Annotated in this window: 28 protein-coding genes; 7 read left to right on the forward strand and 21 right to left on the reverse strand. The window is 71.2% G+C overall.

Going from position 1 to position 42,992, the window contains the following annotated elements; all coding sequences use genetic code 11:
- Positions 1-54: 54 nt before the first annotated feature.
- From serA to ABGB05_RS33600, 6 genes are all read right to left on the reverse strand, one after another.
- Positions 55-1,653 carry a phosphoglycerate dehydrogenase gene (serA, locus tag ABGB05_RS33575; RefSeq protein ID WP_347657988.1) on the reverse strand — a complete coding sequence of 533 codons (1,599 nt, stop codon included), beginning with the start codon at positions 1,651-1,653 and terminating at the stop codon, positions 55-57.
- Between the two features lie 214 nt (positions 1,654-1,867).
- Entirely contained in the window at positions 1,868-3,139 is a 1,272-nt protein-coding gene (gene mpgS, locus ABGB05_RS33580; protein ID WP_347657989.1) for a mannosyl-3-phosphoglycerate synthase, read from the reverse strand.
- Positions 3,140-3,457: 318 nt separating this feature from the next.
- The gene (gene ilvC, locus ABGB05_RS33585) at positions 3,458-4,471 is read right to left on the reverse strand and encodes a ketol-acid reductoisomerase (RefSeq protein WP_347657990.1); all 1,014 of its coding nucleotides are present in this window, start codon (positions 4,469-4,471) and stop codon (positions 3,458-3,460) included.
- 83 nt (positions 4,472-4,554) lie between these two features.
- On the reverse strand, positions 4,555-5,070 hold the full coding sequence (gene ilvN / locus ABGB05_RS33590; protein ID WP_347657991.1) for an acetolactate synthase small subunit: 516 nt from the start codon (positions 5,068-5,070) through the stop codon (positions 4,555-4,557).
- Positions 5,071-5,083: 13 nt separating this feature from the next.
- On the reverse strand, positions 5,084-7,024 hold the full coding sequence (locus ABGB05_RS33595) for an acetolactate synthase large subunit (RefSeq protein ID WP_347657992.1): 1,941 nt from the start codon (positions 7,022-7,024) through the stop codon (positions 5,084-5,086).
- A gap of 287 nt (positions 7,025-7,311) precedes the next feature.
- Positions 7,312-9,750, reverse strand: coding sequence for a bifunctional diguanylate cyclase/phosphodiesterase (locus ABGB05_RS33600; RefSeq protein WP_347657993.1), 2,439 nt, complete (start codon positions 9,748-9,750; stop codon positions 7,312-7,314).
- Between the two features lie 202 nt (positions 9,751-9,952).
- On the opposite strand from ABGB05_RS33600, the gene ilvD reads away from it, so the two are divergent.
- Positions 9,953-11,800 carry a dihydroxy-acid dehydratase gene (ilvD, locus tag ABGB05_RS33605; protein WP_347657994.1) on the forward strand — a complete coding sequence of 616 codons (1,848 nt, stop codon included), beginning with the start codon at positions 9,953-9,955 and terminating at the stop codon, positions 11,798-11,800.
- Between the two features lie 29 nt (positions 11,801-11,829).
- On the opposite strand, the gene ABGB05_RS33610 is transcribed toward ilvD, so the two are convergent.
- The 3 genes from ABGB05_RS33610 to ABGB05_RS33620 form a co-directional block, all read right to left on the reverse strand.
- The gene (locus ABGB05_RS33610) at positions 11,830-12,774 is read right to left on the reverse strand and encodes an alpha/beta hydrolase (protein WP_347657996.1); all 945 of its coding nucleotides are present in this window, start codon (positions 12,772-12,774) and stop codon (positions 11,830-11,832) included.
- Positions 12,767-13,240 carry a hypothetical protein gene (locus tag ABGB05_RS33615; protein ID WP_347657997.1) on the reverse strand — a complete coding sequence of 158 codons (474 nt, stop codon included), beginning with the start codon at positions 13,238-13,240 and terminating at the stop codon, positions 12,767-12,769. Before ABGB05_RS33615 ends, ABGB05_RS33610 begins: the two co-directional genes overlap by 8 nt.
- Positions 13,241-13,342: 102 nt before the next feature.
- A complete protein-coding gene (locus ABGB05_RS33620) occupies positions 13,343-13,702 on the reverse strand; it encodes a hypothetical protein (RefSeq protein ID WP_347658018.1) in 360 nt (119 codons plus the stop codon).
- On the opposite strand from ABGB05_RS33620, the gene ABGB05_RS33625 reads away from it, so the two are divergent.
- On the forward strand, positions 13,627-13,947 hold the full coding sequence (locus ABGB05_RS33625; RefSeq protein WP_347657998.1) for a siderophore-interacting protein: 321 nt from the start codon (positions 13,627-13,629) through the stop codon (positions 13,945-13,947). The two genes, ABGB05_RS33620 and ABGB05_RS33625, sit on opposite strands and share 76 nt — an antisense overlap.
- 110 nt (positions 13,948-14,057) lie before the next feature.
- Here ABGB05_RS33625 and ABGB05_RS33630 read toward each other — a convergent pair whose 3' ends face one another.
- The 3 genes from ABGB05_RS33630 to nudC all read right to left on the reverse strand — a co-directional run bounded on the left by ABGB05_RS33630 (position 14,058) and on the right by nudC (position 16,768).
- Complete coding sequence (locus tag ABGB05_RS33630) at positions 14,058-14,849, reverse strand: maleylpyruvate isomerase family mycothiol-dependent enzyme (RefSeq protein ID WP_347657999.1); 792 nt, start codon at positions 14,847-14,849, stop codon at positions 14,058-14,060.
- Between the two features lie 151 nt (positions 14,850-15,000).
- On the reverse strand, positions 15,001-15,558 hold the full coding sequence (locus tag ABGB05_RS33635; protein ID WP_347658000.1) for a YbhB/YbcL family Raf kinase inhibitor-like protein: 558 nt from the start codon (positions 15,556-15,558) through the stop codon (positions 15,001-15,003).
- Positions 15,559-15,838: 280 nt separating this feature from the next.
- Positions 15,839-16,768, reverse strand: coding sequence for an NAD(+) diphosphatase (gene nudC / locus ABGB05_RS33640; protein WP_347658001.1), 930 nt, complete (start codon positions 16,766-16,768; stop codon positions 15,839-15,841).
- A 214-nt stretch (positions 16,769-16,982) separates the two neighbouring features.
- Between nudC and ABGB05_RS33645 the strand changes: the two genes are divergently transcribed.
- Positions 16,983-17,531, forward strand: a complete 549-nt coding sequence (locus ABGB05_RS33645) for a GNAT family N-acetyltransferase (RefSeq protein ID WP_347658002.1) — start codon at positions 16,983-16,985, stop codon at positions 17,529-17,531.
- A gap of 147 nt (positions 17,532-17,678) precedes the next feature.
- On the opposite strand, the gene ABGB05_RS33650 is transcribed toward ABGB05_RS33645, so the two are convergent.
- Positions 17,679-18,395, reverse strand: a complete 717-nt coding sequence (locus ABGB05_RS33650; RefSeq protein ID WP_347658003.1) for a carbonic anhydrase — start codon at positions 18,393-18,395, stop codon at positions 17,679-17,681.
- Between the two features lie 104 nt (positions 18,396-18,499).
- Positions 18,500-20,932 carry a SulP family inorganic anion transporter gene (locus ABGB05_RS33655; protein WP_347658004.1) on the reverse strand — a complete coding sequence of 811 codons (2,433 nt, stop codon included), beginning with the start codon at positions 20,930-20,932 and terminating at the stop codon, positions 18,500-18,502.
- A gap of 300 nt (positions 20,933-21,232) precedes the next feature.
- Between ABGB05_RS33655 and ABGB05_RS33660 the strand changes: the two genes are divergently transcribed.
- Together ABGB05_RS33660 and ABGB05_RS33665 are read left to right on the forward strand one after the other, a co-directional pair.
- The gene (locus ABGB05_RS33660; RefSeq protein ID WP_347658005.1) at positions 21,233-24,136 is read left to right on the forward strand and encodes a tetratricopeptide repeat protein; all 2,904 of its coding nucleotides are present in this window, start codon (positions 21,233-21,235) and stop codon (positions 24,134-24,136) included.
- Between the two features lie 135 nt (positions 24,137-24,271).
- Positions 24,272-24,700, forward strand: a complete 429-nt coding sequence (locus tag ABGB05_RS33665) for a hypothetical protein (RefSeq protein ID WP_347658007.1) — start codon at positions 24,272-24,274, stop codon at positions 24,698-24,700.
- Between the two features lie 71 nt (positions 24,701-24,771).
- On the opposite strand, the gene ABGB05_RS33670 is transcribed toward ABGB05_RS33665, so the two are convergent.
- Positions 24,772-25,287, reverse strand: a complete 516-nt coding sequence (locus ABGB05_RS33670) for a MarR family winged helix-turn-helix transcriptional regulator (RefSeq protein ID WP_347658008.1) — start codon at positions 25,285-25,287, stop codon at positions 24,772-24,774.
- 98 nt (positions 25,288-25,385) lie between these two features.
- On the opposite strand from ABGB05_RS33670, the gene ABGB05_RS33675 reads away from it, so the two are divergent.
- Positions 25,386-26,273 carry a pirin family protein gene (locus tag ABGB05_RS33675; RefSeq protein ID WP_347658009.1) on the forward strand — a complete coding sequence of 296 codons (888 nt, stop codon included), beginning with the start codon at positions 25,386-25,388 and terminating at the stop codon, positions 26,271-26,273.
- Positions 26,274-26,302: 29 nt separating this feature from the next.
- Here the strand turns inward: ABGB05_RS33675 and ABGB05_RS33680 are convergent, their stop codons facing one another.
- The 4 genes from ABGB05_RS33680 to ABGB05_RS33695 all read right to left on the reverse strand — a co-directional run bounded on the left by ABGB05_RS33680 (position 26,303) and on the right by ABGB05_RS33695 (position 40,708).
- The gene (locus tag ABGB05_RS33680) at positions 26,303-28,510 is read right to left on the reverse strand and encodes a UvrD-helicase domain-containing protein (RefSeq protein WP_347658017.1); all 2,208 of its coding nucleotides are present in this window, start codon (positions 28,508-28,510) and stop codon (positions 26,303-26,305) included.
- Positions 28,510-35,067 carry a DEAD/DEAH box helicase gene (locus ABGB05_RS33685; RefSeq protein ID WP_347658010.1) on the reverse strand — a complete coding sequence of 2,186 codons (6,558 nt, stop codon included), beginning with the start codon at positions 35,065-35,067 and terminating at the stop codon, positions 28,510-28,512. Before ABGB05_RS33685 ends, ABGB05_RS33680 begins: the two co-directional genes overlap by 1 nt.
- 174 nt (positions 35,068-35,241) lie before the next feature.
- On the reverse strand, positions 35,242-37,356 hold the full coding sequence (locus ABGB05_RS33690; RefSeq protein WP_347658011.1) for a hypothetical protein: 2,115 nt from the start codon (positions 37,354-37,356) through the stop codon (positions 35,242-35,244).
- Positions 37,346-40,708 carry a helicase-related protein gene (locus ABGB05_RS33695; RefSeq protein ID WP_347658012.1) on the reverse strand — a complete coding sequence of 1,121 codons (3,363 nt, stop codon included), beginning with the start codon at positions 40,706-40,708 and terminating at the stop codon, positions 37,346-37,348. Before ABGB05_RS33695 ends, ABGB05_RS33690 begins: the two co-directional genes overlap by 11 nt.
- 413 nt (positions 40,709-41,121) lie before the next feature.
- Here ABGB05_RS33695 and ABGB05_RS33700 point away from each other — a divergent pair, with 413 nt between their 5' ends.
- The gene (locus ABGB05_RS33700; RefSeq protein ID WP_347658013.1) at positions 41,122-41,772 is read left to right on the forward strand and encodes a hypothetical protein; all 651 of its coding nucleotides are present in this window, start codon (positions 41,122-41,124) and stop codon (positions 41,770-41,772) included.
- A 144-nt stretch (positions 41,773-41,916) separates the two neighbouring features.
- Here ABGB05_RS33700 and ABGB05_RS33705 read toward each other — a convergent pair whose 3' ends face one another.
- Complete coding sequence (locus tag ABGB05_RS33705; RefSeq protein ID WP_347658014.1) at positions 41,917-42,483, reverse strand: hypothetical protein; 567 nt, start codon at positions 42,481-42,483, stop codon at positions 41,917-41,919.
- Positions 42,476-42,859 carry a YbaB/EbfC family nucleoid-associated protein gene (locus ABGB05_RS33710; protein WP_347658016.1) on the reverse strand — a complete coding sequence of 128 codons (384 nt, stop codon included), beginning with the start codon at positions 42,857-42,859 and terminating at the stop codon, positions 42,476-42,478. The genes ABGB05_RS33705 and ABGB05_RS33710 overlap by 8 nt, the downstream gene beginning before the upstream one ends.
- Between the last annotated feature and the right edge of the window lie 133 nt (positions 42,860-42,992).

Raw genomic sequence — 42,992 nt, forward strand, 5'->3', positions numbered from 1 at the left:
CCGCGGGCGGGGGGGCGGCCGAGGGCGTCCGACGTTCTCGACCGGGTCTCCCCGTCACACCTCTTCGCGCAGGTCCGCCGCGCTCGCGACCGCACCGATCGAGTCGGCGGCCGAGCTGAGCAGGTCCGCGCCGACCGCCGAGTCCACGGTGATCGTCATCAGCGCCTCACCGCCGGCCTCCCGCCGGGCCACCTGCATCGCGGCGATGTTGACACCCGCCTCGCCCAGGATCGAGCCGACGGTGCCGACCACACCGGGACGGTCCGCGTAGCGGAAGAAGAGCAGGATGCCCTCGGCGCCCAACTCCAGGTCGAAACCGTCCACCTCGGTCAGCCGGACGGCGTCGCGGTTGCCGCTGTGCACCACCGTGCCGGAGACCCGTACGGTCCGGCCGTCCGGCAGCGCGCCGTGCAGCGTCACCAGGTTGCTGTGCTCGGTGGTCTCCGGCTGGGTGGTCAGTTCCACCGTGACCCCACGGTCGGCGGCCAGCAGCGGCGCGTTGACGTACGTCACCTGCTCCTCGACGACCGAGGTGAACAGCCCCTTGGTCGCGGCCAGCTTGAGCACCGAGACGTCGTTGGCGACGACCTCGCCGCGTACCTCGACGGTCACGCTCGCGGCGACCCCGCCGGCGACCGCGGTGAAGACCTTGCCCAGTTTCTCGGCCAGCGGCAGCAGCGGCCGGACGTCCTCGGCGACAACCCCGCCAGCCTGCACGTTCACCGCGTCCGGCACGAACTCGCCCTGCAGTGCGAGCTTCACGCTCTTCGCCACCGCCAGGCCGGCCTTGTCCTGCGCCTCGGCGGTGGAGGCACCCAGGTGCGGGGTCGCCACCACGTTGTCGAAGGCGAACAGCGGCGAGGCGGTGCACGGCTCCTTGGCGTAGACGTCGATGCCCGCGCCGGCGACCCGGCCCTCCGCGATCGCGTCGGCGAGCGCCTGCTCGTCGACCAGACCGCCGCGTGCCGCGTTGACGATCCGCACCTCGGGCTTGACCAGCGCCAGTTCCTTCTCACCGATCAGACCGACCGTCTCCGGGGTCTTCGGCAGGTGGATCGAGATGAAGTCGCTCTCCCGGAGCAGCTCCTCCAGCCCGACCAGCCGGACGCCGAGCTGGGCCGCGCGCGCCGGCTGCACGTACGGGTCGTACGCGATCAGCCGGGTGCCGAAGGCGGCCATCCGCTGGGCGAAGAGCACACCGATCCGGCCGAGGCCGACCACCCCGACGGTCTTGCCCTGGATCTCGACCCCGGTGTACTTGGACCGCTTCCACTCCCCCGCCTTCAGCGCGCCGCTGGCGCTGGCGGTGTTGCGGGCCACCGCGAGCAGCAGTGCGACGGCCTGCTCGGCGGCGGAGACGATGTTCGAGGTCGGTGCGTTGACCACCATCACGCCACGGGCGGTGGCGGCGGCGACCTCGACGTTGTCCAGCCCCACCCCGGCCCGGGCGACCACCTTGAGCCGGGGTGCGGCGGCGACCGCCTCGGCGTCGATCTGGGTGGCGCTGCGCACGATGACCGCGTCGGCCTCGGCGAGCGCGGAGAGCAGGGCCGGTCGGTCGGTGCCGTCGACGTGACGTACGTCGAAGTCGTGCGCGAGCACGTCGAGGGCGGCGGGGGCGAGCTCTTCAGCGATCAGTACGACAGGAGTCATCGGTCCTCGTATGTGTCGTCCGGGCGAGGTGAACGTGCAGACCGGCGGGTTGGGCGCCGCACTGCGTCCCGAACTCCGCCAAACGGGTCGTCCCTACGGTTCGGACGCACCTACCGCCCGATCGTAGGCGTCCTGCTGCGTACCGTGCTCCGTGGACCCGCGTGAGTGCCCTCACAGCGACGAGGGTGACGCCGTCCACCGGCCCGGCCGGTCCTCACGCCGTCGGTACGACCGCCGGCTCCGGCAGCGTCGGACGGGGTAGCGGCCGGGCCCCGAGCGGGGCGACACCGAGTTGGCGGAACGTCTCGGCCTCGCTCTCGAGGCCGTCGCGCAGCAGGTCGAAGGCGAGTGAGCCGACCGGCGGATAGATCCGCTCCCGGGGTGGTTCCTCGCCGGGCGCGACGGCGTTCTGCGCGACCATGAAGTCCAGGATCGCCTGCCGGACCGGCGGCAACGACACCGGCGAGTGGTAGAGCACGTTCAACGCCTGCATCCGCATGCCCTGGACGTGGTCCTCCCCCTTGTTGTCGTGGAAGTGGGGATTGCGGGTCTCGATCTGCAGCACCGGCACCGAACTCGCCATGACCTCCGGATGGGCGGTGTCGAGTACGCCGCCGAACTGCTCGAACAGTTCCACGAACTCGAACGGTTCCACCGCGAATCCACCGGCCAGCCGCATCCGCAGTCCCAGGTCGAGACTGAGCGCGTGTTCACCCGCGTTGCCGGTCGCGATCACCTCGGTGCCGAAGCCGGAGTACTCGGCCACCAGCCGGTTGAGGAACTCGTTGGTGATCTCGGAGCTGCGGCCGCGCCGGCTGAAGAAGAGTCGCCCGTCGCGCAGCTTCGGCTTGGAGTGCCAGGAGATCCGGACCATCGCGTACGGGTTGGCGGCCAGGTGCAGGCCGGCGGCGTAGACCTTGACGTACTCGTGCACCGCACCCGGCACGTAGTTGTCCGCGTCGATGTAGCCCAGGTAGTCGCGGCCGGTCAGCGCGGCGACCGCCATGCCGATCAGCATGGCCTCGCCCTTGCCGGTCCGGACCAGCCCGTCGTCGCCGATCAGCTCCGGCATGCCGGCCGCCTTGAACGCGGCGGCGACCCCGGGGTCGCGCTGGTGCACGATGATCGCCGGACGCTCGGTCGCCCGGCAGTACTGCTCCAGGGTCTGCGCCTCGATCTCGTAACGGTCCACCGGATGTCGGGCACTGTTCGAGACGAGCACGATCAGGCAGTCGTGCGGTATCCCCGAGAGCACGCCTTCGATTACTCTGCGTGTCTCATTCATGCAGGGAATGACGATCACCATTCGCCGTTCGATCGCGCGCAGCGCCTCCTGCGAGACGATGCCGTCGCCGGCAGCACCCCTGGCATCTCCCGAGTCCAACTGTATGACGCGTTGAAGTTCGTGGATGCGAACGGCGCCGAAACGCTCGGTACGGTGCGATTGCTCCAGTCGCATGCGGCGACAGTACCCGAGCGGACGCATTCACGGCGCGTAACCGCCGACCATTTCCTGGCCACGACATCCGCGACGGTGACCGGACTTCTGATCGCAATGATCCGGAAACCCGATCATCGGTGCCCCGGTAACAAAGATCCCCTTCCCGCACCGGGTGACGCCGACGGCGGCGTTCCCGGGCGGGGTGACCGCCGATGGAACGCCGCCGTCGAATGGCGCGCAGCGGCGGGATGACCGCCGTGCGGGATCACCGCCGGGCGGCTCGGGCCGGCGGGATGACCGCCGGGGAGCCGCTCGTCGGCCGGCGCGGTGGGCGGGGTGACCGCCGCGACGCCGTCGGTGGAATCAGGCCGTCTCGGTGATCGGCCGGTCGACCCAGCTCATCATGCCGCGCAGCTTGCGCCCGGTCTCCTCGATCGGGTGCGCCGCGCCCTCGGCCCGCCACTTGGTGAAGTTGGGCCGGCCGGCGTCGTCCTCGGCGATCCACTCGCGGGCGAACTCACCCGACTGCACCTCGGCGAGGATCTTCCGCATCTCCTCCTTGACCCGGGCGTCGACCACCCGCGGGCCACGCGAGTAGTCGCCGTACTCGGCGGTGTCGGAGACGCTGTACCGCATCCGGGCGATGCCGCCCTCGTACATCAGGTCGACAATGAGCTTCAGCTCGTGCAGGCACTCGAAGTAGGCGATCTCCGGGGCGTAGCCGGCCTCGGTGAGCACCTCGAACCCGGTCTGCACCAGCGCCGCGGCACCACCGCAGAGCACCGCCTGCTCACCGAAGAGGTCGGTCTCGGTCTCCTCCTTGAAGGTGGTCCGGATCGCCCCGGCCCGGGTGCCACCGATCGCCTTGGTGTACGCCAGGGCGAGCGGGAACGCCGTACCGGTGGCGTCCTGCTCCACGGCGACCAGACACGGCACGCCCTTGCCGTCGACGTACTGGCGGCGGACCAGGTGACCGGGGCCCTTCGGGGCGACCATCGCCACGTCCACGTCGGCCGGGGGCGTGATGAAGCCGTACCGGATGTTGAGGCCGTGGCCGAAGAAGAGCGCCTTGCCGGCGGTCAGGTTCGGCGCGATCGCCTCGGCGTAGAGCGAGCGCTGCGCGGTGTCCGGCGCCAGCACCATGATCACGTCGGCCTCGGCCGACGCCTCGGCCGGGGTGGCGACCCGCAGCCCCTGCTCCTGGGCCTTGGCCCGGCTCTTCGAGCCCTCCGGCAGGCCGATCACCACGTCGACGCCGGAGTCGCGCAGCGACAGCGCGTGGGCGTGGCCCTGGCTGCCGTAGCCGAGCACCGCGACCTTCTTGCTCTGGATGAGCGCCAGGTCGGCGTCGTCGTCGTAGAACACCTCAGCGGTCATGACTTTCCTTTCGTGCGGCGGCCGGCCCGGCCGCCGTTGTTGATGTCGGTGCGGTCCTGGTCTTCTGTCGGTGCCGGGCCGCCTCAGGCCGCCCGCAGCGCCGCGCCGGTGGTGATCGACCGGGAACCCCGCCCGATGGCCACCAGACCCGACTGCACCATCTCCTTGATTCCGAACGGTTCGAGATCACGCAGCAGCGCGTCCAGCTTGTCAGCGGTACCGGTCGCCTCGATGGTGAGGGTGTCCGGTGCGACGTCGACCACCCGGGCCCGGAACAGGTTCACCGTCTCCAGCACCTGGGTCCGCTGGACCCGGTCGGCCCGGACCTTGACCAGCAGCAGCTCCCGGGCCACCGAGACGTCCGGGTCCAGCTCCACGATCTTGAGTACGTTGACCAGCTTGTTGAGCTGCTTGGTGACCTGCTCCAGCGGCGAGGTCTCGGCGTTGACCACGATGGTGATCCGGGAGACCTCCGGGTTCTCGGTCTCCCCGACCGCGAGTGAGTCGATGTTGAACCCACGCCGGGAGAACAGGCCGCTCACCCGGGCCAGCACCCCGGGCTTGTTCTCCACCAGCACGGATAGCGTGTGCTTGCTCATCTCTACGCAGCCCTCACAGCTCGTCGTCGTCGAAGGCGGGGCGGACCCCCCGGGCGAACATGATCTCGTCGTTGCTGGTGCCGGCGGCGACCATCGGCCACACCATGGCGTCCTTGCCGACCACGAAGTCGATCACCACCGGCGCGTCGTTGATCTCCATCGCGGCCCGGATCGTCTTGTCCACGTCGGCCTTGCTCTCGCAGCGCAGTCCGACGCAGCCGAGCGCCTCGGCGAGCTTGACGAAGTCCGGGATCCGGTGCTTGTGCGTACCGAGTTCGGTATTGGAGTAGCGCTCGCCGTAGAAGAGCGTCTGCCACTGCCGGACCATGCCCAGGTTGCCGTTGTTGATCAGGGCGATCTTGATCGGGATCCCTTCCAGGGCACAGGTGGCCAGCTCCTGGTTGGTCATCTGGAAGCAGCCGTCGCCATCGATCGCCCAGACCGTGGTCTCCGGCTTGCCGACCTTGGCGCCCATCGCCGCCGGCACCGCGTACCCCATGGTGCCGAGGCCACCGGAGTTCAGCCAGGTGTACGGCTTCTCGTAGGAGATGAACTGGGAGGCCCACATCTGGTGCTGACCGACCCCGGCCGCGTAGACCGCGTCCGGGCCGACGATCGCGCCGAGCCGCTCGATGACGTACTGCGGGGCGAGGGTGCCGTCGGTCGGCTCGTCGTAGCCGAGCGGGTAACGGCCCCGCAGGTCGTCGAGCTGCGCCCACCAGTCGGTCCGGTCGGCGGCCCCACCGGGCTGCCCGGCGGTGGCCGCCCGGACCGCCTCGATCAGCTCGTCGATGACGTACCGGGCGTCGCCGACGATCGGCACGTCCGCCGCCCGGTTCTTGCCGATCTCGGCCGGGTCGATGTCGGCGTGCACGATCGCCGCCCCCGGGGCGAACGAGTCCAGCCGGCCGGTGACCCGGTCGTCGAACCTGGCCCCGAGCGCCACGATCAGGTCCGACTTCTGCAGTCCGTAGACCGCCGCGACGGTGCCGTGCATGCCCGGCATCCCCAGGTGCTGCGGGTGCGAGTCCGGGAAGGCACCCCGGGCCATCAGCGTGGTGACCACCGGGATCCCGGTCAGCTCGGCCAGCTTGCGCAGCCCTTCGGTGGCGCCGGCCTTGAGCACCCCGCCGCCGACGTACAGCACGGGACGCCGGGCGGTGGTCATCAGCCGGGCCGCCTCGCGGATCTGCTTGCCGTGCGGGTGCAGGGTCGGCCGGTAGCCGGGCAGCTCCAGGGCCGGCGGCCAACTGAAGGTCGTCTGCGCCTGCAGGACGTCCTTGGGAATGTCGACCAGCACCGGGCCGGGCCGGCCGGTGGCGGCCAGGTGGAACGCCTCGGCCAGGATCCGCGGGATCTCCTCGGCGTTCTGGACCAGGAAGTTGTGCTTGGTGATCGGCAGGGTGATGCCCTGGATGTCGGCCTCCTGGAAGGCGTCCGAACCGATCGACGGCCGCGCGACCTGACCGGTGATCGCCACGATCGGCACCGAGTCCATGTACGCGTCCGCGATCGGCGTCACCAGGTTGGTCGCGCCGGGACCGGAGGTGGCGATGCAGACGCCCACCTTGCCGGTCGCCTGCGCGTACCCGGTCGCGGCGTGCCCGGCCCCCTGCTCGTGCCGGACCAGGATGTGCCGCATCGACGAGTCGTAGATCGGGTCGTACGCCGGCAGGATCGCCCCGCCCGGGATGCCGAAGGCGACCTCGACCCCGAGCGCCTCCAGCGACTTGACCAGCGAGAGCGCGCCGGAGACCGGTACCGGCGCGACCACCTGCGTACCCGTGGCGGCGGCCCGGACGGGCGCCTCGGCGAGCGGACCGGCCTGGTCGACGACGGCCGGGCCGCCGGTGCGGAGTCGGCGCGGGTGCTGCTCGGCGGAGTCGCTCTCGACCGCCGCCGGGCGGTGTCGGCGCGCGCTGTTGGCCAGGGTCTCTGGTGTGGGTCTCGTCATGGCTATTCAGGCCTTCGGCTCGGAGCAGTGGAACTTTCGAGGTCTGGAGGTCGGTCGGGGGCGGTCGCGCCACGCCGGCGGGGAGGCCGCCTGGGCGGGACCGTCGGGGCGGGACCGTCGGCCACCCGGGCGGCAGGACCGGTACGCCGGACGGCGGCTCCGTCCTGCCAACGAGGGAACGTGGCCAATAAAAACGGCCCTCGTGCTGATGCACGGGGCCTGCGCACTCTCGGACTCGAGAGTGCGCTCAGATAAGTACTCGGAAGGACCGGGTCGGCGACATGGGGCTAAGCCTGACGGATCTCACGCGCTGAGTCAACTGATCCCGCATTCTGGACAGAAGACATCGCCGAGCCGGTCGCCCCACCCGCCGTCGGATCGACGGTGGAGCCGGCCGTCGCGCCTGTTCCGGCGCCAGCACCGACGGCCGGACCGGTGGTGTCGCCAGCCCCGGCGGGCGGTCTGACCAGGTCGTCGGCGGGTGGGCGCGGCCCCGGGATCACCCGGGCGCCCGGCGAGGTCGCCGCGTCCAGCATCGCCTCCAGGTGCTCGGCCGGCACTCCCCAGCCGAAGAGCTGCCCCTGCCCGAACCCGCAGCCGGACTCCACCACCGCCGCCAACTCGGCCGGGTTGGTCACCCCCTCGGCGATCACCTGCAGGCCCAGCTGGTGCCCGAGCCGGACGACCACGTCGACCATCGGCGCGTAGACCCGACCGCGCGAGTTCACCGCCCGGACCGGATCCGGACCGGCGACCAGACTGTGGTCGATCTTGAGGATGTCGATCGGCAGCCGGCGGAGCTGCCCCAGGGACGAGTAGCCGGCGCCGAAGTCGTCGAGCGCGATCCGTACGCCGGTCGCCCGGAGCGCCGTCAGCCGGCGGATCAACTCGTGCAGGTCGGTCGCCACGGCGTGCTCGGTGATCTCCAGCACCAGCCGCTGCGGTGGCACCCGGTGCGCCCGCAACGCTTCGGCGACCTGGTTGACGTACTCCGGGGCGTGCAGTTCCCGGGGCGAGACGTTGACCGACACCCAGACGTCGTGACCGTCGGCGAGCCAGCGGGAGAGCTGGTGGCAGGCCTGGTGCAGCACCCAGGAACCGAGCTTCGCGATCATCCCGCACTCCTCGGCCAGCGGGATGAACTCGTCCGGCCGGACGTTGCCCAGTTCGGGATGACGCCAGCGGAGCAGCGCCTCCGCGCCGACCGGACGGACCGAGGGAATCGCGGCCACCGGTTGGAAGGCCAGGCTCAGCTCGTCGCGCTCGATCGCGCCCCGCATCTCGTGCTCCAGGGTGGTACGCCGGCGCAGCAGCCGGTCGTAGGCGACGTCGTACCGTTCGACCCGGTTCTTGCCCCGCTGCTTGGCGTACCGCAGCGCCAGGTCGGCGTTGCGGAGCAGGGTCTCCACGTCCGCCGCGTCGGCGTGGTCGGCGACCCCGACGCTGACCGACAGGAACACCGGGCCGGTCGGGTGCGCGTACGGTGAACCGACCACCCCGAGCAGCCGCTGCGCGACCCGCTCCGCCTCGGCCGGACGGGCCCGCATCAGCACCGCGAACTCGTCCCCGCCCAACCGGGCGGCCAGGTCGCCGGGACGCAGGTTGGTTCGCAGCCGTCGGCCGACCTCGGCCAGCACCGCGTCGCCGACGTCGTGGCCCCGCATGTCGTTGACGTTCTTGAAGCCGTCCAGGTCCAGCCCGAGCAGTACGAACGGCGTGTCGGCCCGGTCGTGCCGCTGTTGCAGGGTCCGCAGCAGCCCCCGCCGGTTGGCCAGTTCGGTCAGCGGGTCGGTGTGCGCCAGTTCGCGGAAGTGCGCCTCCCGTTCGGCGAGCCGGGCGGCGTAGCCGCGTACGTCGTTGAGCGCGAGGTACTGCCGGGCCACCAGGCCGAAGCCCTCCACGATGCCGGCCAGCACCGGGTAGATGCTGAAGCCACCGTCGACCACCAGGTGGTAGACGGCGGAAACGGCCATCGCCACCATCGGCAGGAAGGCGTACGCCGTACCCCGGCGGATGACGTCGCCGTCGCGCCCGTCCGACGGGTCCGGCGCCCGACTGACGAAGGCCACCACCAGCAGGCCGAACGGCAGCAGTGCGGCGCCGAAGACCGCCAGCCCCGGGTCGCCCCGGCAGACCCCGGCGGCGATGGCCAGGCCGCAGCCGGCCACCAGGGTCACGCCCCCGCCGGCCAGGACCAGGCCGTGCCGGGGCGACCGCGACCGGACCGCGACGATGAAGGTGAGCCCGGCCGCCACCGCCGCGGTCACCGTCGCCAGGACCAGGGCCAGGCAGTTCTGTGGGGTGTAGGCGCCGAGCAGCCGGGTCGGCTCGGCGATCAGTACCCAGCCGACGAACCAGATCGCGGCGGCGATCACCAGTCCGTCCAGGACGAGTCGCAGCGCGGCGGCCGCGTCGTGCGCGGCCCCCGGCAGCCGCAGCAGCCCGGCGCAGAGCAGCAGCCCGCCGACCGCCATGCCGACCGCGATCATCGCGGCCAGATCCGGTCGCGGCGTCGACTCGTGCACCGCCTCGTCGACCGGGAAGAGCCCGACCAGGCCGACGACGGTGCTGGTGGCCGCCAACGCGCCGCCGAGCGCGAGCAGCCACTGGCCGACCCGCCGAGGTCCGGTGTGCCGCCGGGCGGTGATCGCGAGCAGTACGGGACCACAGGCGGAGGCGAGGCCCACCGCCACCGCGAGGACGGGCACACCGAGGGCGCTATGCACGGATTCACTCTGCCCGATAGAAGAGGTTCCATGGGGGAGGTCCGGTGTGATCCTCGTCGTGGGGCGAAGAGCGCCGATTCGGGCGCCAGCGGGACGATCGGGTCGATCAGCACCGGACCTCCGCCGCCACCGGTGTCCCGCGTGCTGGACCCGGGCGGGGCGGCGGCCGGCGGACCGGGGCCGGTGGTGCCACACTTGTCGAATGCCTGACCTGCGGTCGAAGACCTCCACGCACGGCCGGACGATGGCCGGCGCCCGGGCCCTGTGGCGGGCCACCGGAATGACGGACGACGACTTCGGCAAGCCGATCGTCGCCATCGCGAACAGCTTCACCCAGTTCGTGCCCGGGCACGTACACCTCAAGGACCTCGGTGGCCTGGTCGCCGACGCGGTGGCGGAGGCCGGCGGGGTCGGCCGGGAGTTCAACACCATCGCGGTCGACGACGGCATCGCGATGGGCCACGGCGGCATGCTCTACTCGCTGCCCAGCCGCGAGTTGATCGCCGACGCGGTCGAGTACATGGTCAACGCGCACTGCGCGGACGCCCTGGTCTGCATCTCCAACTGCGACAAGATCACCCCGGGGATGCTGCTCGCCGCACTCCGGCTGAACATCCCGACCGTCTTCGTCTCCGGCGGACCGATGGAGGCCGGCAAGACGGTGGCGGTCGAGGGCGTCGTGCACGACAAGATCGACCTGATCGACGCGATGATCGCCTCGTCGAACGACGCGGTCACCGACGACCAGCTCGGTGCCATCGAACGGTCCGCCTGCCCGACCTGCGGCTCCTGCTCCGGCATGTTCACCGCGAACTCGATGAACTGCCTGACCGAGGCGATCGGCCTGGCCCTGCCGGGCAACGGGTCGGTGCTGGCCACCCACGCCGCCCGCAAGGCGCTCTTCGAGCGGGCCGGCCGGGTGGTCGTCGAGATCGCCAACCGCTGGTACGCCGACGACGACGCCTCGGTGCTGCCGCGCTCCATCGCCTCCCGCGCCGCCTTCGAAAACGCGGTCGCCCTGGACGTGGCGATGGGCGGCTCCACCAACACCGTGCTGCACCTGCTGGCCGCGGCCCGCGAGGCGGAGCTGGACTTCGGTGTCGCGGACATCGACGAGATCTCCCGCCGGGTGCCCTGCCTGGCCAAGGTCGCCCCGAACTCGCCGAAGTACCACATGGAGGACGTGCACCGGGCCGGCGGCATCCCGGCGATCCTCGGCGAACTGGACCGGGCCGGGCTGCTGCGCCGGGACGTGCACTCGGTGCACTCGACCGACCTGGACAGCTGGCTGGCCGACTGGGACATCCGGAGCGGCGCCGCCACCCGGGAGGCGATCGAGCTGTTCCACGCCGCGCCGGGCGGGGTCCGCACCACCGAACCGTTCTCCACCACCAACCGCTGGTCCACCCTGGACACGGACGCGGCGGAGGGCTGCATCCGCGACCGGGCGCACGCGTACACCGCCGACGGCGGGCTGGCGATCCTGCACGGCAACCTCGCCCCGGACGGCGCCGTGGTCAAGACCGCCGGGGTGCCGGCCGAGTGCCTCACCTTCCGCGGCCCGGCCAAGGTCTTCGAGTCGCAGGAGGCCGCGGTCGACGCGATCCTCGGCAAGCGGATCGTCGCCGGCGACGTGGTGGTGATCCGGTACGAGGGCCCGAAGGGCGGGCCGGGGATGCAGGAGATGCTCTACCCCACCTCGTTCCTCAAGGGTCGCGGCCTCGGCCGGGAGTGCGCGCTGATCACCGACGGCCGGTTCTCCGGCGGCACCTCCGGGCTCTCCATCGGCCACGTCTCCCCAGAGGCGGCCGGCGGCGGACTCATCGCCCTCGTCGAGGACGGCGACGAGATCACCATCGACATCCCGTCGCGCAGCATGGAACTGAACGTCCCGGCCGAGGTGCTGCAGGCCCGCCGGATCGCCCAGGAGAAGCGCGACCGGCCGTACACCCCGGTGGACCGGGTCCGCCCGGTCTCCGCCGCGCTGCGGGCGTACGCCTCGATGGCGACCTCGGCCAGCGACGGCGCGTACCGCCGCGTCCCCGACTGAGGTGTAAGGAAGCGGCCCTTCCCAGAACGTCAGGAAGGGCCGCTTCTGACGCGGAGGAAGTCGGTGACGAGGTCGGCGAGTTTGCCCGGGCGCTCGGCCAGCATCGCGTGGCTGGCGCCGTCGAGGTGGACGATCCGCAGCCACGGGTTGTCGGCGACGGCCGCCAACCGGTTCCGCAGGCCGCGCCGGTGGGCCGCGTACAGGTCGGCGAAGGCCTGCTGTTCCGGCAGGTTCTCGGTGGCGAGCACCAGCAGCAGCGGGCTGCGCACGTCGCGGTAGACCGGGATCAGGTCCAACGTCGCCATTGCGACCCGCAACTCCTCGGTCGACCGCGGCTCGGGCCGCAGCCGGTACCGGCTACCGTCCACCGGTACGAGGTTGCGTTCGAACGCCTCCAGCCAGGATTCCTCGGCGGAGCCGTACCGCCGGGCCTGGGCTCGCTGGCCGGCGCGGGCCGCCTCGACCTGGTCGGCGGTCAGCGGCTGGGCCATCGCGGCGGTCATCGCCGCGAAGGTCTCCCGGAGCCGGGCCAGTTCGGCTACGGCCCGGTCCGGATCGAGCCCGGCGAGGTCGTCCGGGCGGGCCGGGGGTGGGTTGCCGTCCAGGCTGACCGCGCCGGGGCAGTCCGGGTGACGGGCCGCCCAGAGCGCCGCGAGCATGCCACCGAGGGAGACCCCGACCACGGCGGGCCGGTGCAGGTCCAGCTCGTCGACGACGCTGGCCAGGTCGTCCAGGGCCGCGTCCCAGGTCCAGGGCCCGTCGCCGGACCGGCCGTGCCCTCGCAGGTCCACCGTGACCACCCGGTGGGCGGGGCGCAGCATCCGGGCCAGTTCGGCCGTCGTGGCGAGGTTACCGCCGGCACCGTGCAGGAGCAGCAGCGGGGCGCCGGCACCGCCGTGGTCGTGGACGGCGATCGGCACCGGCCCCGACCTGATCGTCGTGGTGGAGGAGTCATTCCGCGATATGTCAGCCACGGAGGTGTTCCTCTCGCTCGAGTAGGCGGTCACGGACCGAGGAGGGCCACACCCCGCCGTCGGGGTGGCGGGCCAGCTTGCCGCGGTTGACCAGGTCGTGCACGCCCTGCCGGGTGATTCCGAGCATCGCCCCGGCCACCGCGTACGAGACCGAGGCGGCGGTGGGGTGCCCGACCCGGCGGGCGACGGTCTGTCCCAACGGGGTACGCCACCAGTCGAGCGGCGGCTCGAAGGGCCCGTCTCCGGGGTAGAGGGTGGAGATGATCCGGAGCACGACGCCGACCGCTTCCCGGTCGTCCCCCTTGACCAGCCGGTGGGCCCACGCCTCGGCGCGGACCCGGACGACGGTCCGTAACGCGTCGACGGTCTCGTCGCCGTCCAGCAGGATCTCCAGCGGATCCAGCAGTCGGATGTCGATCGTGCGGAGGAGCTGTTCGACCAGTTCGTCGTGGGTCGGTGGTGGCACGGCGGACCTCCTCAGATGCTTGACAGTCATCGTCAAGTACTTGACGCCATCCGTCAAGCCCTCGGGTACGTCGGTCCGGCTCTCAACCCGCCGGTCCGGCTCTCAACCCGCCGGCTCGGTGGGATTGAGCAGCGCGGTGAGGACGCCGTCCACCCGGGCGGCCACCCCCTCGACGGCGGCACCCTCGGCAACCACCCCCTCGGCGAACAGGCCCTCCAGTACGCCGTGCAGGCCGTGCAGCAGGAAGTCGACGGTGAACGTCGGATCCTCGACCGCCAGTTCGCCGGTCCGCTCGCCCTCCCGGACCAGGTCGAGCAGGTTCTCCCTGATCGGCTCCGTACCACCTCTTCCTCGGCGACGAGACCGCCGCCGTCGCGTTCGGCGCCATGCTGCGCGCCCTGCCCGCGACGATCCCGGCGTACGGCGTGCTGGTGACCGACTCGCCCGAGGGCGAACTGCCACTGCCGGCCGACCGTCCACTGTCCTGGGTGCACCGGGGCGACGCCGACCCGGCCGATCCCGCACCGCTGCTCCGGGCGATACGCGCGCTCGACCTGCCGGGGGACGCACCGGGGACCGCGTACCTGGCCGGCGAAGCCCGCACTTGCCAGGCGGTCCGGGACCACCTGGTCCGGGAGCGCGGCTGGTCCCGCCGGCAGGCCGTGGTCAAGCCGTTCTGGGCGCCCGGCCGGCGGGGGCTCGACTGAGCGACCGATGGGTCACAAGGACGCCCGGGTGCTGATGCCGGACCTCCCGGGACCTGTGTTGGCTGAAGCAGCGGCAGCGGTCGGTGCCGGCCTCCTCCGTCGTCATCCGGTCAGTAGCCGGGGAAGACGCGGCGCAGGTCGTCGAGGGTGAGCGGGCCGGTCACCGTCACCCCGTCCGGGGTGTGCGCCGGTCCGAGTCGACCGGCGGCCAGGCGCAGCCACGTCTCGGCCGGCATCGTCGCCTCGCCGTCCGGCTCGTCGGGTGCCCCGGTCAGCTCGATCCGCTCGCCGAGGCGCAGGCCGAAGGTCTGCTCCGGGTCGTGCAGCCGTACCGCCAGCTCGGCCTGTCGGCCGTCCAGCGCGTCCGGCCGGCCGACCCAGCCGAGCAGGGCGCCGACCTGCTCCAGCAGCAGCGGCACCGCCTCCGGCGCCACGGTCGCGTACGAGTTGAAGCCGACCTCGACATCCCACTGGTGCAGGGCGAACTCGCTGAGTCGCATCCGGGCGGCGGTCGCCAGGTCGACCGGTTCGGGCAGGAATCCGAGGTCGATCCGGATACTCTCCCGGGTGGCGGCGTCGAGGGACTCGTACTGCTCGACCAGGCGCCGGTTGGCGTCGAGAAAGCCCTCGGCGTGCCCGGTCGGGTCCATCGCGTCCCAGCGCGCCCAGACCGACCGGTTGAAGTCCTGGTCGGGGGCGGGCCCGCCGGTCACCGCCGCGGTCAGGCTGGCCTGGTTGATCTCGGCTCCGCTGCCCAGGTGGCTGAGTACCTGCGATATCTGCCACTCGCTGGCCCCGGAGGGACGGGTCAGGTCCGTCGGTCCGAGGTCCCGGACCAGTGCGGCGAGTTCGTCGTGCCCCGAGCGGAGCGCGGCGATGACCTGGTCGGCGAGCACAGCCATGGCGTTTCCCTGTCGTTCGGCGGGCGGGAGCCGGTCGTACGGCCGGCGGGTGGCCACCCCTCCCGGAGATGACCACCCGCCATCATGCCCCACCACCCACCAGCCGTGCCCGGGGCCGACCCGCCTCTCCGGTCGGCCCCGGACGTCCCGGTTATCCGAAGATTCCGGTCAGGGTGCCACCGGCCACGGCGAGACCCTCGACCACCTTGCGGGCCTCGTTCCCCTCCGTGCCGGCGGCAAGGCCGCTGCGCGCCTTGAGGGCGTAGACGTGGAACTGGTAGCGGTGCTCGCCGCTCGGTGGGCAGGGCGGCGCCCACGCCGCCCGGCCGGACGAGTTCTGGCCTTCCAGGACGCCGGCCGGCAGGTCACCGCCGGACAGCTCCCGGGTTCCGGCCGGAATGTCGAAGACCACCCAGTGCAGGTAGGAGCCGCCCGGCGCGTCCGGGTCGTCGACCACCACCGCGTACGACTCCACGCCGTCGACCTCGCCGGACCAGGCGAGCGCGGGCCGCTCCCCCAGTCCCCGGCAGCTGTACCGGGTCGGGATCCGTTCACCCTCCTTGAACGCCGGGCTGGTCACCGTCAGGCTCGCCCGGGCGCCGGCCGGCGTCTCCGGTTCGTCGTCGCCGCAACCGCTCAGGGTCGCGGCGAACAGCCCGAGGGCGAGGAGGGCGACGCCCCGCGGTCCCGGCCGGCGTCTCCCGACCACCCTAAAGCCGTCCACAACAGACAGAACTGTCATCGTCATCCCTTTCTGGGCACCCCGTGGGAGCGCTGCCAGTCAGGGAAACATGCCGCCGAACCTCCGGAACAGCCCTGGTCACAGACTCTGCCGATCCCGCCAACCGATCCCGGACCAGCCAGTCCCCACGATCCGGACGGACAGCCAGAATATCCATGATCATGGAACCTGGCGGCGCCCGGGCCGGTCACTCCCCGGCCGGCTCGGTCACTCTCCGACTGGCTCGGTCGCTCTCCGGCGGGCTCGGTCACTCTCCGGCGGGCTCGGCGTCGAGCCAGGTTTCCAGCAGCAGCCGGTCGATCGAGTCCGGGTTGCCGAGACGTCCCCGCGCCGCGCGGCGGGCCCGCAGTTCGGCCCGGCTGAACCAGCGGGCCTCCAGCAGCTCCTCGCCGTCGACCCGGGTCTCCTCGCTGCCGGCCCGGGCGAAGAAGCCCACCATCAGCCCGGACGGGAACGGCCACGGCTGTGAGGCGACATAACGGACCGAGTCGACCACCACCCCGGCCTCCTCGAACGCCTCACGCCGGACCGCGTCCTCCAGGCTTTCCCCAACCTCCAGGAACCCGGCCAGCAGGGCGAAGGAGTCCCGGTCCGCCCCCGCGTGCCGACCGAGCAGGCACCGGGCCGGGTCCCCCGGCAGCTCCACCAGCATGATCACCGCCGGGCTGATCTGTGGGAACAGCTGGCGTCGGCACCCGGGACACTCCCGGGCCGCCCCGCCCTCGGTCAACCGGGTCGGCTGGCCGCAGGTGGCGCAGAAACGCTGGTGCCGGTGCCAGTAGCAGAGGCCCCGGGCGTATCCGAGCAGTGCCGCCTCGGCGGGGTCCAGCCGCTGCACCAACTCGCGTACGTCACGGGTCCGGTCCGCACCGGCCGCCCGGAGCGCTTCGGTTTCCGGCAGCCCGCTCAGGTCGACCGCGAAGACCGGCCGGGTCCCGTCGAGACCGAGGAAGAACGGGCCGGCATCGACGGTGGCCGGCAACCAGACGCCGTCCCCGCCACCGAGGCGGACCACCGCCCCGTCCGCGACCAGGCACCGGTCCCGCCACAACGGGATGATCTCGGTCTGCCCGGCGGTCAGCGCCGTCTGCAGCCGTACCGGGTCGCGGCGGAGTCGGGCGGCCCGATCGAGGCGGCCGTTGGCGTACGTGACGAGGCCGGCCGGGTCGAGGGTCATCGCCGCGCCACCCGACGGCGGTTGTCCGCACCGCCACGGCGGCGAGCCGGACCCCGAGGCAGGGGTGGACGGGGTGACACGCGTGAGCTGATCACCGGCACCCTCGCATGCTATGCGTCGTGCCGTCCCGTCGGCCTGGTGCCGCCGCGTCCGCCACGTCACATCCTCGGCCCGACACCGTCCCGCCCAACCGGCCGGAAGGAATGATCGGCCGGTGAACGTCACCAGACCAGCGACCCTCGACGACGCGCCCGCCCTGGCCGAGCTCTTTGCACTCAACCGTGATTTCCTCGCCCCGTGGGAACCGCTCCGCACCGACGAGTGGTTCACCGTCGCCGGTCAGCGGGCCGACCTGGCGGCCGCGCTCGAGCGACGGGACCAGGGCACGGGCCTGGTGCACCTCATCCTCGACGAGTCCGGCCAGGTGGTCGGTCGGATCGCCCTGAACAACATCATCCGGGGTGCCTTCCAGTCCGTCAGCCTGGGCTACTGGGTGAGTGGCAGTCACAACGGTCGTGGCTTGGCCACCGCAGCGGTACGCGAGATGGTCCGACTGGCCTTCACCGAGCTGGGCCTGCACCGTATCCAGGCCGAGGTCCTGCCACACAACGCCGGTTCCCGACGGGTGCTGGAACGTAACGGATTCGTCCGGATCGGCATGGCGCCGGACTACCTGAACATCGCCGGCAGGTGGCAGGATTTTGTCCTCTACCAACTGCTCAACGCCGGCTGGAGCCCACCCGGCCAGCCCGCCGGCCGTTGACGGACGCCGCATGCCGTTCCCCAGAGTCACCTTGGTGACTCTGGGGAACGTGGCTCCAACGCTGATCGAGTGGCCGCTCCGACCGCCGACCCGGCCGGCCCGTCGACGGGCGGACCAGCCGAGCAGACGACGGCAGCCGGAACCGGCCTAGCTGCCGAGCAGGGTGACCAGGCCCTGGTCAAGGTCGTAGCGGGCGCCGACGACCGCCATCTCTCCGGAGTGGACCCGTTCCGCGATGATCTCGCTGGCGGCGGTGAGGTGCGCGACCTGGGCGAGCACGTTCGCCCGTACCCCGGCCTCCACGACGTCACCGGAGCTGCCGATCAGCGGCTCGACCACCGGGCGTAGCGCTTCGACGATCGCGCCGATCGAACCCGGCGCGTGCCCGCCGCTCTCGATGGTCTCGACGGCGGCCGAGACGGCGCCGCACCGCTCGTGGCCGAGGACGAGCAGCACCGGCGGGACGAAGTGCTCGACCGCGTACTCGATGCTGCCCATCATGATGGTGTCGACGATGTTGCCGGCGACCCGGTTGTCGAACAGGTCACCGAGGCCCTGGTCGAAGAGGACCTCCGGGGAGACCCGGGAGTCGGCGCAACCCACGATGATCGCGAACGGGTCCTGGCCGTCGGCCAGGTTGCGGACGTCACGGGGTGACTGGTGGGGGTGCCGGCTGCGTCCGTTGACGAAACGCCGGTTGCCGTCGAGCAGTCGACGGATCGCCTGCGTCGGGGTGGTCGGGGTGGCGTCGGCCGGCGGTTGGGCGGCGGCCGGGCCGGCCAGGCCGACCGCGCCGACGGCGGTCATCCCGCCGGCGGCCAGCAGAGCCCGCCGGCTGACCGGACGAAGTGGAGTGTTATTCACAATCGGCGAACCTAGCGGAGCGCCGACGATCACCACGACAGATGAGCGACAGTGGATGAATGATGAGACCCGAATCACCCTCGGGTCTCATTCGCGTACCCCGGCTACGGCAGCGGCGCCCAGGTCACCCCGATCTCCGGCTCCCGGTCGGCGGGTGGGCTGAACCGCTGTCGCCGCTCGTCGAGCACCGTCAGCCGGCCGGTCGGGATGTCGAAGAAGAGCCCCTGTACGGAGACCTTTTCCTCGTCCACGCCCCGCGCGGCCAGGAACTCGCGCAGCGTGGTGACCTGCAACGCCACGTTGACCATCGCCAACTGGTCGACCTCGGTACGGCCCTGGCCGGCGGCGGTACGCCCGATCGGGTGGCCGGCCCGCCACGCCTCCAGGCTCGGCCGTCCCCAGCGCAGCCACTGCCCGAGCGGGCCCTTCTCGTCGCCGAGCCCGCCGAGCCCGCCGAGCTCGTCACACCCCTCCCGCCCGTCGAGCCCGCCCAGCAGTCCCTGCATGGCACCGCACCCGGAGTGCCCGCAGACCAGCAGGGCCCGCACGTCGAGCACCTCGACCGCGTAGCAGACAGCGGCGGCGACCGACGACTCCGCGTCCGGGTCCGCCGGGATCAGGTTGCCGATGTTGCGGACCGTGAACAGGTCACCGGGCCCGCTGCTGGTGATCACATTGGGCACGATCCGCGCGTCGGCGCAGGTCAGGAAGAGGGTCCCCGGCCGGTGCCGGCCACCGAGCTCGCTGAGGTAGGGCAGCAGCCGCGCGGCCGAACGCCGGTGGTACTCGCGTACCCCGGCGTGCACGGGGCGCAGCGCCGCGTGCAGGGAGGCGTGGTGGTCGGCCTGCAGCGCACCGTTCGGCTCGACATGCCGGGCCTGCCAGCTCGACCAGGGCGAGAACCAGCGGGGTGGCACCAGTGCGTGCACCCGCCGGGCCGGCCGGGGCTGGTCACCACGCAGCGCCGCGGGGCCGACCTCGTCGAGGCGTACGCTGCCGCCGGTGGCCTCGTGCTGGCGTACCCACCAGTCCAGGTGGTCGAAGGCGGCGTGGTCGAGGAAGTCGGTGGCGAGTTCGAGGTCGACCACACTGCCCGACGGCACCTTGCCGAGTACGGCGGACAGCCGGGGAATGGCCAGGAAGCTCAGAGTTCCCTCGACGTGCACGGACCAGTGCTCGGGTGCCGGTGGTCGGGTCGACAGCCGCTCGGCGTGCACCCTGGCCCAGACCACCCGCCGCAGGATCAGGCAGATCGCCAGCACGAGGCCGATCAGTACCCCCTCGAGCAGGTTGAAGACCACCACGCCGAGCGCGGTGACCACGTACACGGCGAGTTCACGGTGCCGCCGTACCCGTTTGATGTCGGAGATCTTCACCAGTTGCAGGCCGACGACCACCAGGAGCCCGGCGAGCGCGGCCATCGGGATCCGCTCGACGAGGACCACCAGCAGGACGGCGAAGAGCAGTACCCAGATGCCGTGCAGGACGGCGGAGGCACGGGTCCGGGCCCCGGCGTGGACGTTTGTGGAGCTGCGCACGATGACACCGGTGACGGGCAGTCCGCCGCACATGCCGGAGACGGTGTTGGCGAGGCCCTGGCCGACGAGTTCCCGGTCCAGGTTGGTCGGCTTCGTCGGCGGGCCACCGGGGGTGCCGGCCCCGGCGTCGGTTTCCGCCGCGCTCGCGCCGCGGCCCGCGCGGCCATTGGCCTCGGCGGTCAGCCGGTCGACCGCCGTCGCCGACAGCAGACTCTCCACGCTGGCGATCGCGGCCACGGTCAGTACGGCGGCGGCGATCGCCGCCCAACTCGCCTCCGGCAGGGCCGGCAGGTGTACGGCCTCCAGCAGCGACGCCGGCATCTCGACCCGGGCCAGGTCGACGTCGTCCCAGACGACCGCGGCCAGGGTGGCGAGGGTGACGGCGACAAGCGGGCCGGGTATCCGACGCACCGTCGCCGGCAGGCGGGGCCAGAGCACCAGGAGCCCGATCACCATCAGCCCGATCAGCGTGGCGTGGTCGTGCCGGCCCGCCAGTTGCCCGGGCAGGTCGACAAGGTTCTGCACGGGGGCGGTCCCGGGCTCACCGCCGAGCAGGACGTGCAGTTGGGCGAGGACGATGGTGAGTCCGATGCCGGCCAGCATGCCGTGCACGATCGCGGGTGAGAGCGCGAGGGCGGTCCGGGCGATCCGGCTGAGGCCGAATCCGATCTGCACCAGCCCGGCGGCGGCGGTGATGGCGCAGGTCGCCGCCCAGCCGAACCGGCCGACCAGTTCCGCCACCACCACGGTCAACCCGGCCGCCGGGCCGGTGACCTGCAGTGCCGAGCCGCCGCAGAGTCCGGCCAGGACACCGCCGACCACGGCGGCGATCAGTCCGGCGGTCACCGGCGCGTCGGAGGCGGCGGCGATCCCCAGCGACAGCGGCACCGCGACCAGGAAGACCACCAGCGAGGCGGGCAGGTCGTAGCGCAGATCCCGACGGATCCAGGTGCTGATTCGGGCCGATGCGCTGGCCAGGCTGATCCACGTGGGCGACATGCTGCCTCCTCCGGCTCCGCCGGATGTGTGGCGGCGGAGAGTTGACACCGGGCGGTTTCCGCGACGGATACATCCGGTTACCAGTGATACGGGGGGAAGAGGGGTGATGCACCATTCGCCAGCATCTTATCGGGGCAACCATAAATTCCCAATAGTGAATAACTACCACTTTGGAGAGATGCATCCGCCCAGCACGCGCGCCCGGGATGGCCCACGGACCGCTGCGCAAGTCAACACCTGACAGTCGAACAGACGACAAAATCACGAGATGCCGGACGAAACCGCTGCAACGATTGATAGATGGAGGGAGATTCGTTCGAATTCCGGATTCTGGGCAGGGTCGAGGCATACCGGAGCGGGCGTCGGATACCGCTCGGTCGGCGACGGGAACGCTGCCTGCTCGGGATACTGCTGCTGGAGGCGGGACGGCCAATCCCCACCGACCGACTCATCACCCTGCTCTGGGCGGAAGACCCGCCGACGGATCCCCGGTCGAGCCTGCACACCCACATGTCCAGGCTGCGCCGGCATCTCACGCCGCCGGAACGGAACCGCCAACCGCCGCCGGCGGAACGGAACACCCGCCGTCCGGTACGGCTGCTCGCCCGGCACTCCGGCTACCTGGCCGAGGTGAACTCGGAAGCGGTCGACGCGCACCGGTTCACCGAACTGACCGCGGAGGCCCGCCGGCTGGCCGATCCGGCGGAACGCGCCTCCCGGCTGCGGGACGCGCTGGCGATGTGGCGTGGGCCGCTGCTCGCCGACGTCGCCGACGAACGGCTCCGGAAAAGGATCGGTGCCGGGCTGACCGAGCTGCGTCTGGCCGTACTCATGGAGCGCATCGACGCCGACCTGGCCACGGGCCAGCACCAGCGCCTGATCGGGGAACTGACCACGCTTGCCGCCGAACACCCGGACCGCGAGAGTTTCACGGGTCAGCTGATGGTGGCGCTCTACCGGTCCGGTCGGCAGAGCGAGGCGATCGAAAGCTACCAGCGGCTCCGACAGTGGCTCGCCGACAGCCTGGGCACCGACCCGGCACCCGAGCTGCAGGGTCTCTACACCGCGATTCTCCGCCAGGCCCCCGAACTGGCCGCGGTGCCGGCGCCGGCCGCGATCACCGTCGCCGTCCAGCCCCGGGAGACCTCCCCGGACAGCCGTCCGCCTCCGTCGACGCCGCCCGTGCTGCGGCAGCTTCCCCCTGACACGGGCGAATTCGTCGGACGCGAACGGGAACTACGCACCCAGCATGCTGCGGTCCGGGAAGGGCTGACCCACCCCCGGACGGCCAACAACCTGCTGATCTTCACGATCGAGGGCATGGCCGGGGTCGGCAAGACCCGGCTCGCGATCCGCCTCGCACACGAACTGGTCGCCGACGGGCACTATCCGGACGGGCAACTCTACGTCGACCTGTGCGGATTCACCCCGGGCCAGGGTCCGGCCGATCCGGCACCGGTGCTGGAGGAGTTCCTCAGCCAGCTCGGCGTCGACCGCGCCGAGATTCCCGCCGGGCTCTCCGAGCGGTCCGCGATGTACCGTGACCGGCTCGCCGACCGCCAGGTCCTGGTGCTGCTGGACAACGCCGCCGACGAGAAGCAGGTGCAACCTCTGTTGCCGGCCGGCCCCGACAGTCTGGTGCTGATCACCAGCCGCCGGACGCTCGCCCTGGACGGCGCCCGACCGATCACCCTGCGGACGTTCGGTCGACCCGAGGCCCTCCGGCTGCTGGCCAGCATCGCGGGCCGGCACCGGGTCGAGGCAGAGCCGCAGGCCGCGGACGAGGTGATCACCCGCTGCGGCGGCCTGCCGATCGCCGTCGCCCTCGCGGCACACCGGCTGCGGGCCCGTCCCGCGTGGCGGCTCGCCGACCTCGCCGCCCGGCTGGACGACGAGCGGGGTCGGCTGAGCGAACTCTCTGCCGGGGACCGGGCGGTCGAGGTGGTCTTCGCACTGTCCTACCGGGCGCTCGACTCCGACCAGAGGCGGATCTTCCGCCGACTCGCCCTGCACCCGGGCACCGGATACACCGCCGAGGCCGCCGCGGTACTCGGGCAGACCACCGTCCAGCACGCGGAGGCGCTCCTCGGCCAGCTTCTGTCCGAACACCTTCTGCTGGAGACCACCCCGGGGCGTTACCGGTTCCACGACCTGGTGCGGGCGTACGCGCTGCGGCGTGCCCAGGCCGACGAGCCGGAGGGGGCGAGGGCGGCGGCGCTCGACCGGCTGCTCCGCTGGTACCTGCACACGGCGGACTCCGCCGACCGGGCTCTCGACCCGTCCCGCCGGCGGCCCGAGCCGACCGCCGCCGACGACGCCGGGGCACCGGTCCCCCTCGACCACCCGGAGGCGGCGATGGCCTGGTTCGAGGCGGAGCGGACGAACCTCGTGGCGGTGGCCGAGACGTGTGTGTCGCACGGTGCGGACGACGTTGCCTGGCAGCTCTCGTCCGCGATGCTGACCTTCCTGTACGTCCGCAGCCACTTCACCGAGTGGCTCGCCGTACACCGGACCGCGCTGGGCGCCGCCCGCCGCTCCGGAAACCGCGTCGCGGAGGCCGGCGTACTCAACCGGCTCGGCGTCGCGCACAGCGGCCTGCACCGCCAACAGGAGGCGATCGCCTGCTACCGGCGGGCACTCCGGCTCCAGCAGGACGCCGACGACCGGCCCGGGCGGGCCTGGACGCTGAACAATCTCGGCGTCGCGTACAGCGACCTGGCCGAGTACCGGGAGGCGCTCGACTGTTTCCGGACCGCCGTCGCGCTGTTCGCCGAGACCGACGACCACCGGGGTGAGGGTCTGGCGCTCGCCAACCTGGCCGACACCCACCGTCGACTGGGTCGGGGCGACGACGCCGAGGACTGCCTTCGGCGGGCGCTGGCCGTACAGACACGTTCCGGAGACCGCCCGGGGCTGCGCTTCACCCGCACCTTCCTCGGCGACCTGCGGCACGACCGGGGCGAGTACGGCCGGGCGGTGGCCGAGTACCGGACCGCGCTCGATATCCACCGCGAACTCGGCGACCGGCGAGGCGCCGCATCCCTGCTGGTCAGTCTCGGAAGGACGCTGCGGCGCGACGGCCAGGTCGAGGCCGCCCGGGAGTGCTGGCGACAGGCGCTCTCCGGGTACGACGAGATCCGTGACCCCCGGGCCGCCCAGGTGCGTCACCTGCTCCGCGAGGAGTTCGTCGGTCCGACCGGGTGACACCGCGCGCCGGCAGCCCGGCCGGCGGGGTGGTTGGCAAGGTCTCCGGCAAGGTTCCTGGCAGGAGTTCTCCGGGATCGTCCTGTGCACAGGGACCGGAGTCCACAGCGACTCCACACACACGAGGGGACCCCGATGAAACGTACCTTCGCCACACTGGCCGCGCTGCTGGTCACCTTCGGGGTGGCACTCTTCGCCACCGCGTCGCCGGCCAGCGCACACACCGGCAATCCGCCGTCCGGCTGCCACTACACCAACTTCTTCACCGGTGGCGGCACGAACTACGGGCGGGCCTGCTTCGAGTGGGAGGGCGACGACCACTGGGTCGCCGACCTGCAGGGCAACGGCCGCCGGGTGGGCGTCGACATCCAGACCAACTACGGGAAGTACCGCAACTGCGAGAACACCCACGGTGCCGGAACCTGGCACGAGTGCACGTTCGACCACCTCGAGGAGGAGTGCGTGCGCTGGCGTGGTTACGAGTACGACGGTGACACCGGCTCGTTCTACAACATCACGCCGTGGAGTTCGTGGCGCCGGATCGACACCGGCGGCGCCTGCTAGCCGTAGCTACCGGCCCGATGGCCCGTACCGGAGCACCCGACCCGACGTCCGGGTCGGGTGCTCCGCCCTGCTCAGCACGGCAGCCCGGCCCGGCCGTCGGTCGGCGCCTCGCCGTCCTCGCCGGTCTCTGGAGCGTTGCCACGGAGGCCGTCGAGGATGGTGTGCGAGATCGCGGCGAGCTGGTCGATCTGGGCGGGCGTGAGCCGGTCGATGACCAGCTCGCGGACGTGCCGGCTGTGCGCCGGGGCCGCCTCGGCGAGGGCGGCGTGTCCCCGGGGGGTGAGCACCACGTGGATGGCCCGGGCGTCGCCGCGGTGCCGCTCGACGAGGCCGCGTCCGCACATCCGGGTGATCTGGTGGTGCAGGCGGCTCTTCTCCCAGCCGAGCGCGGCGCTCATCTGGAAGATCCGGAGTCGGTGGTCGGGCGCTTCGGAGAGTACGGCGAGCACGGTGTAGTCGGCGTTCGAGAGTCCACCGCAGGCCTGTAGCTGCTGTTCGATCCGGGCGCGCACGACCTCCTGCATCAGGAAGAACGTCTGCCAGGCGTCGAGTTCGCGCTCGGTGAGGCCACCCTGCTCGTGATCCACGACTCCCATCGTACCGATCAGTTGATGCATCACCTCGTGCTCGCTATCGTCGAGGTGACACGTCAACCCATGGTTGGCCGTGGAACGGGGAGGACAGCATGAGTGGCAGCGGACAGCGCGTGGCGCGACGTACGGTCGCCCGGGTCGAGGCCGGAAACCGGCTGGGCCCGAACGCCCAGGTCGACGACCACCGGCTGCTGATCGCACCGACCCGGCCGGCGCTGACCGACCCGTTCCTGCTGCTCAGCGAGGACTGGTTCTCCGAACCGGGGTTCGAGTGGCACCCGCACCGTGGGCTGGAGACGGTGACGATGGTCCTCGACGGCGTACTCGAACACGGCGACAACATCGGCAACGCCGGTGCGCTCGGCGCCGGTGACGTGCAGTGGATGACCGCCGGACGCGGGGTCATCCACCGCGAGCTGGCGTTCCGCAACGAACGGGCACACACCCTGCAGCTCTGGGTGAACCTGCCGGCCAACAAGAAGATGGTCAACACCCGCTACCAGGACCTCGTCGCCGACCGCCGGCCGGTGGTCGAGCGCGACGGCAGCCGGATCGACGTCATCTCCGGCCAGGTCGCTGGGGTCAGCGGCCCGGCGCGTACCCACTGGCCGATCTCCGGAGCGGTCCTGACCATCGAACCGAACAGCCGACTGGACCACACCCTGCCCGGCCACGACCGCGCCTTCCTCACCGTACTCTCCGGCCGGGTCACCATCGCCGGGCGGAAGATCGGCGAGGGGCAGACCGCCTGGTCCGACCCGGTTCCCCGGGCGAACCTGTCGACAATCGCGCTGGAGACCCCGGAGGGCGACAGCCCCACCGTCGTGATGGTCTTCGGCGGGCGGCCGATCCGGCAGCAGGTCGTGATGGGTGGCCCGTTCGTGATGAACAGCAATGCGGAGATCCACCGCGCGTTCGCCGACTTCCACGCCGGAAAGTTCGGCACCGTCCCCCGCCAGGCCCGGCTGAAGTACCGCTGACCCCGGCCCACCGGTCGCCGGGGTCGCGGTCACCGGTCCGGGGCCGGGTTCACCAACCGGGCCGTGAGGAACGGGCTGGGGGCACCGTGCCAGAAGACCGCCAGGCTGTCCCGGGCCCGGGTGGCGGCGACGAAGAGCAGCGACCGCTGCCGCTGACGTTCCCGCTGGTAGCGCTTCGGGTCGGTGTCCCGATACCGGCCGATCATCTGGTGTGGGACCAGGCCGTCACTCACCCCGGCGATGATGATCCGTTGATACTCCAGGCCCTTGAAGCGGTGCATCGTGCCGATGTGCACACCGTCCCGCCCGTTCGGCCCGTCCGGACCGATCTCCACCGCAGGCGTACCCGCCGCTTCCAGGCGGGCGACGACCTCGGTCACCAGTTCGTGCGTCGGCACCGCGATCGCCACCGACCCGTCGGTCGGGTTCCCCCACTCCACCAACTGTTCGACGATCAGCTCCCGCTCGTCGTGCCACGAGGTGGCGCCCCGGAACGTCGGCCGGCCGCCCCGCAGCAGCGACCGGTAGCCGGCGAGATTTTCCGCTCCCCCGTCGAGGTCGTCGTAGGTCTCCCCACTCATGATCTCCAGGGCGGCGGCCAGGATCTGCCGGGTGGTGCGATAGCTGAGGGTCAGTCGGGCCGACCGGCCCCGGATGTGTACGCCGAGACTGCCCAGCGTCACGTGGTTGTCGTAGATCCGCTGATGGGTGTCACCGGCCAGGAACAGGTCGTCCGGGCCGGGGGCGACCATCGCCCGGAGCATCTTCCAGTGGGCGGCGCTGAGGTCCTGCGCCTCGTCGACCACGATGTGCCGGTAGCGGTGCCGCAGGAACCCTCCGGAGTCCTCGGCGGGCAGGCCCTCGCTGCGGGCCGCCCGGTCCATCTCCAGACGCGCCGCCCGTTCCGCCACCTGACGCCACGTCCACTTTCCCTGGTCGTCCAGCCACGTGCTGAACCGCTCGGTGAGCTGCCACACCTGGTCCCGCTCGGCCCGGTTCAGGGTACGGCCACGGCCGGGTCGGCGGGCTTTGAAGTAGTCGGATCGGGAGCCGAGCACCTGGCCGAGGATCACCTGGGCCCATTCGGCGGCCAGGAACTCCGCGTCCCACCCCGTCTCCCCCGTCTCGACCAGGAAGTCCTGCCACAACCCGGACACCCTGTTGTCGTCGATGATCCGCTTGCCCACCCCGGCCTTCGCCTCGGCGACGACCCGGCTGGCCAGCCGGTCGATGTTGACGATGTCGACCCGGGCGACGAGTTCCTGCCCGCCGAGGGCGATGAGCCGGGTCCGTAGGTCCGCGGCGAGGTTGCGGTTGAAGGTGGTCAGCAGGATCGGCTTGTCCGCACCGGGAGGCAGGTGCCGGACCAGGTGGGCGACCCGGTGCAGCGCGACGATCGTCTTGCCGGTGCCCGGTCCGCCGCCGACCCGAGCCGGCCCCTGGTAGCGCCGCTCGACCAGTTTGCGTTGGGTGGGGTGCAGGAAGATCTGCCAGCGGTCGAAGGACTCGGCGAGCATCGCCTGCAGCGCCTCGTCGTCGGAGAAGACCTGGGTGGCCGGGCGCTCGGCGGCGGCCTGGTAGTCGTCGAGGTCGACCGGTCCGTTCTCCCGTACCGGCTCGGTGACGTGGGTCAGCACCTCCTCGTACGGGCGGCCGTCGTAGAGCGACAGCAACACGTCGGTGGTGAGCTGCGGTGCCCGTTCGGTCAGCTCCAGCAGGGCGGTCTCACCGGTCAGCTCCCGGATCTGCGGCAGGAGCGGCTCGGCGACACCCAACTCGACAAGCTGGGCGTCGGTGAACCGGGCGAAGAGCGGCGCAGGCACCGGAGGCGGCTCGTCCGGTGCCGGCACCGCGACCGGCTCCTCCGGCGACACCACCCGGCCGACGATGCTGTCGCCGACGGGGGCCAGGTCGATCACCTCGATGCCGCCGGTCACCCGGTTGATCCGGTACGAGTAGCGGTCGAGGTTGTCGTACACGTCCTTGCGGTGCCGGACCGCGACGAGCAGGTAGTCCTGGTCGGCGACGTGCAGCAACAGTGCCCGGTGGTCCTGGTTGATCCGGGCCGACCAGAGGCGGGAGTCGCCGCTGAGCTGCTTGAGCCGTAGTCCCGGGCTGTGCGGGTTGTGCCGGAACTTGTGCATGAACTCGTAGACGGCGCCCATCTCGGCGCGGGAGAGTTTCATGACCTCCCGGTCGGCCCGGTCCAGCATCCGCAACGTCGCGGCCTTGGCGATCACTGACCCTCTCCCCCACTCGACTGCGCGAACCGGCGGACCAACTCGTCCGCGGACCACTCCCGGGCTGTCCGGACCGACCAGCCGGCGTTGACGTACGCGTCATCGCGGTCGGCGATCTCGGGATCGTCAGGGGCGCCGGACAGCACCACCGCGATCCGCCGCTCGGGCCAGGCAAGCTCGGCCGGCCAGCCCTGGTCACCGAGCTCGTAGCCGACGACCGGCGCCGGCAGGCCCCGCCGGACGAGGGACTGCACCAGCGTCTCCAACGCCGACTCCTCCCGGTTGATGTACCGGAGGACCTCCTGCCACGGCAGGTCGACGTCGAGGGCTTCCCCGGCCGGCGGTGTCGGCTCCGGGGCGAGGCCGAGCCAGTTGGCCGTCTCCGGGTCGACCGGCATCGGCCGCTGGGTCAGCCGCAGACCGGTGCCCTCGCAGACCGCCATCGACGCCGGGTCGAACCCGTCCAGTGTGGAGAGCGCCAGCTGTGCCCCGTCGCCGCCGCCGGGGGCGAGGAACTGGACGAGGTTCGCCCAGCGCAGCCACGCCGCCCACCGGTGGCGGTGCCGCTGCTGCCCGTCCCCGGTCGGGGCGCCGACCGTCTCCGGTCGGTCGTCGACGACGACCAGCGCCGACCAGGTCGGCTCGGCGTCCCGCCCGTCGAGGACCAGGGTGACCGGACAGCCGTCGGTGTCCACCGCCCGGACCAGGCTGATCCGTCCCGGCACGGGCGGCGGCAGCGGCGCGCCGTGCAGCGAGGCGAGGATCCGCTCCCCGATGCCGCTGGAGTCGGACCGGGTCGGCTTCCCGGTGGCCTGGACCAGCAGTCCGGCGAGCGCCGCCTCGGTACGTCGTCGCCACAGCTCCGGGTCCGGTTCGGCGAGGAACCGCAGCAGCAGTTCGACGGGGTTGGTCCAGACGTACCGTTCCAGGTCGCCGGGGTCGGCCTCCGGCAGCAGCTTCCGGTGGTGGTCGCGGGCCCGCTGCCGGGCCAGCCCCTGGTACGGTGCCCAGCCGTTCCCGCCGTTCCCGCCGTTCCCGCCGCTCCCGCCTTCGCCGCCGGTCCGCCAGCCGTCGACGTCGTCCCAGGTGAGGGCGAAGACGTAGAAGTCGTGGGCGCGCAGCCGGTTGCGTTTCTCCGCGTCGTCGGCGAGCCGGTTGTACTCGGCCGACGCGTGGTACTTGAAGCCGTCGAGGTAGACCGCGATCTCCGGCGCCGGTGCGTCGAGGCGCCGGAAGTGCACGTCCGGCCGGGTGCCCCGGATGGTGTTCTGCAGCTTCATCTGCCAGTGGACGACGCCGCCGCCGTCCGGTGCGGTGATCCAGAAGTCGCGCAGCCGCGCGCCGTCGTGGTCGGTCCGCTTCTCGACGCGTACGCCCGAGCCGGGCTCGCCGGCCCAGGCCAGCAGCTTGTTGAGGAACCGGGCCTCGAGTTCGCTCTCCACCTGGGCGATCAGCGAGATGTCGTCGGTCCGGATGCCGGAGTCGACCGCCCAGGTGTCGAGGAGCCGGCTCAGCATGCCGAGTGCCTCCTCCCGGCTCATCAGGGCGAACTCGTGGTTCCGGGCGTACCGCAGCAGGCAGCGGTGGCAGGCCGACCGGCCCTCGTGCTGGCAGACGCAGTTGCCGATGATCTGTCGGGCGTGTCGGAGGATCTGCCGGAACTGTTCCGGGTCGGCGAGCCGGTGCAGATAGCCGGTGCCCTGCGGCTGGGTGTCGTACACGACGACGTGGTTGCGGGTCGCGCCGCTGGCCCGGTCCGGCATGGTGGCCTCGACGACCTGGATGTGTGCCGGGTCGCCACCGTACTCGGCGGCGATGCCGAGCCGGACGGCGGCGGCGAACGAGACCAGCCGCTCGCGTACCAGGGCGGTGACCGCCGGGACGAGGATCCGCAGCGCCTCGGTACGCAGCTCGTGGGCGAGGATGAGCGGTACGTGGACGGCGGTGCCGGGTGACCGGCGGTGCGGGCACCAGGGCCGGTGGTGTTCGGCGTCCCGGCTCACCACCGATCCCGACAGGTAGGCGGCGACCTCCTGGCTCGGCGTCGGCTGCCCGTCGATCGTCGTCCCGCCGCAGGAGTCGCAGGTGTGGAACGGGTTGAGCCGTACCTCCTGGCCGGCGAAGTACTCGGTGGCCCGGTCGTAGCGTTGCACCCCGAGGTTGTAGTGCCGGACGGCCGCGTCCCGGGTGTAGTCGACGCCGAAGGTCTCGGCGGTGTGCCGCCAGGCGGATTCGATCCGGTCGGGGTCGACGTCGACGGTGGCCGGGGTGACGTAGAACCGGCGTTGCCGGTCGTCGCTGTCGTCGCGGATCCGTGCGTCGTCGCGGCGGTCCCGGCTGAGGACCCGGGTCGGGCGGAGCACGGTGAAGACCCGGCTCTGGTCGGCGAGCCCGGTGTCGGCGCAGCGGGGGCAGGGCCGGGTGTCCTCCTGGGCCAGGTGGGTACGGGCGTAGCCGCACCGGGCGCAGATCCGCCACCGCTCGTACGCCGGCCGGTTCACCGGTCCGAGGTCGAGTCCGGAGATCTCGTGCTGGTAGCCCCGGACGTAGTAGACGTTGCCGGGGGCGAGTTCGACAAGTGCCGGCCGGGCCGGGCGGTCGTACTCGCGCAGTTCGGTGTGGAAGCGTCGGCTGCCGTCCGGCAGCTTCTCCTCCCAGGTGAGGGTGGCGTCGAGCAGTGTGCGGTGGTCGACCAGCGCGTAGTTGGGCAGCAGTCCCAGCTCGACCAGGGTGGCGTGGGCGGCGGCGCCGGCGAGCCGGTGCAGGAGTTTGCGGACCTCGCGGGCCTCCGACTTCAGCATCCGCAGTTCGCGGGCGTGGTCGGGGTCGCCGCTGATCAGGGTGGCGGCGACGGTCTCGATTCCGGCGAGCCGGCGTCGCAGGTCGTCGCGGCGGGCCTCCCAGTCGGCGTCGGCCCGTTTGACCCGGTCGACCAGGCCGGTGTCGGCGAACTGGCGGAGCTGGTCGGCGGCGGGGGCGGAGACCTTGTCGCCGAAGAGGGTGAGGAAGTCGCCGACGAGTCGTACCGCGTCGCGCTGGCCGGCGTCGGCGAGGGCGGCGAGCCATCCGCCGGGGCCGAAGAGCAGGTGGGCGCGGCGGGGCAGCGGCCGGATCCCGGGCAGCCGTCCCCGGGCGGCGAGGTCGATCAGGTGTGCGAGGTACTGCCGGCGCAGGATCTCGACGGCGGAGAGGAAGCAGCCGGGCGGCACGATCTGCCCGGCGATCATGTTCGTCGGGTCGGTCAGGTAGTAGCGGTCCCGTTCGGTGCGGCCGACCAGGGTGAGCACCAGGGCGTTGCCGCTGCGGCGGCCGGCCCGGCCGGCCCGTTGCACGTAGTTCGCCGGACCGGTCGGCAGGGAGGCGAGCACCACCGCCGAGAGGTCGCCGATGTCGATCCCCATCTCCAGGGTGGGGGTGCAGGAGAGCACGTTCGGGTCGGTGTACCGCTCGCCGGTCCGGAACCGCTGTTCGACAATCTCCCGTTGGGGGCGGGTGAGCATGCCGGTGTGCTCGCCGGTGACCACCCGGAAGACCGGACTGTCGAGGTAGAGCCGCCGGTAGTAGTCGTCGGCGGCGGCCTCGTCGCGGACCGGCCGCAGCCGGCCGCCGCAGCGGTACTGCCGGCAGGGCTGGCCGGTCCAGTCGGCGACCCGGTCCGGGTGTTCGGTCTGCTGCCAGTGGCAGGTGTCGCAGCCGACTCCGGCGATGATCGCGGCGTTGTCGTCGAGTCGGGTCACCCGCAGGTGGCCGGGGAGCAGCCCGTACACCCGGTTGCCGTCCTCGGTGTCGCGGGCCGCGACGATGCCGGCGGTGGCCAGCGCCGGCAGCAGCCGGTCGAGGTAGCCGGCGGCGGCGGGCGGGTCGAGGCCGAGGCAGCGGCCGGTCCAGTCCTGGTACCAGTTGCCTTTGGCGCCGATGGTGTCGAACTCGGACCGTGACTTCGGGTTGGCCAGCAGGAACGCCGGCCCGGAGAGCCCGTGCGGGAAGGCCGGCATCCCCTCCGGGCGGCCGCCCCAGATCTGCCAGCGGGTGCCGCCGCGCCGCAGGTAGGGCGCCAGCCATTCGTGGTAGATCGCGCCCCGGGTGCGGAGCCGTTCGAGCAGGCCGCGCAGGTAGGCGAGGTAGCGGGCGTCGTCGGGTAGCGGGCCGCCGCCGGGGCCGGGCCCGGTCAGGTGTACGTCCCGGCAGAGCGCCGCCGCCCGGTCCGGGTCGTCGAGCCCGACCTCGACCGCGACGGTACGGGTCAACTCCAGGGTCCGGCCCTGCCGGGTACGCAGCCCGGTCTCCAGGACAGCGGCGAAGGCGAGCCGTTCGCCGACCAGGGTCCAGGTCTTCCGGTCGCCGGGGCCCTCGCCGGCGAGCAGGCTGTCGACGCCGGGCTGGTCGTGCAGGTCGGGCGGGACGACGGTGGAGAGGATCTCCGGCTTGACGGCTTCGCCGATCATCTTGACGATCAGTTCGTCCAGCCCGACCGGCACCCCGGGGCGGAGTTGCCGGGCGAGCAGGGTACGCAGCGAGAACGCGTACGACCGGTTGGCGACAAAACCGGCCCGGTGGGCGGCATCCTGCACCGAGTCGTTGAAGAGCAGGGTCTTGCGTTCGGCGGCGTCGAGTTCACCGCCGGTGAAGAGGTGGGTGATGGCGACGGAGGCGAGGGTGGCCAGGCCGGCGCCGAGGTAGCGGATGCCGTGGTCGAGTTCGCAGGAGGGGCAGCGGTCCTTGTCGGCGGCGTCGAGGCTGGAAAGGTCGCCGAGGACGACCACGGACTCGTCGCCGAGTCGGCCGCCCCGGTCCTTGTGCGGGTCGAACGGGCGGACCCGGTGGCCGTACTCGAGAACGAGCAGGCCCCGGTCGCGGTGCTGGATCTCGTCGGCGGTGGCGGCGACGAAGGTCCGGACCCGGCGCTTGTCCCGGCCGACCGACGCCCGGTAGATCCGGTCCGGGTCGGTCTCCAGCTCCTGCGGGTCCTTCTCCGGGGAGAGTGCCGCCCAGCCGGAGCGCCCGCAGTGCCGGCAGTAGACGGCGGGCAGCAGTGGGTGGTTCACGTCCGCGACCACCCGGTCGGCCTCGGGGGCGAACGGGTCGGCGGCCCGCTCCGGCTCGCCGTACCAGCCGAAGGTGACCTCGGGGCCGACGCCGCGCAGCAGCCGGGAGACGGACCGGGCCCAGAGGTGGGTTTCGATGTTGAGCAGCGGTCGGCCGGGGAGGTCCGGGTTCTCGGCCGAGGCGAGCAGGCCGACGAACCGGGCCAGGGCCCGGGCGGTGATCTCGGGCCGGGTTTTCATCGCGCTGCCCCAGCCGGTGGCGTTCTTGCGGGGCAGGACCTCGATGACCTCGTCGAAGGTCCGGGGTGCCGGACCGAGTGCGTCGAGGACCGCCTTGGTCAGCGGGTGCCGGCGCAGCAGCGCGCCGAGCCGGGCCGGGTCGGTCGCGTTCCGGTCGGTCGCGTTCCGGTCGGTCGCGTTCCGGTCGGTCGCGTTCCGGTCGGTCGCGTTCCGGTCGGTCGGGGGCCGGCCGAGCAGGAGGGTGGCGAGCCGGGCGTTCGCCGTGGCCGGGTCGGGGTCGTCGACCGCGGCGAGGGTTTCCGGAGCGGGCAGGGGCAGGCCGAAGTCGGGGTCGGGGATGAACTCGGCGGGTTCGTAGCGGTCCTCGCCGATCAGCGAGTCGGGTGGGAACGGCACCCCGAACACCTGTTCGGCGACCTCGCGGATGGCGGTGCTGCTGTCCCGTCCGGAGCCCTCGCCGAGGGTGGCGGAGGTGGCGACCGGGCAGATCGGCCCGAGCGGTCGCTGCGGGGTGGCGAGCCCGAGGGCGATCGCGAGGCGGCGGAGCAGGATCGCGACGTCGGTGCCCTGGGCGCCGTCGTAGGTGTGGAACTCGTCGAGGACGACGTACGCCGGGGCGGCGTTCTCCCAGAGCGGCAGGTCGTCGGCGCGTTGCAGCAGCAGGTCGAGCATCTTGTAGTTGGTGATCAGGATGTCGGGCGGATTCCGCCGCATTTCCGATCGTTTGGTCAACACCCGGGGATACTCGACCTCGGCCACGTCGCCGATGTAGAGACCGGCGGTGACCTGCTGCAGTTCGGCATTGTCGGCGAGCAGTGCGTTGAGCCGACCGGTCTGGTCGGTGGCGAGCGCGTTCATCGGGTAGAGCAGGATCGCCTTGATGCCCGGCCCGTGCCGCAGGCGGGCCCGCCGGCAGTGGTCGAGGATCGGGATCAGGAACGCCTCGGTCTTGCCGGAGCCGGTGCCGGTGGTGATCAGCGTCGGTTCGGCCGCTCTGTCCAGGGTGGAGAGTCGGGCGAACGCCTTCGCCTGGTGCAGCCAGGGGTTGAAGCCGGCCGGCGCCCAGTCGAGTGTGGAGCGCCAGGCGCCGGGCGCGGGCCGAAACGGGGTACGGATCCGCAGGTACGGCCCCCGGAAGATGCCCTGTTCGGGGTGGGTGAGAAAGGCTTCCAGGCCGCGTCGTACCGGTTCGTCGGTCAGCCCGAACGTGGTGGTCAGGTACTGGGTGAGCGTACGGCGAAGGGTGTCGGCGGCGATCGTCGGCCTCATGAGCAACTCACCGCAGGCATGCTACTCGGACTAAGCCATGATCAATCTGTCGTGAATTTGTCCACGGTAGCCGGACAAACGGCGACAGGTCAGTCCGAGTACGCACACACGTCGAAAACGACGGACCAAACGCCGCGCCGGAAGCTGTCGGCGGCATACGAACCTCCGCGATGGTCACCGGTGGCCCGACCACTTCCGTAGCGGGTCAGGCAGGGGCTTGGCGTGCACAACGGCCAGCTCGCGGTTCGGCCGGGTGAGTGCCGTGTAGAGCGGTCCGTGCCGGCCGAGGTTCTGTGGGAAGTCGGCGGGCTCGACGACCACGACCGCATCAAACTCCAATCCGCGGGCGGTGTCCGGGCGGGCCACCGTCACCTCCCGGCCCGAGTGCCGCCAGGTGTAGGAGCCGCTCTTGACCGTTGCCCAGCCCGCCTGTCGCAGCATGGCCTCCACCGCTTTCGGGTCAGCGGTGATGACGGCGAGCGTGCCCTGTGGATGGGCGGCCTGCAGCCGACCGACGTGGTTGAGCACCACGTCGGGAAGGTCCGACGCCCGGCACTTCTCGACGGTTGGTTCAGGACCCTCCTCCTGGAAGGCCACCACCGCGCGTTCGGTGGCGGGAAGAAGCCGGTTGGCGTACTCGAGGATCGGTCGGGTGGACCGGTAGCCCCGCTTCAGCCGGCGGATCGGCGGATCGGCGTAGGGGATGTCCAGCAGAGGCAGGACCTGTGCCCAGGACGCCGGCGTGTGGTCGGATCGCCGTTGGTTCAGGTCGCCGACGAGCGTCCACGCGCGGGCCTCGTTCATCGAGCCGAGCAGAAACCATTCCAGCGACGTCACGTCCTGGGCTTCGTCGACGATGATGTGTTCGATGCCCACGAGGTCGCGTGGTTTGCCAACCTCCCACTGGATGATGGCGAGCAGTGGGGCGTGTGCCCGCATGTCGAGCGCGTCCCGGGCCGGTCGGAGTCTGTGCAGATAGCTGATCCATTCCGGGTCCCTGGTGAGGGGGTGTTCACTGCTGCCGTTGCGACGCAGGTAGTCGTAGACGTTGTCGCAGTTGACCTTCGTGCCGCTGCTCCGCAGCCGGGTGACCGCCGCCCGTACGAAGAGGCCAAGGTCCTTGTCGACGTCCTGCCAGGAACGGGAGATTCCGCCCCGGAGGGCATGCCCCATGCCGAGGATGCGCAACATCAGCTCGGGCAGCGAGAGAACCAGAACCCGATCCGACCCGCCGGTGAGTCGGTCGACGACCGGCCGTACGTGCTCCGAATAGCCGCTTGTCGGCCCCACGACCAGAACCTTGCCGTCGAGGCTGTTCTCCGGAGGTGTCTCGTCGTTGACGAGGTAGGCCGCCCGGTGGGAAGCGATGATGGTCTTTCCCGTACCGGGTTGGCCTTCGATGATCATACTGTCCATCGCCGGCACGGTGACGAGGTTGTACTGGTCCGGCTGGAGTGTGGCGAGCACGGGGGCGAGACTCTTTGTGCGTGGCGCGGCGAGCCGCGCGCGCAGCAGTGCCTCCGCGCGTGTGGTCGGCGCGGCGGGCGGCCCGACCCGGGAGGCCGGGGACGGGGCGGGCGTTTCGGGTCGTACGGCCGGAGGCGCGGGTTGGGCGGGCGGCGGCGTGGGAACTGTGCCGGCAGCCGGCATGAACACCAACGGTGGCGCCTCGGGCTGCCGCCCCACCGGGGGTCTGGAGCTGACGACCGGAGTCTGCTCCGCTGGCTTCTGCGGTGTCGTCGGCTCCCGCGACGGGGACCGTGCTGGTGACTGTGCCGCCAGCCGAGGTGCTGTCGGTGGGCTCAGGGTGTTCCGACGCTTCGGCGCGGCGGGCACGGTGAGTTCGCGCTTCAGGAAGGGCTGTGCCGGCACGTCGTCGGCCACCTGCTCGTCGTGGAAGGCGACGATGTCCTCGCCTCGGTGCTCGAAGGCGCGGATGACCGCGACCTCCTCGCAGAACTCGTGGTGACGTGACCCGCGAAAAAACGTGCAGGCGACGGGGGCGGCCCAGCTGAAGACGTGGACGCCGTCGAGTTTGGCGTAGGTTTCGCCGATGTAGAAGTCGTTACCTCCGGCGAACAGGTCCGGATGGGGCTGGCGGAGGGCCACGCGGCCGACGAGAGCGCCGAACGGCATGACGGAGTTCTGTGGTAGCCCGGTTCCGGTCCAGAAGTTGTTGCGTGGTCCCTGATGGGTGACGGGCTGACTCGCCCTGTCACGGACCACCCGGCGGTAACGCCGCTGCGCGGTCCTCTCGTCTTCGAGGTCGAGTTGCGTCCTATTCAACATGCTCCGTCCCGTGAGTGATCGTGACAACGCATGCGGCGAGCGGTTCCAGCCGGATCTCGGGTTGGCCCGCGGTACGGATGCTCTCCAGCAGTGCGATGAACCTTTCCTTCGCGCGGCGTTCCTGGCTCTTGAACAGCTCGATGCTCCTGGGCCCACGGCCGCGTGACCGTGCGGTCTCCATGCGCTTACGGATGGCCGCGAGCTTGCGTTCGTGCTGCGCGCTGACGGTGAGGATCCGCGCCTCCTGCAGCGCCTCGAACTCGCCGTCGCGGCGTCCCTGCTCCGTTATGTGCCGCAAGTGCAGGCGGTCCATCGCGCGCTCGGCGAGCGTGGGAAGCCGGCTGATGCTGGGCATCGGCTCGTCGACGAGTCTGCCCTCCGCCAGGGCGGCCAGCAGCGCGTCCACCGGTCCGTCGCCGGCGTCTCGCCCGGTCGCGGTGACGGCGGCGCCCCAGATCTCGTCACCACGCGGGGACGCCGTCGCCGCTGTGGCGAGGACAACAACGTAGCTGCCGGGCGCGACCTCGTCCGGAGCGCCCGAGATCCGCAACGACGCGAATCGCGCCTGCCGGTGTCCGGGGATCGCGGCCGCCGCCATGGTGAGCGGGCTTGTCGCGGCGAGCAGGGTGCCGCCGTGGGTACGGGCGTGCTCCTGTTCGAGGACGAGCGTTACCGGTAGTTCGTGGCGTAGTTGCGCGGAGATCGACCGGATCTCGGTGCGGGAGCGCTGCGCGGACCGGGCGAGATCGTCAACGCGGCCGGCCATGGCCGCGTTGCCCCGCAACTCCAGGGTGAGCCCGTCCGGCGCGACTCTCACACCCGTCGCCCCGTCGGTGCGCGCCCAGTCGTCGAGCAGCAACGCGAGTTCGCGCTGCCCGATGTAGCGGCCCGTCCGGACCAGGTCGTCCTCGAGTCCGGTGACGTCGACGTCGTTGCTCACCAGCAGCGCGCTCGACGCGTCGGAGACGTCCCGGAGGCCGGCGCGCTGTTCCTCGATCGCGGTCAGCGCCTCGTGCAGCTTCTGTTCGCGCTGTTCCGGGGTGAGCGTGAAGTCGAACCCGGCCTGCAGCACCTTCGGCGCGTACGCGGAGATGATCGGCTCCAGCGCGCCGATGGAGGACTCGAAGATCCGGATGCGGTCCAGGAGGCGGGCAAGGATGCGCTCGTCGATGGTGGCCTCGTTGACGAAGTTGACAACGAGGATGGTTTCCTCTTTCTGGCCGATCCGGTCGATACGGCCGATACGCTGCTCGACCTCCATCGGGTTCCACGGCAGGTCGTAGTTGATCACCGCCGAGCAGAACTCGAAGTCGAGACCCTCGCTGGCGACGCGGTTGGCGAGTACGAAGTCGTAGCCGCCGGCACGGAAGTCCGCCATGATCTGGCGGCGTGTCTCGCGGCTGACCCCGCCGTGCATGACCGCGACCTTGAACTCCATACCGAGCCGGTCGGCGAGGTACGCCAGGGTCGGGCGGGAGTGCGTGAACAGCAGGGCGCGACGCTCCTGCCGGTGCAGTCGCCGCAGCACCCTCCTGAGCAGGTCGAGCTTGGTGTCGACGTGCTCGGGCAGGGCCTCGGCCGCCTTGACGAGCTCGGGATGCGGGTCGAGTCGGTAGGCGCGCGAGTCGGAGTCGGCGTCGGTGACGTCGCCGAAGCCGTCCGGGTCGAGCACCGCGTACCGGGCCATCGGCAGGCACGCGCTGGCCAGTCGCAGCGGCATCTGCATCGCGAAGTGGAGCGGGGAGTTCATCGCGGCGGCCCGGTCCCGGCACCAGCGGAGGTACTCCTGGTAGAGGACCGACTCGGCGGGGTTCCAGGTGACCTCCTGCCGGTCCTCGGTACGCGTGGCCTTGCGGTCGTCGACCTCCACCTTTTTGGTCCGGGTGATGACGGTGGAGAGCGTGTTCAGGGTGGCCAGGTAACGCTTGGCGTCGACGATGTCGCGGGGGCCCAGCTCGTCCCTGTCCAGCAGGTCACGCAGCAGCGCGAAGTCCGGCCGGCGCATGAGCGCCGCGCCGAACGACGTGTCCTTGAGTCCGTTGAGCTGGCGGAGCAGTTCTCGGCCCCGGACCCCCTTGTCGACGAGCCGCGCCGTGACGGCGTTGATGACCCGGTTCGGCTCCAGCCGTAGCTGTAGGTCCGCCATGCTCCCGTAGTCCTCGGGCGCGAGCAGTTCGAGCAGGTTGAGGAGGTCCTGCTCGCCGAGGTTGATCGGCGTCGCGGTGAGGAAGACCAGGTTCGCGGCCCACTCCGCCAGCTCCGTACCCAGGGCGTAGCTCTTGGTGTCCTGGTTGCGCATGGCGTGTGCCTCGTCGACGATCACCAGGTCGAACTCGGGAGGCACGGCGCGCAATTCGGCCAGCCCGTCCCAGGTGCGCAGGCGTTCGAGGCTGCAGATGTAGGCCTGCCGGCTGGGCAGCCGGTTCTGCTGGTGGCGGGTGAGGAAGGACTTCAGGCTGGTGTTGTCGAGTTCCGTGAGTTCGAACTCGAAGCGGTCCTCCATCTCCTCCTTCCACTTGCCCAACAGGCTGGACGGACACACGACCAGGACCCGGTCGGCCTCGCCACGGGCCTCCAGTTCGGTCCAGATGAGGCCGGCCTCGATGGTCTTGCCCAGGCCCACCTCGTCGGCGATGAGCAGCCTCGCCTTGCCGGTCTGCAGCAGCTTCAACACCGGCTTGAACTGGTAGGGCCGGAAGGTCGTCCGCGTGGCCCGGAACGAGTAGAGCGTGTTGGCGAACTTGCCCAGCAGCTTGGCGCGGGTCAGGGTCGCACCGAACCGGCTCGCCGGGGTCGGCTCGCGCGTCACCCACGTCGGCGGTGCGTCGATCTCCGGGCGCGGACGCAACCGCGACTCCACGACGTCCTGCTGGCGACCTTCGACCATCACGGAGTAGGACCAGTGCTCGCGAAGGAACTTGCGGTCGCGCACCACCACGTCCACCCCGCCGGGATAGGTGACCGCGGCCTCGTTGACGGCGAACGCCGGGGACGGCACCTGCTCGGCCCTGCCCCACAGTTCCTCAGCCCATTCCCAGGCGGCGAGCAACGGGTGGTCGGCGTCGAGGCCGTACGGCGACTCCACCATGGCCCCACCCGGTGGTGCGCCGACCGCGACCTGCAGGATGATCGGGCCGTCGTCGACCCCCTGGAACCAGTAGATGCCCTCCGGGAGGTCAACCTCGGGCTGCCACAGCACCCGGCACGTGCTCACCTGGTCGGCGAGCAACCGTACGGGGGTGTCCAGGACGAGGGCTCGCTCGAACCGTCCCCGGTCGAACGCGACATCGGTCCGCTCGTGGTCGGGGAAGTAGCCGAACGTGACATCGTGGGTTGAAGGGCTGGGAGTCACCGCGCACGCGCTCCTTGCCGTCCCGCCGGATAGCAGCTGACGGGATCCGGGGTGGAACCTATTGGTCGTCGCGGAGTTTATTTATCCACATGCCACCGGACCTGGGGCGAACAGCCCAATGTGAATGGACGTTACGGCGGCTCCACGCCGGCTAACGGTTCTGAGGACTTCCCGGCCCATGCCTCAGTAGAAGCCGCCAACCGATGGCCTGACCACAGGCGGGTGACCCGCTCGCCGAGCCTTTGCCGGGAGGTCGTCTGCGGGGAGCCGCCGTGCGGCCATCGGACCGAAAACGCTGGTCGGACAGGGTTTCCCGGCTCGACGGGTACCGGCCTGGTTGCGAGAGTCGTCTATAAATGCGTCTGTACTGCCGCACCGGAGGCCGAGGCCCTGGCGACGTGAGGAGCATCCGCGTGGCTGAGGACGAGTCGGACGCCCGGAAGAAGTTCGCCGTCGGCCTCGGTGCGGTTGCCGCCGCCATCAGTGTGCTCACGTTCCTCGGCTGGGACGACGAACTCAAGCAGGCACTTCCGATCGCCGACCGGTCGACGACCGCGCCCGCCGTACCCAGCAGGCAGGCCGTCGTCACTCCGCCGGCTGTCACCCGCCCGGATCCTCAGCCGACCCGGCCGCGACCCCGGCCCACCCCGGAGGAGACCACCCCTGATCCGGAGGACGTCCGCCGGGCGTACGTCAGGCAGGCGGACGAAGCCTGCCTGACGGCCGTTGAGGCACGTCCGGGCCCGGTCAGCGTGCTCAACTACGAGTGGATGATGGACGTGGCCGCGGCACGTGAGCGGATGCTGGCTGACTGGCAGACGGTGTCGGTCCAGCCGTCGGGCGGGTCGAACGTCAACCGGGTGCGGGAGATGTGGCAGGACTTCCACGAGGCGACCACGTACTGGCGCTACATGGCCAACAACCTGCTGGCCCGCAACAAGGACGGGTACAACGCCGAGCTGCGCCGCTTCCAGTACGCGAACACCTCGTTCCTCCAGCGGGCGAACCGGTACGGCTTCCGGGTGTGCAGCTTCCAGTGGCCGACAGCGGCTCCGGCGCGCTGAACCCGGACGCGGAGCGCCCCTGAACGACGCACCACCCCACCTGGCAATTCGCCACGCTACTGCGCAGCGTCTTCATGCACCATGGCGTTCAACGGCGGGTCTCGGCCACCGTTTGGGCGGAGGCATGCCACGATGCGGGAAAGCTCAACCGACCGGGGCGCGTCCGGCGGCTAGTCGGGCGAGCACGTCGATGGCGTTTCGGGCCGAGTAGTTCGACAGCCAGGTGCTTACCGCGAACGTGCTGCGATCCGCTTCCTGCTGATCCGGTGGGCGTAGCGTGGTGGGAAGGTCCTTTACCCGGACGACCACCGTCCAGGGGCCGCCCGAGAGGCCCATACGACTGGTCTGGATCGCGAAGATGGACTCGACATGGCTCCAGGGCACCCGGATCGCGAAGGCGTCCGTGCCGGTGCGACTCCGTGCCCGCACCCAGATTCCGCCCGGATCAGCGGCGAGCCAGACTCCGGTCACCTTCGGTACAACGCGGAGGATGGCGAAGAGGACCACGGTCAGGAATGGAAGCACGAACACCAGCAGGGTCCATGGCACCCCAGACGGGGCCACGGCCGGGACGCACAGCGGCGACAGGACGCCCAGCCACACGACCGGCTGCAGGGCCAGTACCCACACGAGCGCCCTGCGGCGTAGGACGAACGGTTGCCCCTCGTCGGGGATGCTCGGCGCGCTCCGAATGATCTGGTCGTCAGGCACCGAACATCTCACGGGACAGTCGGCCGAGCGCTGCCGGGCCGTCGCGGCCGTTCAGAGCAGCAGGATCAACAGTCAGACCAGTGATCCGTTGGTACTCCGACTGGGCGGTCCGACCGAACTCGGCCTGCGCCTCGGCGATGAGTGAGAGGACCGTCTGGGCGATGGCGCGGCCGTCACCCCGGCGGAGCGCCGAGTCGGCGATGTGGAGATCCAGTACTGCACGATCGGGGCCGATCGTGACCTCGACCAGGCGGTCGTCGCTCTGTCGCGTCACCCGTAGCCGAGCCACGGCGTCACCGGCCTCCAGGATGCGAGCCCGGGTTTCCTCGAAGGCGTTCACCATCTCGTCGAGCCGGGCAGCGAGGTCCTCGCGCACAACTTCTCCTAGTGTTCTGTCTCGTAAATAGCTAGTCATTGGAGTAGACTCGAGACGTGACACGTGCTGCCGCACCACTGGTGCTCGAACCCGGCCAGCGGGAACTGCTGGAGTCTCTTGCGAAGTCGCGTAC

Origin of the sequence: Plantactinospora sp. B5E13, assembly GCF_039871775.1 — a bacterium.
Lineage (GTDB): Bacteria > Actinomycetota > Actinomycetes > Mycobacteriales > Micromonosporaceae > Plantactinospora.

Bases quoted from the DNA above. Each gene is read 5' to 3' on its own strand.
- ABGB05_RS33660 (WP_347658005.1), top strand. From the start codon at position 21,233: ATGGAGGGAGATTCGTTCGAATTCCGGATTCTGGGCAGGGTCGAGGCA.
- ABGB05_RS33595 (WP_347657992.1), bottom strand. From the start codon at position 7,024: ATGACGAGACCCACACCAGAGACCCTGGCCAACAGCGCGCGCCGACAC.
- mpgS (WP_347657989.1), bottom strand. From the start codon at position 3,139: ATGCGTCCGCTCGGGTACTGTCGCCGCATGCGACTGGAGCAATCGCAC.
- ABGB05_RS33655 (WP_347658004.1), bottom strand. From the start codon at position 20,932: ATGTCGCCCACGTGGATCAGCCTGGCCAGCGCATCGGCCCGAATCAGC.
- ABGB05_RS33630 (WP_347657999.1), bottom strand. From the start codon at position 14,849: ATGGCTGTGCTCGCCGACCAGGTCATCGCCGCGCTCCGCTCGGGGCAC.
- ABGB05_RS33690 (WP_347658011.1), bottom strand. From the start codon at position 37,356: ATGTTGAATAGGACGCAACTCGACCTCGAAGACGAGAGGACCGCGCAG.
- serA (WP_347657988.1), bottom strand. From the start codon at position 1,653: ATGACTCCTGTCGTACTGATCGCTGAAGAGCTCGCCCCCGCCGCCCTC.
- ilvC (WP_347657990.1), bottom strand. From the start codon at position 4,471: ATGACCGCTGAGGTGTTCTACGACGACGACGCCGACCTGGCGCTCATC.
- ABGB05_RS33625 (WP_347657998.1), top strand. From the start codon at position 13,627: ATGCTGCGCGCCCTGCCCGCGACGATCCCGGCGTACGGCGTGCTGGTG.
- ABGB05_RS33675 (WP_347658009.1), top strand. From the start codon at position 25,386: ATGAGTGGCAGCGGACAGCGCGTGGCGCGACGTACGGTCGCCCGGGTC.
- ilvD (WP_347657994.1), top strand. From the start codon at position 9,953: ATGCCTGACCTGCGGTCGAAGACCTCCACGCACGGCCGGACGATGGCC.
- nudC (WP_347658001.1), bottom strand. From the start codon at position 16,768: ATGACCCTCGACCCGGCCGGCCTCGTCACGTACGCCAACGGCCGCCTC.
- ilvN (WP_347657991.1), bottom strand. From the start codon at position 5,070: ATGAGCAAGCACACGCTATCCGTGCTGGTGGAGAACAAGCCCGGGGTG.
- ABGB05_RS33665 (WP_347658007.1), top strand. From the start codon at position 24,272: ATGAAACGTACCTTCGCCACACTGGCCGCGCTGCTGGTCACCTTCGGG.
- ABGB05_RS33685 (WP_347658010.1), bottom strand. From the start codon at position 35,067: ATGAGGCCGACGATCGCCGCCGACACCCTTCGCCGTACGCTCACCCAG.